Genomic DNA, 57,010 nt, shown 5'->3' on the forward strand with positions numbered 1-57,010 from the left:
TCCGAGGGCCGGGTACGACCCCTGGTCACGGTGTAGGGACGGACCATCGACCCGGTCTCGTCCTCGTACCAGTGCTCGTCGCTCACCGCGGGATCAGCGGGCCGAGCGGGTGGCGGCGTCCAGGTGGCGGCCGAGGCGGCGGACGAGCAGGGCCATCTCGTGGGCGAGCTGTCCGACGTCGGTGCTCGCCTCGCTCAGCACGGCGAGGCGGCTGCCGTGGCCGGCCGGGGTGATGAAGAGATAGGCGTCCTCCAGCATGACCATGGTCTGCCGCACCTGCCCCGCACCGAACCGCTCCCCCGCCGAGCGGGCCAGGCCGTGGAAGCCGGAGCAGACGGCGGCCAGGTGCTCGATGTCCCGGCGGCGCATGCCCTCCGAGCAGCTCAGCGGGAGGCCGTCGGCGGTGAGCAGCACGGCCTGGCGGACGTGGTCGGTACGGGCCACGAGGTCGTCGAGCAGCCAGCCGAGGTCCGTACCGGGCGCTCCGGCGGGCAGGGCCGCGTTCTCGGGGTTCTGGTCGTCACCGTGCATCGTCGGTGTCCGTCCCTTCCTCGGCGTGGGCGGTGGCGTGGGAGGTGGCGTCGTCGGGCGCGGTGGGCGGTTCCTGCGGCGCGGCGGGCGGGAAGCCGGGCACGCCGGCCGAGCCCGCCGCGGTGCCGGTCCGGTCGTCGTCCTCGGCTGTCCCGGCGGCCTCGGTGGCCGCCGGCAGGCCCTTACGACCACGGTCCAGGCCTCGCTGGAAGGCTCCGAAGATCGCCCGCATCTCCTCGGGGCCGACCTCGCGCTCCGGGCCGGTCGTACGGGGAGGCGGTTCGTCGCGCAGTTCCGGAACGAGGGAGGCCTGGCGGGTGCGGGTGGGCAGGGCCGGGGCGGTCTGCGGGGCGGAGGCGTCGGGCGTGGGGGTGTCCGTCGCGGGGGCGTCCGACGCGGGGGCGTCCGACGCGGGGGCGTCCGACGCGGGGGCGTCCGACGCGGGGGCGTCCGACGCGGGGGCGTCCGACGCGGGGGCGTCCGACGCGGGGGCGTCCGGCACAGAGGAGTCCTCCACAGAGGTTTCCTGCCGCGCGGGCCCGGGTGCGGCTGCGGGCCGCGGTGTGGAGCGCCGTCTGGTGGGCAGCTCCAGCACCGGCGCCTTCCGTTCGACCGGTGCCGGCCGCTCGGCCGGCTCCGATCGCTCGACCGGGTCCAGCCGTCCGACCGGGTCCAGCCGTCCGACCGACCCTGACCGCGCTGCCGACAGCGACCGCTCCACCGGCCCCAGCCGCTCGACCGCTCCCGGCACGTGCGCCGCCCCCACCGGCTCCACCTCCGCCAGTACCCCTTCCGGGAGCAGCACCACGGCCGTCGTACCCCCGTAGGGCGAGTCCCGCAGGCTCACCTCGATGCCGTGGCGGGCGGCGAGGCGGCCGACGACGTACAGGCCGAGCCGGTCGTGCCGAGTGGGGTCGAAGGCCCCGGCGTCGGTGAGGGTGCTGTGGGCCTGGGCACGCTGCTCGTCGTCCAGGCCGAGCCCGCGGTCGTCGATCTCCAGGACGAAGCCGCTGCCGACCCGTCCGGTGCGCAAGGTGACCTGGGTGTGCGGCGGCGAGAACACCGTGGCGTTCTCCAGGAGTTCGGCGATGAGATGGACGACGTCGGCGACCGCGTCCGCGGCGACGCCGACCTCGGGCATCGGCGGCACCACCACGCGCGCGTAGTCCTCGATCTCGCTCACCGCCGAGGCGACGACATCGGCGACGGGCACCGGCCTGCGCCAGCGGCGGCCCGGGGCCGCGCCGGAAAGGATGATGAGGCTCTCCGCGTGCCGGCGCATCCGGGTGGTCAGATGGTCGATGCGGAACAGCTGGCGCAGGATGTCCGGGTCGTCCGTACGCCGCTCCAGCGTGTCGACGAGCTTCAACTGGCGGTGCACCAAAGCCTGGTTGCGGCGCGCGATGTTGAGCAGCACCGCGAACAGGCCCCGGCGCAGGGTGGCCTGTTTGACGGCGGCCTCCACGGCGGCCAGGCGCGCCGTGTTGAAGGACCGCCCGACCTGGCCGATCTCGTCGTCCCGGAGCTCGTCGGCGGCGAGCGGCGGCGCCTCGGCGAGCGCGTCCACCTCGTCACCGGCGCTCAGCCTCCGCATGACATCCGGAAGCTGTTGCGCGGCCAGCACGTCGGCGGCGTCCCGCAGGATCTCCAGGCGGCGCGAGATGCGCCGGGCGCCGCGCACCGCGAGCCACAGGGACAGGGCGACGGCGGCCAGCCCGACGGCGCCGACGACGGCGGCCTTGGTCAGCTCGTGGTAGGCGAAGGCCCGGCCGCGGGTGGCGGAGTTCTCGGCGGACCGGGTGCACAGCTGCATGTAGCGCTTGACGGCGCGGTCGGTGGTCGTGCGCCAGGTGTCCGCCGCGACGGCCTGACCGGCCCGCCCGGCACCGGCGCGCAGCAGCGCGTCCTCGCCCCGCGCCAGCGAGCGGTACAGGTCCCCGCGCTGGAAGTCCTCGAAGAGGCCGCGCGAGTCGGCGGGCAGGTCCGGAACGTACGTCCGCTCGAAGACGCGCCGGTCCTCGATGGTCGCGGTCAGGGTGTCGTACTGCCGGTCGGTCAGGGTGCCGGCCGCCCGCGCCCCGGCGACCAGGGCGTCCTCGCGGGAGACGAACTCCCGAACCCGGACCAGCTCGATGACGACCTGCGCCTCCCGGGCCAGTTGCCCGGCCTGGAGTGCGGTGAGTGTGGACTGCACGTCGAAACCGGGCTCGACCAGCGCGCTGTACTCGTCCACCGCCCGGTCCCAGGTGATGTCCCTGGACAGCACGTGCTCGCGCAGCCCCTCCAGCTTCCCGGTGGCGGCGACCATGGTGTCCAGCGCCTGCCGCTGCCGGTCCGTCAGCCGGCCGCGGTCCCCGTCGCGGACCGCCTGCCGCAAGGCGTCGACGGCCCGGTCGGTGCGGCGCTGCTGCCCGAGCAGCGCGCCCGCCATGGACGTGTCCAGGCGGGCGCCCAGATAGGCGGCGGACATCCGGCGCTCGATCTGGATCTGCCCGATCGCGGTGTCCACGGGGGTGCCGAAGTCCTCGTACACCCCCTGGAGCCGGATCAGCGCGCGCGTCTCGGCGGTGACCGACACCATGGCGAAACTCCACAGGGCCATCAGGGCGACGGCCGGGGCGAGAGCGAGCGCCACGATCCGCGTGCGGACGGTGGTGGGACGGCCGACGGGCCAGCGCATGGAGTACCTAACGGTGTTACCAGTCAGTAAGAGCGGGCACAACCTACGGGATCGTCATCCGGTCCGCAATGGTGACCTGCGGTAACCCCGGGTCACTTGCCGGGCAGGGCAAAGGTGGTGACCACCGCGGCGTGGTCGGACGGCCAGTCGTTGCCCGCGACGTCGGGCCACGGGCGCGGGGTGCCGGCCACGAGGGTCCGCGCGTCCCGCACGGCCAGGCCGCCGCGGTGCAGGACGTAGTCGATCCGGTCCTGCGGCTCGGGCCGTCCGCTGCCGTCGTGCACCGGATGGATCGGCGACCAGGTGTGTCCCGGCTCGGCCGCCGGGTCCGGGTGGGCCTCGCGGTAGGAGTCGGCGAACCCCGCCTCCTCGGCGGCACGGGTCACCGGCCAGGCCACGTCCGGCCGGTCCAGGTGGGAGGGGCAGTTGAAGTCGCCGACGAGGACGACCGGGACGCCGTCGGCGCACGACTCGGCGATCCGGCGCAGCGTGTCCCGCATCTGCCCGAGCCGTACGTCCTCGTGGGCGATCAGCTCGGGCGCGCCGAGCCCGTCGAAGGCGGCCTCGTAGGGGCCGTACGGCGTGTAGTGCAGGTGGGCGGTCCACACGTCGACCTCACGGCCGGGCGCTACCTCGATCCGCACGCCGGCGGCGCCGTAGAAGCCGACGTCGGGGTCCCCGAAGCGGGCGGTGACGGGGTGCCGGCTGATGACGCCGAGGTTCTCGCCGGCCCGGTGGTGGTGCCAGCCGAGCGCCTCGGCCAGTTCCTGGGCGGCCGTACCGGCGGTCTCCTGGAGCCCGACGACGTCCGCGCCGCTCTCCAGGACGGCCTTGACCTGCTTGGCGCGATGGTCGTCGACCTCGCTGCCGCCGAGCCACAGGTTCCAGCTCATGACGCGGAGTTCGGGCAGGACCATCCGGCACAGCTCCTCGGGTGTGACGCCGAGGAGGCTGTCGCGCACGGTCCGCCCGGGTGCCGCGCCGATCGGCGCGAGGGAGGGCACGGCGAGTACGGCGCACCCGGCGGCCTCGGCGGAGGCCACGCCGGTCTCGGTGTCCTCGACGGCGACACAGGCGGCCGGTTCGACGCCGAGGGCCCGGCAGGCGGCGAGGTAGGGATCGGGGGCCGGCTTGGTGCGCGCGGTGTCGTCGGCGGTGACGGAGACCGCGAACCGTCCGGCGCCGAGGGCGTCGAGCACGACGTCGGCGACCGCGCGCGGGGACGCGGTGACCAGCGCGGTGGGGACACCGGCCCGGGCCAGCGCGTCCAGCAGGTCCAGGGCGCCGGGGCGGGGCACGATGCCGGTGCGGACTCGGGCGGCGAACTCCCGGTGCAGCTCGGCCGCGAGGTCGGCCTCGGTCCGCCCGGTGGCGGTGCCGAGCCAGGCGGCGGTGTACTCGACGGGCCGGCCGAGCACCTCCGGCTGGTCGGCCTCGGTCAGCGGGCGTCCGGCGACCTGCTCGACCGCCTCCCACCACAGGCGCTCGGTGTCGACGAGCGTGCCGTCCATGTCGAACAGGACTGCCCGCAGTGGGAGTAGAGGGGTGTGGGGGGTCACGTTGTTGTCGTTCCTCACTTCTGGATACGTTCGGCCACCAGCACCGGCCGCTCGGGCAGCGACACGCCGACGGCGGTTCCGGCGCCGAGCCCGGTGGCCTCGTGGGCGGGCAGGTCGGCCTTGGCTTCGGTGCCGTCGGCGAGCCGTACGGTGACCCGGACGACGGCGCCCAGGAAGGCGGTGGCGACGACCCGGGCGCTGCCCTGCTCGTCGGCCCGCACCTGGACGGACTCCGGCCGCACCAGCACGTCGACCGCGCCGTCCGGCACCTCGCCGTCGGCCGGCAGCCGCCGGCCGAGCACCTCGACGGTGCCGTCCTTGAGCTCGCCCGGGATCCGGCTCATCGTGCCGACGAACTCGGCGACGAAGGCGGTGGCGGGACGGCCGTACAACTCGGCGGGTTCGGCGCACTGTTCGAGGCGTCCGGCGCGCATGACGGCGACCCGGTCGGCGACCGAGAGGGCCTCCTCCTGGTCGTGGGTGACGAAGAGGGTGGTGATGCCGAGTTCCTGCTGGAGGCGGCGGATCTCCTCGCGCAGGGTCAGGCGGACCTTGGCGTCCAGCGCGGACAGCGGCTCGTCGAGCAGCAGCACGCGCGGGCGCAGGGCGAGGGCCCGGGCGAGCGCGATGCGCTGCTGCTGGCCGCCGGAGAGCTGGTGCGGGAACCGCTCCCCCTTGTCGCCGAGTCCGACCAGCTCCAGCAACTCGGCGGCGCGGGACCGCCGTTCGGCCGTGCGGACCCCCCGCATCCGCAGCCCGAAGGCGACGTTGTCGACGGCGTTCAGATGGGGGAAGAGGCTGTACGACTGGAAGACCATCCCGGCGTCGCGGCGGTGGGCCGGGACATGGGTGACGTCCTCGCCGTCCACCAGCACGGCGCCGGAGTCCGGGTGTTCGAACCCGGCGAGCATGCGCAGCGCGGTGGTCTTGCCGCAGCCGGAGGGGCCGAGCAGGGCCAGGAACTCCCCCGGGCGGACGGTCAGGTCGAGCCCGTCGAGGGCGACGGTGGCCCCGAACTCCCTCCTGAGACCCCGGAATTCGACGGTGGCGGCCTTTTCGGCGGTCGCCTTCTCAAGCGTGGTGACGGTCATGGTTCATCCCCGGGAGGAAGCGGTTCGGGAGCGTCCGCCGGCACCGGCGAGCGCGAGCAGCAGGGCCCAGGTGACGAGCAGGCTGAGCACGGACACGGCGACGGACATCTGGGCCTGCGAGCCGCCGACGTTGTAGATCCACACGGCGAAGGGCTCGTAGCCGAGCAGGTGGGAGACGGTGAACTCGCCGAGCACCAGCGCCAGCGTGAGGAAGGTCGCGTTCAGCAGGGCCCCGCGCAGGTTCGGCAGCACGGCCCGTACGAGGGCCTGCGGCCAGGAGGCGCCGCAGCTGCGGGCGGCCTCGACGAGGGTGCGCACGTCGATGGCGCGCAGGCCCGCGTCCAGGGCACGGTAGACGAACGGCAGGGCCATCACGACGTAGGCGAGGACCAGCACCACGGGGAAGTTCTCGTTCTGGATCACCACGAACGTCTCGAACAGCGGGGTGCGGGACAGATGCTCCGGGCCCCACTTCAGCACGGTCACGATTCCGGCGACGAACGCGATCGGCGGCACCACCAGCGGCAGCGAGCACACCACCTCCACCACCGGCCGCAGCTTGGGCGCGCCGAGCCGCAGCGCGACCACGGCGGGCACCATCAGCAGGAGCACGACGGCGATGGTGGCCACGGCCAGCTCCAGCGAGAGCAGCAGGCTGGAGGTGAAGCCGGTGGTGGAAAGGATCTTGGTGTAGGCGTCGAAGGTGACGCCCTGGCCGGGCACGTCGACCGTGAAGATCACGGACGCGGCGAGCGGTACCAGGAAGTACAGGGCGGCCAGGCCGAGGACGGCCCAGCGCCAGGGGGTCAGGCGTCGAGCCATCGGGCGCTCCGTCGTTGCAGGGGCAGATACACGGCCATGACCAGGCCTGCCACCAGCACCATGTCGAGGCTGAGGGCGAGGGCGACGTTCTCCTGGCCGACCAGCACGTTGCCGGAGAGGGCGTCGGCGATCTGCAGCGTGACGAGCGGGACCGCGCTGCCCACCATCGCGGCGGCGGTGGCGTAGGCGGCGAAGGCGCTGCCGAACAGCAGGACCAGACCGCCGAGCAGGGAGGGCGCGAGGACGGGCAGGGCCACGTGGCGCCAGTACTGCACACCGGTGGCGCCGTTGTTCAGCGCGGCCTCCCGCCACTGGACGCGCAGGCCGTCCAGGGCCGGGGTGATGGTGAGGACCATCAGCGGGATCAGGAAGTACAGGTAGACGAGGACCAGGCCCCAGAAGCTGTACAGGTTCCAGCCGCTGTCCTTCAGACCGAGGTGCATGGTCAGCACGCCCGCGTTGCCGAGTGTGGCGACGAAGGCGAAGGCCAGCGGGACGCCGCCGAAGTTGGCGAGCACGCCGGAGGCGGTCAGCACGGCCTCGCGCAGCGCGCGGGAGCGGGAGCTGACCACGGCCTGCGCGAGCGGCAGCCCGAGCAGGGCACCGAGCCCGGCGGAGATCGCCGACAGCTTGACGCTGCCGATCAGCGCGGTGAGGTACGGGCCCTGCAGCGAGGTCGAGAGGTTCTGGACCGTGTAGGAGGTGGCGCCGGTGGTCTGGTCCTTGACCGTGAAGGCGCCGTCGAGGATCGCGAGGGCGGGCAGTCCGAAGGCGATCGCCGTGAACACCAGCAGCGGCACCACGGCGAGCCAGCCGGGGGCGCGGCGCCGCCGCTTCGCCGAAGCGACGGGCGCCACGTCCGCACGCGGGAGAGCGGCGGTCATCCGGAGACGGCCTTGCCCCAGCCCTGAGCGATGACCGTCTTGGCCTTGCTCTGCTGGGCCTCCGTCGGGAAGGACGGCGTACCGGTGACCTTCGGCAGCTTGGCGGCGGCCGTCTTGTCGAGCGTGCCGGCCTTGTCCATGGTGGTCATCAGGGCCGGGCGGGCGTAGCCCTTGAGCCACAGGTTCTGGCCCTCGGCGCTGTAGAGGTACTCCTGCCACAGGCGGGCGGCCGCCGGGTGCGGGGCGTCCTTGTTGATGGCCTGGGAGTAGTACTGGGCGTACTGGCCGTCGGTGGGGATGGTGACCTTCCAGTCGACGCCCTTGGACTTGAACTCGTCGGCGTAGCCGGCGTTCAGATAGTCCCAGTCGATGCTGATGGGCGTCTCGCCCTTCTCGACGGTGGCGGGGGTGGACTCGACGGGCGTGTAGTTGCCGTTCTTCTTCAGCTTGGCGAAGAAGTCGAGGCCGGGCTGGATGTTGTCGAAGGAGCCGCCGTTCGCGAGCGCGGCCGCGTAGACGCCGCCGAAGGCCGAGCCGGACTTGGTCGGGTTGCCGTTGAGCGCGACCTGGCCCTTGTACTCGGGCTTGAGGAGGTCCTTGAAGGTGGTGGGGCAGGTCTTGACGCGCTTGGCGTCGCAGCCGATGGAGATGTAGCCGCCGTAGTCGTTGAACCAGCGGGCCTGCGGGTCCTTCTGGCCCTCGAGGATGTCGGCGTAGGAGGCCACCTTGTAGGGCGCGAGCAGGCCCTGCTGGGCGGCGCTGAGCGCGAAGGAGCTGCCGAGGTCGAGGACGTCGGGGGTGCGGTCCTGGCCCTTGCGGGAGGTGACGGCGTTGATCTCGTCCTGGCTGGAGCCGTCGGGGCTCTCGTCCTCGATCTTGATGCCGTACTTCTTCTGGAAGCCGTCGATGATGGCGCCGTAGTTCGCCCAGTCGCGGGGCACGGCGATGATGTGCAGCGTGCCCTCCTTCTTGGCCGCCTTGGCGAGGGCGTCGACGCCGCCGAAGTCGGCGGCCGAGGTGGCGGTGGCGGCGCTCTTGCCGTCCTTGGTCTTGGTGGACGCGTTGTCGGGGGCGGCGCCGCAGGCGCTCAGCGCGAGGGCGGCGACGACGGCGAGGGAGCCGCCGAGGACGGCGTTTCTCGGCAGGGACACGGTCACGGTCTCTCCAGGGGTGCGCACGGGGGATCGATGCGGTGCGAAGTGAGAAGTACGGAGAACTTGTCTGAACAAGTTGCGTCACAGTACGCCCGTCACAGGTGTCCTGTCTGTAAACCGTGGCGAAACTCTGGACCCAACTTGTCTGCACAATCCAGACCGTTACAGATCACGCTCAGGTCTCGATTAGGCTGGTCACGCTGTGCACAGCGACCTATGCAGAGGGGAAGCATGACGGCGCGACACGAGGAGATCGCCGACGAACTTCGGCGCGCGATCGACCGCGAGGAGTACACGGTCGGCAGCAGGCTGCCCTCGGAGTCGGAACTCGCGGCGCAATACGGCGTCTCACGCGGAACGGTCCGCCAGGCCGTCGCGACCCTCACCGCCGAGGGCCTGATCGGCTCCCGCCAGGGCGCCCGGCGGGTGGTGCTCGCCAGCCGCCGCAGCCAGAGTTTCGAGGAACTGCGCAGCTTCGCCCAGTGGGCGCGGGCCATGGGCCGCGAGGCCACCGGGCACGTGGTGTCCCAGCAGTACCGCCCGGCCACGCAGGAGGACGCCGTACGGCTCCAGCTGCCCGCCGGGACACGGGTGTTGCACGTGCTGCGGGTGCGCGGGCTGGACGGCGAGCCGGTGCTGCTGGAGCGTACGGTGTACGCGGACTGGATCTCGCCGGCGGTCGAGGCGATCGAGCCCGACTGCCCGTCGGTCACCCAACGGCTGTACGACGAGACGGGGTTGGTCTTCGCCTACGGCGAGCACATCATCGACGCGGTCGCCTGCGGCGCGCAGGACGCCGAGCTGCTCGGGGTTCGCCGTACGAGTCCGCTGCTGCGGGTACGGCGGGTCACCACGACCCGTGAGGGGCGGCCGGTGGAGTGGTCGGACGACCGGTATCGACCGGACGCGGTGAGCTTCAGCGTGCACAATTCCATCGGCAACAACCCGCTGGCCCGCAAGACCGCGGAGTAGAGCCCGGGGGCCTCGACCGTCGCCGGGTGCGGGTGCGTCGCGGTCCCTCGCGCCCCTTCGGGCGCCTTCGACCGCAGCGTTCTCAGGGGCGCGGGGAACTGCGCCACAAGCCACAGTCCACCCGCACCCGGCACAGGACAGCGCGCCCCGAGCCCTACCCCGGCGCCCCCGAAGAAAAACGGCGCAGCAACGGCGAAAGCACCAGCACCGACTTGGTCCGCTCGACGAACGGCTCCCCGGCGATCCGCTCGAGCACCCGCTCGAAGTGGCGCATGTCGGACGCGAAGACCTGGACCATCGCGTCCGCCTCGCCGGTGACGGTCGACGCGGCCACGACCTCCTGGTAGCGCTCCAGCCCCCGCTGAATGGTCTCCGGCGAGGTGTTGCGCCGGCAGTAGACCTCGACGAACCCCTCGGTCTCCCAGCCGAGCGCCGCGGGATCGACCCGCACGGTGAATCCGGTGATGGCTCCGGTGGCCCGCAGCCGGTCCACGCGCCGCTTGACGGCGGGCGCGGACAGGCCGACCAGTTGCCCGATGTCCGCGTAGGAGCGGCGGGCGTCCTCGGCGAGGGCGTGCACGATGCGTTCGTCGAGATCGTTCAGCACAGGGGGTGGTTCACTTCTTCAGATCGGTCACTTCTCTGCCGCCACCACGACGTCCTCAGCGGTCGCGAGACGGGAACGGCGATAGCCGTATACGAAGTAGAACACGAGCCCGACGGCCATCCAGCACCCGAAGACGAGCCAGGTGACGGTGTCGAGGCTGAACATGTTGTACGCGCAGAACGCGAAGCCCAGCACCGGCAGGACCGGGCCGAACGGCACCTTGAACGTACGCTCCAGCTCCGGCCGCTTGTACCGCAGCACGACGACCGCGATGTTGACCAGACCGAAGGCGAACAGCGTGCCGATGCTGGTGGCGTCGACGAGCTTGCCCAGCGGGATGAGGGCGGCGAGCACACCGCAGAAGAGGGACACGATCACTGTGTTGAGGCGGGGAGCGCCGGTCTTCGGGTGGATCCTGCCGAGCGCCTTCGGCACCAGGCCGTCGCGCGACATCGCGAACAGGATGCGGGTCTGGCCGTACAGCACGGTGAGCACCACGCTCGCGATGGAGATGACCGCGCCCAGCGCGAGCAGGGTGCCCCAGAAGGTCTGGCCGGTGACATCGTTCATGATCGCGGCGAGGGTGGCCTCCGAGCCGTCGAACTTCTTCCAGTTCCAGGCGCCGACGGCGACGCCCGCGACGAGCACGTACAGCGCGGTCACGATGATCAGCGACAGCATGATCGCCCGCGGCAGGTCCCGCTTGGGGTTCTTCGCCTCCTCACCGGCGGTGGAGGCGGCGTCGAAGCCGATGTACGAGAAGAACAGCGTGGCACCCGCGGCGCTGACCCCGGACATGCCGAGCGGCATGAAGTCGCGGTAGTTGCCGGACTTGAAGCCCATGAAGCCGACCGCGCAGAACAGCACCAGGGCGGCGATCTTCACGCAGACCATGATCGTGTTGGCGCGGGCGGACTCACGCGCGCCGCCGAGCAGGAACACCATCGCCAGGAGGACGACGATCAGGGCGGGGAGGTTGATGATGCCGTGCCCCTCGCCCGGGGCCGAGGACAGGGCGGCGGGGATGGTGACACCGATGGTGCCGTCGAGCAGCTCGTTCAGGTACTCGCCCCAGCCGACCGCGACAGCGGCCACCGACACGCCGTACTCCAGCACCAGGCACCAGCCGCAGACCCAGGCGACCAGCTCACCCAGCGTTGCGTACGCATACGAGTAGGAGGAGCCGGCGACCGGGATGCTGCCCGCCAGTTCGGCGTACGACAGAGCCGAGAACAGAGCCGTGAGCCCGGCGATCACGAAGGCCAGGGTGACCGCGGGACCCGCCTCCGGAACCGCATTGCCGAGGACCACGAAGATGCCGGTGCCGAGGGTGGCACCGATGCTGATCATGGTCAGCTGCCACAGCCCGAGAGAGCGCCTGAGCGCCCCTCCCTCACCCTGGCCGCCCTCCGCGACCAGGCGTTCCACGGGCTTGCGACGCATGAGGCGCGCGGCGACGCCCGGGGATGCGGGGGCGGCCGTTGTGCGGTTGTGCGGGGGTGCGCCTTGGTCGAGCACGCATTGGCTCCTTGTTCGATGCCGGTCAGGACAGGTGGGGACCGGGTAGGCGCCTGCCGGGCAGGAACCCACCGAGCGGGGTCCCCGCCACACCACGTACAGCGCAGCACCCTATGAGGCGGGCCTTCACGGGCGTAATGCAGCAACCTTGCGCGTCCCCGCATGATCATTGCGTTCATCAGGCCGGTATGACAAATCGTTGCGCCGACGCTGCGGACCGTTGCACGGGCCCCTCGCCGACCCCGCGGCCCACCCGTTTACGGCTCTCCATGACCCCGTGCACGCGGACGGCCCCCGCTGTTCCCGGCAGGGGGAACAGCGAGGGCCGTGCGGAAGGGAGTCGGGTCAGCTCCAGCTGGCGTGCAGCGGCTTGCCCTCGGCGTAGCCGGCCGCGCTCTGGATGCCGACGATGGCCTTCTCGGCGAACTCCTCCAGGGAGCCGGCGCCGGCGTAGGTGCAGGAGGAGCGGACGCCCGCGATGATCGAGTCGATCAGGTCCTCGACGCCCGGGCGGGCCGGGTCGAGGAACATGCGGGAGGTGGAGATGCCCTCCTCGAACAGCGCCTTGCGGGCGCGGTCGTAGGCCGACTCCTCGGACGTACGGTTGCTCACCGCGCGCGCGGAGGCCATGCCGAAGGACTCCTTGTACAGGCGGCCGCCCGCGTCCTGCTGGAGGTCGCCCGGGGACTCGTAGGTGCCCGCGAACCAGGAGCCGACCATCACGTTCGACGCGCCGGCCGCGAGGGCCATGGCCACGTCGCGCGGGTGCCGGACGCCACCGTCGGCCCACACGTGCTTGCCGTACTTCTTCGCCTCGGCGGCACACTCCAGGACGGCCGAGAACTGCGGGCGGCCCACGCCGGTCATCATGCGGGTGGTGCACATGGCGCCCGGTCCGACACCGACCTTGATGATGTCCGCGCCCGCGTCGATCAGGTCCTTGACACCCTCGGCGGAGACGATGTTGCCCGCGACGATCGGCACCTGCGGGTCAAGGGCGCGCACCTGCTTGATCGCGCTGATCATCGACTCCTGGTGACCGTGCGCGGTATCGATGACGAGCGTGTCCACGCCCGCGTCGAGCAGCTGCTTGGCCTTGGCCGCGAAGTCGCCGTTGATGCCGACGGCGGCGGCGATGCGCAGCTTGCCCTCGGCGTCGGTGGCCGGCGTGTACAGCGTGGCGCGCAGGGCGCCCTTGCGGGTCAGGATGCCGGCGAGCTTGCCGTCCTTGTCGACGGCCGGGGCGTAACGGCGGTTGTGCGCGTCCAGGGTGTTGAAGGCCTCGTGCGGGTCTATGTCCGCGTCGAGGAGCAGCAGGTCCTTGGACATGACCACTTCGAGCTGGGTGAAGCGGTCCACGCCGCTCAGGTCCGCGTCCGTGACGACGCCGACGGGCCGGTGGTCCTCGTCGACGACCACACCGGCGTTGTGCGCCCGCTTGGGCAGCAGGGCCAGGGCGTCGGCGACGGTCTGGTGCGGGGCCAGCACGATCGGGGTGTCCAGCACCAGGTGGCGGCTCTTCACCCAGGAGATGACGTCGGTGATCACGTCGATCGGGATGTCCTGCGGGATGACCACCAGGCCGCCGCGCCGGGCGACCGTCTCGGCCATGCGGCGACCGGCGATGGCGGTCATGTTGGCGACGACGAGCGGGATGGTGGTGCCCGTGCCGTCCGGCGAGCCGAGGTCCACGCCCTGACGCGAACCGACCGCGGAGCGGCTCGGCACCATGAACACGTCGTCGTACGTCAGGTCGTACGCGGGCTGGATGTCATTGAGGAAACGCACGTGCTGCACATCCCAGTCGATCAGAGGTGACCCCCTGACGGGTGCGCCAGGGGGAAAAGAGCACGTACTTCATTCTCCCATGACTGGGGCACCATCACTCCCCCACAGAACATCCAGGCTGGTCGGAGGGGGTCTAGGAGGATCCTCCTAGGGCCAGCACTACGGTGAGCGCCGGGGTGCGGTCCACCGCCTCGGCGAACACGTCCTGCGCGGTGCGCCACTCCTCGGGATTCGCCTCGGCGTACGGCCGCCAGCCCCGCACCACGACCAGCAGTCCCTGCTCGACGGCGCCCTCGGGCCAGACCGTGTGGTCGCAGAGGGAGTCCACGAGGGCGTCCCAGTTCCGCCCGAACCAGTCGGGCAGCGCGAGGGCCCGGGCCGTCCGGTCCATCAGGCCCGCCTTGTCCGTGACGCCCCCGAGGTCGAGGGTGACCATGAGCCGGCCCGTCAGGTCTTCGCTCATCTCAGCACCGCCCGGAACGATTTGTAGTGATCATCGCTGTAGTAGATCTCCCCGCCCTGTCCGGTGACGATGCGACGCGCCCCGCGGTCCTGCGAGCCCGGCGTCCTGACCGTGTACTCGTGGTAGTAGCCGCGCCGGCGCTTGGGCAGCAGCCGCTCGAAGTTGCTGAAGACGACCCCGTCCCTGGCGTACGGGAAGGGTCCGCCCTTGCCGATCAGGGCGAGGGTCTGCCGGGCCTCGGCCGGGAGCCGGGACTCCTCGACGGTGGCCATGCCCCCGGCCCACGACGGGGTGGACACGCCGGAGGACGCCACCGTGCCCGGGTGCGAGGAGCATCCCGTCAACAGGACGGAGAGACAGACCAGCAGCCCCGCCAGCGCCCGGGGGACGCGGCGCAGGACCGGTGGGGGGACGAACCGTGGCAGCATGGCGCCGATGCTGCCACGGCCGTCCCGTCACGACGTCGCCGCGACCCGCCGTCAGACCCCGTCCGGGTCCGCGCGGTTGAGCGCGGGTTTCGGCGTCGGTCCCGCCGTCATCAGGTAGTCCGCGGCCGAGGTGTCCGTGACCAGGCTGGTGACAAGACCGGAGCGGAGCACCGCGTCGATCGCGGACGCCTTGCGCTGCCCGCCGGCGATCGCCACGACCTCCGGGATACGGCGCAGCTGATCGGCCTTGACCGTGATGCACCGCTCCCCCAGGTCCCGCCCGACCCGGCGCCCCTCGGCGTCGAAGAGGTGCGCGGCCATCTCGGCGGCGACACCGAGCGAGGCGTAGTGCGCGCGCTCCTCGTCGCTGAGCATGTCGTGCACCGTCGAGATACCCGGCTCCCAGGAGCCGATGGAGACGCAGGCGACCGTGACCTTGTCGAAGTACTCGAAGGCCCGGGCGATCCCGGTCTGGTGGCGCAGCGCCGCCGCGGTGGCCGCGTCCGGCAACAGCATCGGCGCGTAGATGGGGTGCGCGTCCCCGCCCGACACCTGCGCGGCACGCCGCACCGCCTCCACCGAGCCGCGCTCGGAGGTCCCGGCGTCGTACACGCCCGTCAGCTGCACCACCGTGCACGGCGGGAGCCGGTCGAGGGCCGCCGCCATGTGGATGGTGGACCGGCCCCAGGCCAGCCCGAGCACGTCCCCCTCGTTGACGAGTTCGCCGAGCAGGTCGGCGGCGACCTCGCCGAGGTTCTCGGGGTCGGGGGTCTCCTCGGCCTCGGCCGGGGACTCGACCACGACGGCGTGCCTGAGGCCGTACCGGGCGCGGAGCGCGTCGGAGCGCTCGGCGTCCAGCTCGGCCGGCACACGGATCTCGATACGTACGAGATCCCGTTCGAGGGCCGTCTCCAGGACCCGGGCCACCTTGAAGCGGCTGACGCCGAACTCCTCGGCGATCTGGATCTTGGACTTCCCCTCGAGGTAGAAGCGGCGGGCCATGGCCGCCGCCTGCACCAGCTCAGCGGGTCCCATCCGCATGGCTGACCGGCCCGCCGACATACCCGACACGGCGATCTCCTCACTGCTGTTCACACTCTGGATTCGCCGTTCATCCTTGCAGATTCGGCGCAACTGATCCGCCCTGATGGGCGCCGTTCCTTCAAGCGTTCACGTAGCCGTGGCTCAGTGGTCGCATGCCCAGGACGCCTTGGCGGTGGCCGCGTCCGCCTGGGCGCGCAGGCCACGCACCGCCTCAGCCGGGTCCTCGGCCCCGTACACCGCCGAACCGGCGACGAAGACGTCGGCTCCCGCCTCCGCGCACCGCTCGATCGTGGACGCCGAGACACCGCCGTCGACCTGCAGCCACAGCTGGAGACCGTGCTTGGTGATCAGCTCACGGGTGCGGCGGATCTTGGGCAGCATGATGTCGAGGAAGGCCTGGCCGCCGAACCCCGGCTCGACCGTCATGATGAGCAGCATGTCGAGCTCCGGGAGGAGATCCTCGTAGGGCTCGATCGGCGTCGCGGGCCTCAGTGCCATGGACGCGCGGGCACCCTTGGCGCGGATCTCCCGGGCGAGTCGCACGGGCGCGTCGGCGGCCTCCACGTGGAAGGTGACGGACGAGGCGCCCGCCTCCACGTACTGCGGCGCCCAGCGATCGGGGTTCTCGATCATCAGGTGGCAGTCCAGCGGAGTACCCGTCGCCCGGGCCAAGGACTCCACGACCGGCACGCCGAGGGTGAGGTTCGGTACGAAATGGTTGTCCATGACGTCGACGTGGAGCCAGTCGGCTCCCTCGACGGCCTTCGCCTCGTCCGCGAGGCGGGCGAAGTCTGCGGACAGGATGCTGGGGTTGATCTGCGCGGCCATGACCCAAGCCTGCCATGTCCGGAGCACTGATGTTCGCGTCGGTCCACAGGCGAGGCCGTTCATCGTACTTATCGGCCCCCTGTGGACACGCGTGAACGCCGGCCCGCACCTCCGTCTCATGGGCCCGCACCGGCCCGTCGGCGGTGCCCTCAGCCGGTACGGCGGATGAGCGCGAGGTACATCGCGTCCGTGCCGTGCAGATGCGGCCACAGCTGCACGTCCGGGCCCTCGCCGAGCGCGGGGACGCGGGGCAGCAGCGGCCGCGCGTCGATGAGCTCCGTCGCCGGGTGCTGCTTGAGCACGTCGGCGACGACCGCCCGGGTCTCGGCGAGGTGCGGGGAGCAGGTGGCGTAGCCGACGACCCCGCCGACGCGTACCGAGTCCAGCGCGGTGCGCAGCAGCGTGCGCTGGAGCGGCGCGAGGTCGTCCAGGTCCTCGGGGCGCCGCCGCCACCGGGCCTCGGGACGCCGGCGCAACGCGCCGAGGCCGGTGCACGGCACGTCCATCAGCACACGGTCGAAGGTGCCCGGCCGCCACGGCGGCCGGGTCCCGTCGGCGGCGATGACCTGGTACGGCCCCGGGTTGCCGTGCAGGGCCTTGGCCACCAGGCCCGCCCGGTGCGGCTGCTTCTCGGAGGCGAGCAGCGCGGCCCCGCGCTCGGCGGCGAGGGCGGCAAGGAGGGCGGCCTTCCCACCCGGCCCCGCGCACCCGTCGAGCCACTTCTCGTCGGGACCCTCGATCGGGGCGTTCGCCAGCGCGAGGGCGACCAGCTGGCTGCCCTCGTCCTGCACCCCGGCCCGCCCCTCGCGCACGGCCTCGACGGCACCCGGCTCACCGCCCTCGGCGAGCCGCACGGCATACGGCGACCAGCGCCCCGGCACGGCCGCGTCCTCGCGCAGCAGCTCTTCGGCGGTGGCCCGCCCCGGCCGCGCCACGAGGGTCACCTCGGGCCGCTCGTTGTCCGCCTCCAGCAGGTCCTCGATGCCGGCCCGGTCGCCGCCGAGGGAGTCCCACAGCGCGGAGACGACCCAGCGGGGATGCGCGTGCACGACGGCGAGGTGGTCCTCGGGATCCTCGTCATAGGGCGGCGCGACCTTCTCCAGCCACCCGTCGAGATCGTCCTGTGCCACCTTCCTCAGCACGGCGTTGACGAACTTGGCCCGCCCGTCCCCGAGCACGACCCGCGCCAGCTCGACGGTGGCGGACACGGCGGCGTGCGTCGGGATCCGCGTCCCGAGCAGCTGGTGCGCGCCCAGGCTCAGCACGTCGAGCACCGGCGGGTCGACCTCCCTGAGCGGCCGGTCGACACACGCGGCGATGACGGCGTCGTACGTCCCCTGGCGGCGCAGCGTGCCGTACACCAGCTCGGTGGCGAGGGCCGCGTCCCGTGCGTCGAATTTCTCGGGCCCCTCCTTCTCCCGCGCCTTGCGCAGCAGCGGCGGCAGCACGAGGTTGGCGTACGCGTCCCGCTCGTCCACGGCGCGCAGGGCCTCGAAGGCGAGGATGCGGACGGGGTCCTTCTGGGGACGGCGGTAGGGCTTGGCGGGCCGGCGCGGCCGCCGGGACTGCTCGCTCACGAAAAAGGTGCTCCGGATGTGAAGAAGGAGGTGCGGTTCCCAGCGTACGTCGGAACCCCGTCACCCCCGTCTTCCGGGGCCTCAGCCCAGCCGCTCGCCCTCCGCGACACGCACCCCGCGTGCCCAGTCGGCGGCCCGCATCGGCTTCTTGCCCTGCGCCTGCACCCACAGCAGCTCGACGGCGTACGACCCGGTGCCGACGTGCACGCTGTTCTTGCCGACCGCCGGCTGCCCGGGCGCGAGGTCGGTCCGCTCGGGCACCGGCCGCACCTGGATCAGCTTCAGCCGCTCACCACGGAAGGTGGTCCAGGCCCCCGGGGCGGGCGTGCACCCGCGCACGACCCGGTCGACCCGCAGCGCGGGCGTCGCCCACTCGACCTCGGCGTCCTCGACGGTGATCTTCGGCGCGAGGCTGATGCCCTCGGCCGGTTGCGGTACGGCCTTCAGGGTGCCTTCCTCGATGCCGTCCATGGTCGCGGCGAGCAGTCCGGCACCGGCGAAGGCGAGCCGGGTGAGCAGGTCGCCGCTGGTGTCGGTGGGGCGGATCTCCTCGGTGACGGTGCCGTAGACGGGCCCGGAGTCGAGCCCCTCCTCGATGAGGAAGGTGGCGGCGCCCGTGATCTCGTCGCCCGCCATGACGGCGTGCTGCACGGGCGCGGCCCCGCGCCAGGCGGGCAGCAGCGAGAAGTGCAGGTTGACCCAGCCGTGCGCGGGGATGTCCAGGGCCACCCGGGGCAGCAGGGCGCCGTAGGCGACCACGGGGCAGCAGTCCGGGGCGATCTCCGTCAGCCGCGCCAGGAACTCCGGGTCGCGCGGCTTGAGGGGCTTGAGCACCTCGATACCGGCCTCCTCCGCCCGCTCGGCCACGGGCGACGCGACCAGCCTGCGCCCCCGCCCGGCCGGCGCGTCGGGCCGCGTGACGACGGCGGCCACCTCGTGCCGTCCGGAGGCGATCAGAGCGTCCAGAGCGGGAACGGCGACCTCGGGGGTACCGGCGAAGACAAGCTTCATATGCGGGATCGGGCCTCTCGGACGGGGGTTGGACGGGCAGCGCACCAGTCTATGACGCCGGCACCGATATGGATGTGGCGACCACGGACGATGCCTACGACGACGACATGACGACCGGGGACGACGCCCACGACGACGACCCGGCGGCCACGGGCGACGCCCACGACGCCAACACGTCAGCCGCGGACCACACCCACCACGCCAACACGACAACCACGGACGCCGCCCAACCACGGCAACATCACGACCACGCCAACACGGCAACATCACGACCACGGACGCCACCCGCGGCGACGACACGGCGGCCATGGTCGACGTCTGCCGCGACTCGGATGGCGCGCGGCGGGAAAGCCGCCGGCGGCGGGCGCCCCCGCTGGTTGTCCGGGTTGTCTGCCGACTGGAGACGGGTGGTGCGCGGGCGGGAAAGCGGCGTACGCATATGCCCATACGCCCCCACACCGTGACCAGCGGAGCGCCCACGCGTTGGTCAAGAAAGAGTTGACCACTTAGGGCCGCTTTCGCGGCCCAATTCCTTTCAACGCCGGTTCGAGAGGCTTGTTCATGGCCGACCACGCAACCCACGACGCCCAGGCCCGGGCCAGCCTGCACTTGCTGGTGCGGGACATCGAGCGAGTCCGCCGGCAGGTGGACGCACTGCGTACGCTCACCGCCCAGCTGGGCAACGTCTACCGCCCGCGCCGCTCCGGCCCGTCCACGGGCTTCGTCGTCTACGGACGCGCTCCCGCCCCGACGGTCCGTCTCGCCCAGGAACTCCGGGACAGTGTCGAAACCCTGGTCACGGCCGCCGTGGACTTCGACCGCTCACTCGGCTTCTCCTGGGACGCGGTGGGCTCGGCGCTCGGGGTCACCAAACAGGCGGTGCACAGGCGTTACGGCGCCCGCCGCGCCGCGGCCCAGGCCGCCGCCGAGGCCGACCGGGCGACGGAGCCGTCCGGCACCCGCACGCTCAACGTGACCGCCGGCCTGCCCACGGTGCCGACGGTCCCCGCGGCCCGCTCCATGCCGACCCAGCCGACCGCGGGCAGCCCGTCGCTGCGCGACGACGCACGGCCGACGGCCTTCCCCGGACCACGCAGCGGCTGACCCGCCCGTGACCTGCCCTCCCGGGCGACCTTCCGGGAGGGCAGCCGTGTGCCGGGCCGCCGCCGAAGCACGCCGTATGCCGGGCCGCCGACGGGAGCGCCGCGCCACCGGCGCCCGGCAACCGCAGGTCAGCCGATGTCCGGCGGATCGATCCGCACCCGCACGGGCTCCCCGCTCCCCCGCGCCATCCGCGCGGCCTGAGCCGTCTTCAGCGCGGCGGCGAGCGCGGCCCCGCTTCCCGGCGGCACCCGGACGAGCGCCCGCTCCCAGTCTTCCCCGGGAGGCGGCGCGCCGGGCCTGCGCGCCCGGCCGGGCAGCGTGGGCGGCAGCGGCACAGGGCCCAGCACCTCGGCGTCCGGCGGCAGTTCGACCGCTCCCAGGAACTCGGCCACGGCCGTCGGCGTCCCGGACACGGCCGCCATCCGCGACACCGGCGGGAAGCCCAGTTCGGCCCGCTCGGCCAGCTCGCGCACGGCGTGCCCCACGGGGTCCCATCGCACGAGCGCCTGTACGGGCCTGAGGGTCGGCTCGGCCACGACGACCACGGTCCCGCGGTCCCCCTGCGGCCGCACCAGCGCCCCGGCCGCGATCCACCGGCGCAGCGCGTCCTCGCCGGCCCGCAGGTCGGGCCGCCCGAGCATGGCCCAGCCGTCCAGCAGCAGGGCGGCCGCATAGCCGCCCTCGGCGACCGGCTCGGCTCCCGGGGTGCTCACGACCAGCGCGGGCGTGCCCGGGACCGTGTCCAGCACATGCTCGCGCCCCGAGGTGCGCACCGGCACGGAGGGAAAGGCCCGCCCCAGCTCCTCGGCGGTCCGGCGCGCGCCGACGACCTGGGCCCGCAGCCGGAAGCCCCCGCACTCCGGGCAGTGCCAGGCGCTCTCCGCACGCCCGCACCAGTCGCACGCGAGCGCGCCCTCGGCCTGTGCCTGCAGCGGTCCGGCGCAGTGCCGGCAGCGCGCGGGCGCCCGGCACTGCGCGCACGCCAGGCGCGGCACATAGCCGCGCCTGGGCACCTGGACCAGCACCGGTCCGTGCCGCAGCCCCTCGCGGACCGCCTGCCAGGCGAGGGTGGGCAGCCGGGCGGCCCGGGCGGCCTCGTCTCGCGCCAGGTCGTCGTCGCCCACGGTCCGCACCAGGGGTACGGACCGCCGTACCTGCTCCCGCCCGGCGACCAGGGGCCGCGCCCAGCCGCTCTCCACGAGCTGCGCGGCCTCGACGGTGCAGCTCCAACCGCCCGACAGGAAGGCGCACTTGTCGAGGGCGGCGCGCAGCAGCAGCACATCGCGTGCGTGCGGCTGAGGGGCGTGCTGCTCGCTGTGGCTGTCGTCCCCGTCGTCCCAGATGGCGACGAGCCCCAGGTCCCGCACGGGTGCGAACATGGCCGCCCGCGTTCCGACCACGGCCTGTACGGCTCCCCGCCGCACCGCGAGCCACTGTGCGTACCGCTTCTCGGGCCCGGCGTCTGCGGTGAGCAGCACATGGCGGCCCTCGCCGAGCAGCGCCGTGAGCGCGGCGTCGACCCGCGTGGCGGCCCGCCCGTCCGGTACGACGACGAGCGCGCCGCGTCCCGAGGCGAGCGTCGCGGCGACGGCCCGGGCCAGCTCCTCGCTCCACAGCGGCCCCGGCAGGGCGTTCCACACCGCTCTGGGAGCGCCTCCGGAGGCCAGTGATTCGAGGAAGGCGCCTCCGCGCTCGTACCGCGCCCAGGACCCGGTGCCGGGCGCGGCCGGCGGCGGCAGGGGCTCGGGCGAGGGCCGCCGCTCGGCCCGGGCGCTGCGCGGCGGCACGGCCAGCTGGAGCACGTCGGCGAGGCTGCCCGCATACCGGTCGGCCACGGCCCGCGCGAGCCCGAGCAGCTCCTCGCTCAGCACGGGCTCGGGCGACACGACCTGGGCGAGAGCGGCCAGCGGCCCCACGTAGTCGGACTCGTCCCGCCGCTCGACGAGGAAGCCGTCGATGAGCCCGCCGCCCTCGCGGCGTCCCTCTCGCACCCGGTGCCGACCGGCCCCGAACCGCACCCGCACCCTGACTCCGGGCTGCGCCTCGGCGTCCAGCTCCTCGGGCACGGCGTAGTCGAAGTACCGGTCGAGGTGGAGCACGCCCTTGTCCACGAGCACGCGCGCGACGGGCCGCTCCTTGGCCAGGGCGGCGCCCCGCCATGTGCGTGGCTTGGCCCGGGGCACCTTGGCCCCGCGCACCGTCTCCCGTATGAGCGCGAGCTGCTCCGGCGGGGCTCCTTCGGCCCCGCCGTCCCCGTCCGGCCGGGACGGCCCGTTCTCGCTGCTCACGCTTGCATTCTTACCAAACGGCACTGACAAGCGGTCCGGCCGGCCGATGCCCGCCCGAGATCGGATCGGCAGCGGGGTGCCCTACGGCGCTTCTGCCTTGGGCCGCTCGGCCATACCGGTCCACGGCAGAACCGGCAGCAGGATTCGAACCTGCGAGGGGATCACCCGGAAGTACCCGCGTCCTTCGCACCGGGCGGCATCGGTGGACCCACCGTAGAAGCCACGCCGCTCCCCCGCCAGTCAATTCCCTTCCGCCGCACTCGCGTTCACGCCTAGGCTCGCGATCATGAACGAAACGACCCCGGACCCGCTGGAACAACTGCGTGAACGCCTGTCGGCCCGCCCCGAGGGGGAGGTCAGGACCGGAACGGTCGTCGGCTTCGACGAGCAGAGGGGCGTTCGCGTACGGCTGGACGGGGACGATCCGCAGGCCCCGAGGGGGACGATCCCCCGGCACCTGCTGACGTGGGCCGCGTTCGAGGACCCCTCGGAGGTGGTCTCCCTCGGAGAGCGGATCACCGCCGAGGTGCAGGGCGTCGACGAGCGGACGGGCGAGGTCGCGCTCTCCGCCAGGGCGTGCGAGGACGAGGCGCTGTACCGCCATCTGTGCCGCACACGGCGCGGAGACGTCGTCACGGGCACGGTGGCCGCCGTGCACGGCTTCGGGGTCTTCGTCCGCCTCGACGGGGAGCCCGCACACCCCGTCCACCCGGGGACGGGTTTCGTCCGTGTCCCGGAACTGACCTGGTCGCCCATCGATCACCCCGAGGAGGTGGTCCGGCCGGGACAGCGGGTCACCGGCGAGGTGATAGACGTCGACACCTACCAGGGGGAAGTGGTCGTCTCGCTCAAGGCCCTTCAGGAGGATCCCTGGGACAGACTCGCCCTGGGCGAGGGGGACGTCACGGCGGGCCCGGTGACCAAGGTGGTCCCCTTCGGCGTGTTCGTCCGCGTCGGCGAGGCCGCGGAAGGCCTGGTGCACGAGTCCTGCCTGGGCGGACGGGTCGTCCTCGAGGGGCAGGAGATGAGGGTGCGGATCCTGGAGATCGACCGCAGGCTCCGCCGGATCCGGCTGGCGCCCGCCTTCTGACCGAACGGCACCGGGGCCCGGCCCCCGAAGGGAAGCCGGGCCCCGGTGAGAAGCCGTTGTGCGGGCTTACAGGCCCGTGGCCTCGCGCAGAGCGTCCACGCGGTCCGTGCGCTCCCAGGTGAAGTCGGCCAGCTCGCGGCCGAAGTGGCCGTACGCCGCCGTCTGGGAGTAGATCGGGCGCAGGAGGTCGAGGTCGCGGATGATGGCGGCCGGACGGAGGTCGAAGACCTGGTCGATCGCCTTCTCGATCTTCTCGTTGTCGACCTTGTTGGTGCCGAAGGTCTCCACGAACAGACCGACCGGCTCGGCCTTGCCGATGGCGTAGGCGACCTGGACCTCGCAGCGGGAGGCCAGGCCCGCCGCCACGACGTTCTTGGCGACCCAGCGCATCGCGTACGCGGCGGAGCGGTCGACCTTGGACGGGTCCTTGCCGGAGAAGGCGCCGCCGCCGTGGCGGGCCATGCCGCCGTAGGTGTCGATGATGATCTTGCGGCCGGTCAGGCCGGCGTCGCCCATCGGGCCGCCGATCTCGAAGCGGCCGGTCGGGTTGACCAGCAGGCGGTAGCCCTCGGTGTCCAGCTTGATGCCGTCGTCCAGGAGCGCCTTCAGCTCGGGCTCGACGACGAACTCGCGGATGTCGGGGGCCAGCAGCGACTCCAGGTCGATGTCGCTGGCGTGCTGCGAGGAGACGACCACGGTGTCGAGGCGGACGGCCTTGTCGCCGTCGTACTCGATGGTGACCTGCGTCTTGCCGTCCGGGCGCAGGTAGGGGATGGTGCCGTTCTTGCGGACCTCGGACAGCCGCTTGGACAGGCGGTGCGCCAGGAAGATCGGCAGCGGCATCAGGGTCGGCGTCTCGTCGGAGGCGTAGCCGAACATCAGGCCCTGGTCGCCCGCGCCCTGCCGGTCCAGCTCGTCATCGTCGCCCTCGACACGGTTCTCGTACGCCGTGTCGACACCCTGTGCGATGTCCGGGGACTGCGCGCCGATCGAGACCGACACGCCGCAGGAGGCGCCGTCGAAGCCCTTCTTCGAGGAGTCGTAGCCGATCTCCAGGATCTTGTTGCGGACCAGGGTCGCGATGTCCGCGTAGGCCTTGGTCGTGACCTCGCCGGCCACGTGCACCAGGCCGGTGGTGATCAGGGTTTCGACGGCGACCCGGGAGGTCGGGTCCTCGCGCAGAAGCGCGTCGAGAATGGTGTCGCTGATCTGGTCAGCGATCTTGTCGGGGTGACCCTCGGTCACGGACTCCGAGGTGAACAGGCGACGGGACACAACGCTCCCTGGGGTTGCAGCGGCTGCTGGCTGATCAGTTGCGGACGTGCACAGGGCTGCGCCTGGCGTCGTCCGAGAACAGTTTACGGGTCGCACCGTGCCGCCGGCCCACCTGTCTCGCCTCTCGGGAGCGCTGTGACCTGCGGCACGGGCATTCTGCACAATGCCGGTGACCTTGACCAGAGGGAACCACGCGACGTTGCCGCGTTCGAAGTCGTCCGGGAAACACCCGTCGAACGGCCGAAACATGTCGCCCCGGACGGCGGAACCCGATCAGCCCAGCCGGGCCGCCACCAGGTCCCAGACGGTGTCGGCGAGGGCTTCCTTCGGGCCATGCGGCACGGGAGTCTCACTGCCGTCGGCGCCCAGCACGACGGCCTCGTTCTCCTCGGAGCCGAAGGTCTTGCGCTCCCCCACCTCGTTCACCACGAGCAGGTCGCAGCCCTTGCGGGTCAGCTTGGCGCGACCGTTTGCCAGGACGTCGTCGGTCTCGGCGGCGAAGCCGACGACCACCTGTCCCGGACGGGCGCGATCGGCCGAGATCTCCGCGAGGATGTCCGGATTCCGTACCAGCACGATCGGGTCGGGGTCCCGGTCGTCCTTCTTCTTGATCTTCCCGGCCGCGTATGCCGAGGGCCGGAAGTCGGCCACGGCGGCGGCCATGACGACCGCGTCGGCGTCCGCCGCGGACTTCAGAACCGCTTCGCGCAGTTGAACGGCGGTGCCCACGTGAACGACATCGACACCGGCCGGATCCGGCAGGCCGGTGTTGGCCGCGACCAGGGTGACCCGGGCACCGCGGGCGGCGGCCGTGCGGGCGAGGGCGTAGCCCTGCTTGCCGGAGGAGCGGTTGCCGAGGAAGCGGACGGGGTCGAGGGGCTCGCGCGTGCCGCCGGCCGAGACGACGACATGGCGGCCCCGAAGGTCGGGCTCGGTGACGCCCCGGGCGAGCACGCGGCGGCAGACCTCGAAGATCTCCACCGGGTCGGGCAGCCGGCCCTTGCCGGTGTCGACACCGGTGAGGCGGCCGACGGCGGGCTCGATGACGACGGCGCCACGGCGGCGCAGCGTGGCCACGTTCTCCTGGGTGGCGGGGTGCTCCCACATCTCGGTGTGCATCGCGGGCGCGAAGACGACCGGACAGCGGGCGGTGAGGAGCGTGTTGGTCAGCAGGTCGTCGGCGAGTCCGTGGGCGGCCTTGGCGAGCGTGTCGGCGGTCGCCGGAGCCACCACGACCAGGTCGGCCCGCTGGCCGATACGGACGTGCGGGACCTCGTGGACGTCGTCCCAGACCTCGGTGGAGACCGGGTTGCCCGACAGGGCGGACCAGGTGGCGGCACCGACGAAGTGCAGCGCGGAGGAGGTGGGCACCACGCGTACGTCATGGCCCGACTCCGTGAGCCTTCTCAGCAGCTCACAGGCCTTGTACGCGGCGATCCCGCCACTGACCCCCAGTACGACCCTCGGCTTGTCCACCGTCGTCTCTCCCCGGCTAGGAAACCTACGACCATCACACACCACAGGCCCGGCAGTAGCGCTGCCGGGCCTGTGGGTGAAGCAACTGCGATCTGAACCTACTACTGCGCCGGGCCCTCGACGGCCTCGGAGGTCAGCAGACCGGCGTTGATCTCACGCAGGGCGATCGAGAGCGGCTTCTCGTGCACGTGGGTGTCGACGAGCGGGCCGACGTACTCGAGGAGGCCCTCGCCGAGCTGCGAGTAGTACGCGTTGATCTGACGGGCCCGCTTGGCGGCGTAGATCACGAGGCTGTACTTCGAGTCGGTGGCCTCAAGCAACTCGTCGATCGGCGGGTTGATGATGCCCTCGGGCGCGGTGATGGAAGAGGACACGCTCTACCTTCCGAAGGAGGGGAAAAGATCAGTCACGATCACACAATGTCCATCAAGGCTAGCAGCTCGCTCGCCACGTCCTTGACGGAGGTGTTGACCAAGGTCACGTCGAACTCCGGCTCGGCCGCCAGCTCGGTCCTGGCCGCCTCCAGGCGACGCTCGATGACCTCGGGCGGCTCGGTCCCCCGGCCGGTGAGCCTGCGCACCAGCTCCTCCCAGGAGGGCGGAGCGAGGAACACCAGCTGCGCGTCGGACATCGACTCGCGGACCTGCCGGGCGCCCTGGAGGTCGATCTCCAGCAGCACGGGCTCGCCCTTCTCCAGCCGTTCCAGCACGGCCGTGCGGGGCGTGCCGTAACGGTTGCCGGCGAACTCGGCCCACTCCAGCAGCTCGCCATTGGCGATCAGCTTGTCCATCTCCTCGTCGGTGACGAAGAAGTACTGGACTCCGTGCTGCTCGCCGGGGCGCGGCTTACGGGTGGTGGCCGACACCGAGAGCCAGACCTCGGGGTGTTCCTTGCGCATATGGGCGACGACCGTGCTCTTGCCGACCCCCGAGGGGCCGGAGAGCACGGTCAGCCGCGGACGTTCACTCATGCAGCGATTATTCCAGCAATCCCGGAGTGCCCGGGACGCCCGGTCCGGCAGGGCCCGGACTCAGGAGCCGGTGCTGCCGAACTCACGCTCCAGAGAAGCGATCTGGTTGGAACCGAGACCGCGCACGCGGCGGCTCTCGGAGATGCCCAGACGCTCCATGATCTGCTTGGCGCGGACCTTGCCCACGCCCGGCAGCGACTCGAGCAGGGCTGAGACCTTCATCTTTCCGATGACGTCGTTTTCCTGGCCCTGCTTGATGACCTCGTGCAGGGAGGCGCCGGAGTGCTTGAGTCGATTCTTGACCTCGGCCCGCTCCCGGCGAGCCGCGGCGGCCTTTTCGAGCGCGGCTGCGCGCTGTTCAGGGGTAAGGGGCGGAAGAGCCACGCCTACGTCACCTCGGATGTCGAACTGTCGGATACGGACCGGTGAGGAACCTAGTCGCCCCACACCTGGGGAGCTACGAGCAACACGCTGCCCGTTCTCCCCCACTGCCTTGAGGGGCGCGGGAGGTGCCCCCACTGCTCGGAGACTAGCGGGCAAGTCCGCCAGAGTCAGCGAGAACAGCGGAAAAGTACTGGTCAGCCGCCGTCAGGTCGGACATTTCAGACATATTGCCCCTGATTTGAGGATGTATTCACACTCAGGTCGCCCTGGTGACGCCCATCGGAGCCGCCTGCGAAGACCTCAGCCGCCGGAAACCGCGGTCCGGATCTCCTCCGCGAAGCGCTCCGTGGCCGAGCGCAGCGCCCCGACGTCGGGTCCGTGCCGCAGCACACCCCGGCTGACGTTCGGGACGACGTTGCGCACCGCGGCCCCGAAGACCCTCGGAAGGTCGGCCGGCGTCGCCCCCTGGGCACCGACGCCGGGCGCGAGGAGCGGACCGTTGATGTCCAGGTCGTACGACGACAGATCGCCCACCGTGGCGCCGACGACCGCCCCGAAGGAGCCCAGCGGCTCCTCGCCCGCGTTCTCGGCGGCCAGGTGGGCCAGCATGGTCGCGCCCACGGTGCGGCCGTCGGCGCGGACCGCGTGCTGGACCTCGGGGCCCTCCGGGTTCGAGGTCAGGGCCAGGACGAACAGCCCGGCGCCGCTCTGCCGGGCCAGCGCGACGGCCGGGCTGAGCGAGCCGTAGCCGAGGAAGGGCGAGACGGTCAGGGCGTCGGAGAACAGCGGGGCCTCCGGGTGCAGGAAGGCCTCCGCGTACCCGGCCATGGTCGAGCCGATGTCGCCCCGCTTGGCGTCCATCACGACCAGGGTGCCGGCCGCCCGCGCCTCCTGGACCGCCTTCTCCAGAACGGCGACGCCACGCGAGCCGAACCGCTCGAAGAAGGCGCTCTGCGGCTTCATCACGGCGACCCGGTCGGCCACCGCCTCGACGACCGTGCGGCTGAACCGCTCCAGACCGGCCACGTCGTCGTTCAGGCCCCACTCGGCCAGCAGGGAGGCGTGCGGGTCGATGCCGACGCACAGCGGGCCGCGCTCGTCCATCGCGCGGCGCAGACGGGCACCGAAGGGCTCGTACGAGGTCATGCCGGTCACACTGACTTCCTCACGTCGGCGCCGACCGCGTCGGCGAGGGTGGCGTACGGGCTGGTGCGCAGGCGCGCGGCGAGGCCCTTGTGGATCGCGCGGGACCAGAAGGGCCCCTCGTAGATGAAGGCGCTGTACCCCTGGACCAGCGTGGCGCCGGCCAGGATGCGCTGCCAGGCGTCCTCGGCGGTCTCGATGCCGCCGACGCCCACCAGGGTGATCCGGTCGCCCACGCGCGCGTACAGGCGGCGCAGGACCTCCAGGGAGCGCGCCTTCAGGGGCGCGCCGGAGAGCCCGCCGGTCTCCTTCACCAGCGCGGGGTCGGACCTCAGACCGAGGCCCTCGCGGGCGATGGTCGTGTTGGTGGCGATGATGCCGTCCAGGCCCAGCTCCACGGCCAGGTCGGCGACCGCGTCGACGTCCTCGTCCGCGAGGTCGGGGGCGATCTTCACCAGGAGCGGGACGCGCCGGTTCGCCACCGTACGGTCCGCGGCCTCGCGGACGGCGGTGAGGAGCGGGCGCAGCGCCTCGGTGGCCTGCAGGTTGCGCAGGCCCGGCGTGTTCGGCGAGGAGACGTTCACGACCAGGTAGTCGGCGTACGGCGCGAGCCGCTCGGCGGACTTCACGTAGTCGCCGACGGCCTCCGCCTCCGGGACGACCTTGGTCTTGCCGATGTTGACGCCGACGACGGTCCTGAAGACGGGTTCGCGGGCGGCGAGGCGCGCGGCGACCGTGAGGGACCCGTCGTTGTTGAAGCCCATGCGGTTGATCAGCGCCCGGTCCGCGACGAGCCGGAACAGCCGCTTCCTGGGGTTGCCGGGCTGGGCCTCACCGGTGACCGTGCCGATCTCGACGTGGTCGAAGCCCAGCATCGACATGCCGTCGATGGCCACGGCGTTCTTGTCGAAGCCCGCGGCGAGCCCGAAGGGGCCGTGCATGCGCAGCCCGAAGGCCTCGGTGCGCAGCTCCTTGTAGCGGGGCGCGAGGGCGGCCGCGACGAAGGTACGCAGCACGGGGATGCGGACGGCGCGGCGGATCCAGCGGAAGGCCAGGTGGTGGGCCTGCTCGGCGTCCATCCGCCGGAAGACCAGGCGGAAGAAGAGGTGATACATCGAATGTCCTCACACGGAGGGGGGACACCGTTTCCGGAGTCCCCCCTCGTAGGCGGCTGATGGTCCGCGCCCCGAAGGGGCGCAGGGAACTGCGCGACCGGCCACAGCCGGCCCGCAGCGTGGCACACGGCCTCTTCGCGGAGCGCTAGTCGCGGGCCGCGGTCAGGTGTTCCGCGTGCTCCTGGAGCGAGCGGACGCCCACGTCACCGTGGTTGAGGGCGTCGATGCCCTGGACGGCCGCCGCGAGCGCCTGGACGGTCGTCAGGCACGGCACGGAGCGGGCCACCGCGGCCGTACGGATGTCGTAGCCGTCGAGGCGGCCACCGGTGCCGTACGGGGTGTTGACGATCAGGTCGACCTCGCCGTCGTGGATGAGCTGGACGATGGTCCGCTCGCCGTTCGGGCCGGTGCCCTCGGACTGCTTGCGCACGATCGTGGCGTTGATGCCGTTGCGCTTGAGGACCTCGGCCGTGCCGGAGGTGGCGAGCAGCTCGAAGCCGTGCGCGACCAGCTCACGGGCCGGGAAGATCATCGAGCGCTTGTCGCGGTTGGCGACCGAGATGAAGGCGCGGCCCTTGGTGGGCAGCGGGCCGTAGGCGCCCGCCTGCGACTTGGCGTACGCCGTGCCGAAGACCGAGTCGATGCCCATGACCTCGCCGGTGGAGCGCATCTCCGGGCCGAGGACGGTGTCGACGCCGCGGCCCTGGATGTCGCGGAAGCGCGACCACGGCATGACGGCCTCCTTGACGGAGATCGGCGCGTCCAGCGGCAGCTCGCCGCCGTCGCCGGTCGCCGGAAGCAGCCCTTCCGCGCGCAGCTCGGCGATGGTCGCGCCCAGCGAGATCCGGGCGGCGGCCTTGGCCAGCGGCACCGCGGTCGCCTTCGAGGTGAAGGGGACCGTACGGGAAGCGCGCGGGTTGGCCTCCAGGACGTAGAGGATGTCGCCCGCCATCGCGAACTGGATGTTGATCAGGCCGCGCACGCCGACGCCCTTGGCGATGGCCTCGGTGGAGGCGCGCAGCCGCTTGATGTCGAAGCCGCCCAGCGTGATCGGGGGCAGGGCGCACGCCGAGTCGCCGGAGTGGATGCCGGCCTCCTCGATGTGCTCCATGACGCCGCCGAGGTACAGCTCCTCGCCGTCGTACAGGGCGTCGACGTCGATCTCGATGGCGTCGTCCAGGAAGCGGTCGACGAGGACCGGCCGGGAGGGGCTGATCTCGGTCGACTCGGCGATGTAGGAGGCGAGGCGGGTCTCGTCGTAGACGATCTCCATGCCGCGCCCACCGAGGACGTAGGACGGCCGGACCAGGACCGGGTAGCCGATCTCGTCGGCGATGGACTTGGCCTCGGCGAAGGTCGTCGCCGTCCCGTGCTTCGGCGCGGGCAGGCCGGCCTCGGCGAGGACGCGGCCGAAGGCACCGCGGTCCTCGGCGGCGTGGATCGCCTCGGGAGAGGTGCCCACGACCGGCACGCCGTTGTCCTTCAGGGCCTGCGCGAGGCCCAGCGGGGTCTGGCCGCCCAGCTGGACGACCACACCGGCGATCGGGCCGGCGAGGGACTCCGCGTGGACGATCTCCAGCACGTCCTCAAGCGTCAGCGGCTCGAAGTAGAGGCGGTCGGAGGTGTCGTAGTCCGTGGAGACGGTCTCCGGGTTGCAGTTGACCATCACGGTCTCGTACCCGGCGTCGGAGAGCGCGAAGGAGGCGTGGACGCAGGAGTAGTCGAACTCGATGCCCTGGCCGATGCGGTTGGGGCCGGAGCCCAGGATGATCACCGCGGGCTTCTCGCGGGGCGCGACCTCGGTCTCCTCGTCGTAGGAGGAGTAGAAGTACGGCGTCTTCGCGGCGAACTCGGCGGCGCAGGTGTCGACCGTCTTGTAGATCGGGCGGATGCCGAGGGCGTGCCGGACCTCGCGGACGACGTCCTCGCGCAGGCCGCGGATCTCGCCGACCTGCTGGTCGGAGAAGCCGTGCCGCTTGGCCTCGGCGAGCAGCCCGCGGGTCAGCTCGGGTGCCTCGGAGAGCTCGTCCGCGGTCTCCTTGATCAGGAAGAGCTGGTCCACGAACCACGGGTCGATCTTCGTGTACTCGAAGACCTCCTCGGGCGTGGCACCGGCGCGGATGGCCTGCATGACCGTGTTGATCCGGCCGTCGGTGGGGCGCACGGCCTCGCGCAGCAGCGCTTCCTTGTCGCCGGGCTCACCGACGAAGGTGAACTGGCTGCCCTTCTTCTCCAGCGAGCGCAGCGCCTTCTGGAAGGCCTCGGTGAAGTTGCGGCCGATGGCCATGGCCTCGCCGACCGACTTCATGGTGGTGGTCAGCGTGGAGTCGGCCTGCGGGAACTTCTCGAAGGCGAACCGCGGGGCCTTCACGACGACGTAGTCGAGCGTGGGCTCGAAGGAGGCCGGGGTCTCCTGCGTGATGTCGTTCGGGATCTCGTCCAGGGTGTAGCCGACGGCCAGCTTGGCGGCGATCTTGGCGATCGGGAAGCCGGTCGCCTTGGAGGCGAGCGCCGAGGAACGCGACACGCGCGGGTTCATCTCGATGACGATCACACGGCCGTCGTCGGGGTTCACCGCGAACTGGATGTTGCAGCCGCCGGTGTCGACGCCGACCTCACGGATCACGGCGATGCCGATGTCCCGCAGGATCTGGTACTCGCGGTCGGTCAGCGTCATCGCGGGCGCGACCGTGATCGAGTCACCGGTGTGCACGCCCATGGGGTCGAAGTTCTCGATGGAGCAGACGACCACGACGTTGTCGTGCTTGTCGCGCATCAGCTCCAGCTCGTACTCCTTCCAGCCGAGGATGGACTCCTCCAGGAGCACCTCGGTGGTCGGCGAGAGGGTGAGGCCCTGGCCGGCGATGCGGCGCAGCTCCTCCTCGTCGTGCGCGAAACCGGAGCCGGCGCCGCCCATGGTGAAGGACGGGCGGACGACGACCGGGTAGCCGCCGAGCTGCTCGACGCCCTTGAGGACGTCGTCCATGGAGTGGCAGATCACCGAGCGGGCGGACTCGCCGTGGCCGATCTTGGCGTGGACGGCCTCGACCACGGCCTTGAACAGTTCGCGGTCCTCGCCCTTGTGGATCGCCTCGGGCTTGGCGCCGATCAGCTCGACGCCGTACTTCTCCAGGACACCGTTCTCGTGCAGCGAGATGGCGGTGTTCAGGGCCGTCTGGCCGCCCAGGGTGGGCAGCAGGGCGTCGGGGCGCTCCTTGGCGATGATCTTCTCGACGAACTCGGGGGTGATCGGCTCGACGTAGGTGGCGTCGGCGATCTCCGGGTCGGTCATGATCGTCGCCGGGTTGGAGTTGACGAGGATCACCCGCAGGCCCTCGGCGCGCAGGATGCGGCACGCCTGGGTGCCGGAGTAGTCGAACTCGGCGGCCTGGCCGATGACGATCGGGCCGGAGCCGATGACCAGGACGGACTGGATATCGGTGCGCTTAGGCACGCTGGCCCTCCATCAGGGAAACGAAGCGGTCGAACAGGTAGGCGGCGTCGTGCGGGCCCGCTGCCGCTTCGGGGTGGTACTGGACGGAGAAGGCCGGCTGGTCGAGCAGCTGCAGCCCCTCCACGACGTTGTCGTTCAGGCAGACGTGCGAGACCTCGGCGCGGCCGAACTTCGTCTCGCTGACCTTGTCGAGCGGCGCGTCGACGGCGAAGCCGTGGTTGTGCGCGGTGACCTCGACCTTGCCGGTCGTACGGTCCTGGACCGGCTGGTTGATGCCCCGGTGGCCGTACTTCAGCTTGTACGTGCCGAAGCCGAGGGCGCGGCCGAGGATCTGGTTGCCGAAGCAGATGCCGAACAGCGGCGTCCTGCGCTCCAGGACGGCGGTCATCAGGGCCACCGGGCCGTCGGCCGTGGCCGGGTCGCCGGGTCCGTTGGAGAAGAAGACTCCGTCCGGGGCGACGGCGTAGACGTCCTCCACGGAGGCCGTAGCCGGGAGCACGTGCACCTCGATGCCGCGCTCGGCCATGCGGTACGGGGTCATGCCCTTGATGCCGAGGTCTATGGCGGCGACGGTGAAGCGCTTCTCGCCGATCGCCGGGACGACGTAGGCATCCTTGGTGGCGACCTCCTCGTAGAGGCTCGCGCCCTTCATGTGCGGCTGGGCCTGCACGCGCTCGATCAGCTCGGCCTCGGGGGCGATCGCCTCGCCGGAGAAGACGCCGGCGCGCATGGAACCGCGCTCGCGCAGGTGGCGGGTGAGGGCGCGGGTGTCGATCCCGGAGATGCCGACCACGCCCTGCGCGACCAGCTCGTCGTCCAGGGAGCGCTTGGCGCGCCAGTTGGACGGCACGCGCGCGGGGTCGCGCACGACGTAGCCGGAGACCCAGATGCGGCTCGACTCGTCGTCCTCGTCGTTCCAGCCGGTGTTGCCGATCTGCGGGGCGGTCGCGACGACGATCTGGCGGTCGTACGACGGGTCGGTGAGGGTCTCCTGGTAGCCGGTCATGCCGGTGGAGAACACGGCCTCGCCGAAGGTCTCCCCCACGGCCCCGTAGGCACGGCCGCGGAAGATGCGGCCGTCCTCCAGGACGAGTACGGCGGGAACCTTCGCGGCTCCCCTGGTGGAGGTCGTCATCGTGCGCCTTCCGTGTCGTTGATCATGTGGTTCAGGGTGTCGACCCACTCGGTGTGCTCGGCCGCGTGGTCGGAGCGGAAGCCGGAGTCGATCAGCTTGTCCCCGTGCGCCCAGGTCACCACCAGCAGTCCGCCCTCGGTGAGGACCTTGCCGGCGATGCCCTTGTCCAGCCGGGCCTCGCGCAGCGCCGCGGCGGGGACGAAGAAGTCCGTCGCCCCGGGGCGTACGACGTCCAGACCCGCCTCCGTCAGGGTGAGCTCGGCCCGGCTGCGGGTGCCGAGGCCGTGGGCCACGATGCGGTCCAGCCACTGCCCGGCGGTGGTCGAGCCGTGGTAGCGGCCGCTCATCGTCAGTCTGGCCTCGCCGGGCTCGTCCGGCGCGCTGGGCAGCTCGGGCAGGTCGCCCTGGAGGGTGCCGCGCCACTTCCAGCCCTCGCGCATCAGCCAGTAGACGAGCGCGACGAAGAGCGCGAGGCCGACGAGCCAGCCGATGCGGGCCCCCCAGTCGGTGACCTCGGCCGACCTCTTCGCCTCGGCCAGCAGGATTACAGGTGTCACGTGAGCTTCCCGTCGACGAGCGTCGCCTTGCCCCGCAGCCACGTGTGGGTGACACGGCCCGGCAGCTCGCGTCCCTCGTACGGGGTGTTGCGGCTGCGCGAGGCGAAGCCCGCGGGGTCCACCTGGCCACGGTATGCCGTGTCGACGAGGGTGAGGTTGGCGGGCTCACCGGCCGAGACGGGACGGCCGTGCCCGGTGGCCTGTCCGATCTGCGCGGGCTTGGAGGACATGCGGTCGGCGACGCCGGCCCAGTCCAGCAGGCCCGTGTCGACCATGGTCTCCTGGACCACTGACAACGCGGTCTCCAGGCCCACCATGCCCATGGCGGCCGCGGCCCACTCGCAGTCCTTGTCCTCGTGCGGGTGCGGGGCGTGGTCGGTGGCGACGATGTCGATCGTGCCGTCGGCGAGCGCCTCGCGCAGGGCGTGCACGTCCCGCTCGGTGCGCAGCGGCGGGTTGACCTTGTAGACGGGGTTGTACGTGCGCACCATCTCGTCCGTCAGGAGCAGGTGGTGCGGGGTCACCTCGGCGGTGACGTCGATCCCGCGCGACTTGGCCCAGCGGACGATCTCCACCGAGCCCGCGGTCGAGAGGTGGCAGATGTGCACGCGGGAGCCGACGTGCTCGGCGAGCAGGACGTCCCGGGCGATGACCGACTCCTCGGCGACGGCCGGCCAGCCGCCCAGCCCGAGCTCGGCGGAGACGATGCCCTCGTTCATCTGGGCGCCCTCGGTCAGCCGCGGCTCCTGTGCGTGCTGGGCGACGACACCGCCGAAGGCCTTCACGTACTCCAGGGCGCGGCGCATGATCACGGCGTCGTCCACGCACTTGCCGTCGTCGGAGAAGACGGTGACCCCGGCGGCCGACTCGTGCATGGCGCCCAGCTCGGCGAGCTTGCGGCCCTCCAGGCCGACCGTGACGGCGCCGATGGGCTGCACGTCGCAGTAGCCGTGCTCCTGGCCGAGCCGCCAGACCTGCTCGACCACACCGGCGGTGTCGGCGACCGGGAAGGTGTTGGCCATGGCGAAGACGGCGGTGTAGCCGCCGCTCGCGGCCGCCCGGGTGCCGGTGAGCACGGTCTCGGAGTCCTCGCGGCCCGGTTCGCGCAGATGGGTGTGCAGGTCGACCAGGCCCGGCAGCAGCACCTTGCCGCCGGCCTCGATCACCTCGGCACCCTCCGCGGACAGCCCGGTGCCCACCGCGGCGATGGTCTCGCCGTCGATCAGCACGTCCTGCGGCTCGCCGCCGAGCACCTTCGCACCACGGATCAGGATCTTGCTCATGGGTCTTACTTCTCCTCGGTGGTACGGGCGTGGGTGACGGCGGGCTCGTTGCCGCCCAGCAGCAGGTACAGGACGGCCATCCGGATGGAGACTCCGTTGGCGACCTGCTCGACGACGGTGCAGCGCTCGGAGTCGGCGACCTCGGCGGTGATCTCCATACCGCGGACCATCGGGCCGGGGTGCATGACGATGGCGTGCTCGGGCATCTTCGCCATGCGGTCGCCGTCGAGGCCGTAGCGGCGCGAGTACTCGCGCTCGGTCGGGAAGAACGCGGCGTTCATGCGCTCGCGCTGGACGCGGAGCATCATCACCGCGTCGGACTTGGGCAGTGTGCTGTCGAGGTCGTACGACACCGCGCACGGCCAGCTCCCGACGCCGACCGGCACCAGGGTGGGCGGGGCGACCAGAGTGACCTCGGCGCCGAGGGTGTGCAGCAGGTCGACGTTGGAACGGGCGACCCGGCTGTGCAGGACGTCGCCGACGATGGTGATCCGCTTGCCGGACAGGTCCTGGCCGAGGCCGGCGTCCCGGCCGACCAGGCGGCGGCGCATGGTGAAGGCGTCCAGGAGGGCCTGGGTGGGGTGCTGGTGGGTGCCGTCACCGGCGTTGATGACGGCGGCGTCGATCCAGCCGGAGTTGGCGAGGCGATAGGGGGCTCCGGAGGCGCCGTGCCGGATGACGACGGCGTCGACGCCCATGGCCTCCAGGGTCTGGGCGGTGTCCTTCAGGGACTCGCCCTTGGAGACGCTCGACCCCTTGGCGGTGAAGTTGATGACGTCGGCGGACAGGCGCTTCTCGGCGGCCTCGAAGGAGATCCGCGTGCGCGTTGAGTCCTCGAAGAAGAGGTTGACGATCGTGCGGCCGCGCAGGGTCGGCAGCTTCTTGATCGGCCGGTCGGCGACCCGGGCCATCTCCTCGGCGGTGTCGAGGATCAGGACGGCGTCGTCGCGGGTGAGGTCGGCGGCCGAGATGAGATGACGCTGCATCTGTCAGGCTCCGTAAGGCAGTTCAATCGGGATCCGGGGGCCTGGGGGGATGCCCCCCAGAGGGCACAGCGGGGCAAACCGGGGCGCGTACCGGCATGCCGAAGCCGCCGTGCGCGCCCGACTCGCTACTGGTCGGCCGGCTTCACACCGAGCAGCACGGTGTCGCGACCGTCCTCCTCGGCGAGCTGGACCTTGACCGTCTCCCGCAGCGACGTGGGGAGGTTCTTGCCGACGTAGTCGGCGCGGATGGGCAGTTCGCGGTGGCCTCGGTCGACCAGGACCGCGAGCTGCACCGCGCGCGGACGCCCGATGTCGTTCAGGGCGTCGAGGGCGGCACGGATGGTGCGGCCCGAGAAGAGCACGTCGTCGACGAGGACGACCAGCCGGCCGTCGATGCCGTCACCGGGGATCTCGGTGCGGGCCAGCGCACGCGGCGGGTGCATGCGCAGGTCGTCGCGGTACATGGTGATGTCGAGCGAGCCGACGGGGATCTTGCGGTCGGTGATCTGCTCCAGCTTGGCGGCGAGCCGCTGGGCGAGGAAGACGCCGCGGGTCGGAATGCCGAGGAGCACCACGTCGTCGGCGCCCTTGGCACGCTCGACGATCTCATGGGCGATACGGGTCAGTACCCGTGCGATGTCGGGACCCTCGAGAACGGGCCGCGCATCGGACGTATATGTGTCCATACGAAACGGACCTCCTTCTCCGCCTCACGGGACGGACCTTAAAGGACGTCGGATTTGCGCCATCAACGTTAGCAGGTCCCCGGGAGGCCACGATCACCCACTTGGCTCAATCGGCTGCCACTACCACGGAAGAGTCGGTGTGGACCATTCGGCTTGACGCACAAGAGTCACGCTGCGTAACCTCACAGTGAGTTACCAGCCGCGCGGCGGGAAACCCAACCGACCGCGTCGACACAGTGTCCGGGGAGCTATATGTCCAGCGAATACGCCAAACAGCTCGGGGCCAAGCTCCGGGCCATCCGCACCCAGCAGGGCCTTTCCCTCCACGGTGTCGAGGAGAAGTCACAGGGTCGCTGGAAGGCCGTGGTGGTCGGTTCGTACGAGCGCGGTGACCGCGCGGTGACGGTGCAGCGCCTGGCCGAGCTGGCCGATTTCTACGGCGTTCCGGTGCAGGAGCTGCTGCCGGGCACCACGCCGGGCGGCGCCGCCGAGCCGCCGCCGAAGCTGGTTCTGGACCTGGAGCGGCTGGCCACCGTGCCGGCCGAGAAGGCAGGTCCCCTGCAGCGCTACGCGGCCACGATCCAGTCCCAGCGCGGCGACTACAACGGCAAGGTGCTGTCGATCCGCCAGGACGACCTGCGCACGCTGGCCGTCATCTACGACCAGTCCCCCTCGGTCCTCACCGAGCAGCTGATCAGCTGGGGTGTCCTGGACGCGGACGCGCGCCGCGCGGTGGCCACGCACGAAGAGGCCTGAGCCCGCTCAACACCACAGCAGAAACGTGCCGCCGGGGCGGCCCGAACCATGGGTTCGGGCCGCCCCGGCGGCGTTTTCGCGGCTCTTGCGGCCGCTTCTCGATGCGGGCCGGCGCCCATGCCAAAGGGGCGCGGGGAACTGCGCGACCAGCCACGGACGACCGTCGGTCGTCCGGCTGCCGCAGTCCCACGGCGCCCCTTCCCGGCTGAGCCTCTTCCGCTAGCCGCGGCGCAGGGTCGGCTTGAGTTCCTTCAGCCGACCGAGCAGGCCGTTCACGAACGACGGCGACTCGTCGGTCGAGAACTCCTTCGCCAGCTGCACCATCTCGTCCAGGACCACGGCGTCCGGGGTCTCGTCGACCCAGATCAGCTCGTAGGCGCCCAGGCGCAGGATGTTGCGGTCCACGACCGGCATCCGGTCGAGCGTCCAGCCGACCGCGTACTGGGCGATCAGCTCGTCGATGCGCTTCGCGTGTTCCGCGTAGCCCTCGACCAGCTGCATCGTGTACTCGCTCACCGGCGGCTGCCGGGTGTCGGTACGGGACAGCCGGACCCAGTCCGCGAGGACCGTCAGGACGTCGGCGCCGCGCTGGTCGCCCTCGAAGAGGATCTGGAAGGCGCGCTTGCGGGCCGTGTTGCGAGCGGCCACGGTTAGCTGTTCACCCGGCCGAGGTAGTCGCTGGTGCGGGTGTCGACCTTGATCTTCTCACCGGTGGTGATGAAGAGCGGCACCTGGATCTGGTGGCCGGTCTCCAGGGTGGCGGGCTTGGTGCCACCGGTGGAGCGGTCGCCCTGGACGCCCGGCTCGGTCTCCTGGATGGTGAGCTCGACGGCGGCCGGAAGCTCGACGAAGAGCACCTCGCCCTCGTGCCGGGCAACGGTCGCTTCGAAGCCCTCGATCAGGAAGTTGGCGGCGTCGCCGACGGTCTTCCGGTCGATGTGCAGCTGGTCGTAGGTCTCCATGTCCATGAAGACGAAGTACTCGCCGTCCATGTACGAGAACTGCATGTCGCGCTTGTCGACAGTGGCGGTCTCGACCTTGACGCCGGCGTTGAAGGTCTTGTCGACCACCTTGCCGGACAGCACGTTCTTCAGCTTGGTGCGCACGAAGGCCGGGCCCTTGCCGGGCTTGACGTGCTGGAACTCGACGACGGACCAGAGCTGGCCGCCTTCGAGCTTGAGCACCATGCCGTTCTTGAGGTCGTTCGTGGAAGCCACGGTTGCGGAATCTCCTGGACTGACGTACGACCCCGGGGCACGCGCACAGCGCGAGGCTAGAGCGCGAGCAGCTCCTTGGTCGTGATGGTGAGTAGCTCGGGTCCGCCGTCCGCCTCGGGGCGTACGACGAGCGTGTCATCGATCCGGACGCCGCCCCGGCCCGGGAGGTGGACCCCCGGTTCGACGGTGACCGGCACGCAAGCGTCCAGTTTACCCATGGCCGCGGGCGCCAGCTGCGGGTCCTCGTCGTTTTCGAGTCCGACGCCGTGTCCGGTCAGCGGTGGCAGGGCTTCCGCATAGCCCGCGGAATCCAGCACCTGGCGTGCCGCACGGTCGACGTCGCGGTAGGCGGCGCCGGGCGCCAGGGACTCGCGTCCGGCCCGCTGAGCCGCGAAAACGAGGTCGTACAGCTCGATCTGCCAGTCGGCGGGCGAGGTCCCGATGACGAAGGTACGGCCGATCTCGCAGCGGTAGCCGCGGTAGGTGGCACCCAGGCACACGGAGAGGAAGTCTCCCTCCTCCACGCGGCGGTCGGTGGGACGGTGGCCCCGGCGGCCGGAGTGCGGCCCGGTGGCCACGGAGGTCGGGAAGGCCGGCCCGTCGGCCCCGTGGTCGACCAGCCGCCGCTCCAGCTCCAGCGCGAGGTGCCGCTCGGTGCGCCCGACCAGGATCGACTCCAGCAGCTCGCCGAGCGCCTGGTCGGCGATCTCGGCCCCGATCCGCAGGCAGGAGATCTCCTCCTCGTCCTTGACCACCCTGAGCTGCTCGACGGCCGAGCCGAGATCGGCCAGGCGCAGCCTGGGGGCGACGGAGGAGAGGGCTCTGTGCCGGGCGACGGTGAGGTGGTGTTCCTCCACCGCGAGGGACTCGGCGCCCTGGCCGTCGGCGAAACCGGCGGCCGCCACGGCGGGGTCGCCCCCGGGCGAGGCGAGGACCTGCAACGCCAGCGCCTCGTCGGGCCGGCCCTCCGCGGGCCGGTCGTCGGGCGGAACGGCGCACACCAGCACGTCCTGGCACTTGCCGAGGAGCAGGACTGCGCCCTGGGGCGCGGCACCCGACAGGTAGCGCACGTTGGCCGGGCGGGAGATCAGTGCTGCCGCGGTGCCGGCCGCGTTGCAGCGCTCCCTGAGCCGGGCTCGGCGGGTCGCGTACACCTCTGACATGAGATGAGCGTATGAGTTTTGTCCGAGTTGTGCTGGTTTGTTGGGGCCGAGTGGGGTGGGTGCGGTGGCGTCTTCGGGTGGGGGCCGGCGGGAGCCGGTCGCGCCCACGCGGCGGAGCCGCACACCGATACCGCCCCCCGCCCCCGGGTATCCCCGGACCCGCTCGCCTACCAGCTCGGCGGGCTTGCGATCGACCTGGCCAGGACGTCGTCCAGCACTCGGGCCGTGCCCGGGACGTCCAGCTGGGAGTTGTCGATGATCGGGAGACCCGAGCCGTACCAGCCGGCCATGCGGCCGTGGATGCGGGCCACCTCCTCGTCGGTGAGTCGGCGGTTCCCGGTGCGTTCGGCGTTGCGCTCCAGGACGATGTCGAGGCCCGGGAGGAGGACCACCGGGAGCAGGCCGGGGCCGACGTGGCGCTTCCAGCCGCCCAGGCCCACCACGGGGCGGTCGGGGAAGACGGCGTCGTCCAGGATGCAGGAGATGCCGTTGGCCAGGAAGTTCCGCGCGGCGAAGCCGCAGGTGCGGCGGGCGAGGCGGTACTGGGCCTCGGAGTTGTCGTTCCACCCCGACTGCGGGTTCGCGTAGCCCGAGCGGACCCACTCGCGTACGTCGTCCAGGCTGATGTGGGCGGTGGGCACCCGGCGGTGGGTCGCCCAGTACTTGGCCACGCTGGTCTTGCCCGCACCCGCGGGGCCGATCAGCAGTACGGCCAGGGTGGTGGCCGTCGGGTCCGGAACGGAGACCGCGGCCGGAGGTGCAGTGGGCACACCGACCGGGCCGCCGGGCGGCAGCGGTACGTGACCGGTGGTGTCGGGAGCCGGCGGGAAACCCGGCGCGAGTGGCGGCGGAGGTACGGGTGCGGGACCCTGGTGGGCTCCCGGCTGCGGGCCCGGGTGGTGGGCGGCCGGTGCCCAGCCGGCGTGCGGTCCCTGCCCCGGCTGGTGGGGCGGCGGCAGCGGAGACCCCACTGCGTGCTGCATCCGTTGCCACTCCGTCTCGTACACACATTTGGCGCTGGCAGGCGGGTGCGGAGCCCGCTCCTCACCGAACGGTACCGCCCCCGGTCGTCGTTTGGTGAAACGACCGGGGGCGGTCCGAAGTGCCCGGCCCTGAAAGGGAATCGGACGGAAGGAACAGTCGGGTACTTACTGGCCCACTTCTCCATAGGCGGCGAGCAGGACCGCGGGGTCCGGGCCCTCCAGGACGGTGGGCTTGCCCAGGCCGTCGAGGACGATGAAGCGCAGCAGGTCACCGCGGGACTTCTTGTCGACCTTCATGGTCTCCAGCAGCTTGGGCCACTGGTCGTAGCGGTAGTGCAGGGGCAGGCCGACCGACTCCAGGACCGTGCGGTGGCGGTCCGCCGTCGCGTCGTCCAGGCGGCCCGCCAGACGGCCGAGTTCGGCGGCGAAGTGCATGCCGACCGCGACGGCCGCGCCGTGCCGCCACTTGTAGCGCTCGTTCTTCTCGATGGCGTGGCCGAGGGTGTGGCCGTAGTTGAGGATCTCCCGCAGACCGGATTCCTTCAGGTCCGAGGAGACCACGTCCGCCTTCACCCGGATCGAGCGCTCGATCAGCTCGGCCGTGTGCGGGCCCGCCGGGGTCCGGGCGGCCTCGGGGTCGGACTCGATCAGGTCGAGGATCACCGGGTCGCAGATGAAGCCGGCCTTGATGATCTCCGCGAGGCCGGAGACGTAGTCGTTGACCGGGAGGGAGTCCAGCGCGGCCAGGTCGCACAGGACGCCGGCCGGCGGGTGGAAGGCGCCCACCAGGTTCTTGCCCTCGGCGGTGTTGATGCCGGTCTTGCCGCCGACCGCCGCGTCGACCATGGCGAGCACGGTGGTGGGGACGGCGATCCAGCGCACCCCGCGCAGCCAGGTCGCGGCCACGAACCCGGCCAGGTCCGTGGTCGCGCCGCCGCCGACGCCGACGATCACGTCGGTGCGGGTGAAGCCGGACTGGCCGAGCGCCTTCCAGCAGTAGGCGGCGACCTCCGCGGTCTTGGCCTCCTCGGCGTTGGGCACCTGGATGGCGACGGCCTCGTAGCCCTGCTCGGCGAGGTCGGCGCGCAGCGCGTCGCCGGTCTCGGCCAGCGCCTCCGGGTGGATCACCGCGACCCGCTTGGCCTTTTGACCGACCAGCCCGCCCAGCTCGCCCAGGAGTTGCCGGCCGACCAGCACCTCGTAGGGGTCGGTGCCCGCGGTGCCGGCGACCTGGATCCGGGTGACTGCCTCGCTCATGCTTCCTTCAACTCCAGTGCGTCCAGCGCCTGTTGGGTGACCTCTTCGGGAGTGCGGCCGTCGGTCGGCACGACGGCGGTGGCGACCTCCTCGTACAGATGACGGCGGGCCTCCATCAGCTCGCGCCACTGCTTGCGCGGGTTGACGGCGAGCAGCGGCCGGGCCGCGTTGAGGCCGGTGCGCTTGACGGCCTCCTCGACGTCCATCGCGAGGTAGACCACCCGGTGCCCGGCGAGCAGCGCACGGGTGTCCGGGTCGAGGATCGCGCCGCCGCCGAGCGCGAGGACACCCTCGTGCTCGGCCAGCGCGGTGCGCACCGCGCCCTTCTCGATCGCGCGGAAGGCGTCCTCGCCGTTGTCCACGAAGATCTCGGCGATGGTGCGGCCCTCGGCGGCGACGATGTCGTCGTCGGTGTCCCGGTAGCCGGTCCCGAGCCGCTCGGCCAGCAGCCGCCCGACGGTGGACTTGCCCACACCCATCGGGCCGACCAGTACGACCGCAGGCATGGCGGTCACCGGATGGCGAGGTTGTCGAGGTAGGACAGCACGTTCCGCCGGGTCTCCGGGACGGAGTCGCCGCCGAACTTCTCCGCGACGGCGTCGGCGAGGACGAGCGCCACCATGGCCTCGGCGACGATGCCGGCGGCCGGGACCGCGCACACGTCGGAGCGCTGGTGGTGGGCCTGGGTGGCCTCGCCGGTCGTGACGTCGACGGTCTGCAGGGCGCGGGGCACGGTCGCGATCGGCTTCATCGCGGCGCGCACGCGCAGCAGCTCGCCGGTGGTCAGGCCGCCCTCAGTGCCGCCGGAGCGGCCGGTGGCCCGCTTGATGCCGTCGGGGGTGGTGAGGATCTCGTCGTGCGCCTTGGAGCCGGGCACGCGGGCCAGCTCGAAGCCGTCGCCGACCTCGACGCCCTTGATCGCCTGGATGCCCATCAGGGCGGCGGCCAGGCGGGCGTCCAGCCGGCGGTCCCAGTGCACGTGCGAGCCGAGGCCGACCGGGACGCCGTAGGCCAGCACCTCGACCACGCCGCCGAGCGTGTCGCCGTCCTTGTGGGCCTGGTCGATCTCCGCGACCATCGCCTTCGAGGCGTCCGCGTCCAGGCAGCGCACCGGGTCGGCGTCCAGCTTCTCGACGTCGGCCGGGGTCGGGTAGACGCCGTAGGGAGCCTTGGCTGCGGCCAGCTCGACCACGTGGGAGACGATCTCGATGCCGGCCGTCTGCTTCAGGTACGACCGGGCGACGGCGCCGAGCGCCACGCGGGCGGCGGTCTCACGGGCGGAGGCGCGCTCCAGGATCGGCCGGGCCTCGTCGAAACCGTACTTCTGCATGCCGGCGAGGTCGGCGTGACCGGGCCGGGGCCGGGTCAGCTTGGCGTTGCGGGCGAGGCCCGCGAGGATCTCGGGGTCGACCGGGTCGGCCGCCATGACCTGCTCCCACTTGGGCCACTCGGTGTTGCCCACCATGATCGCGACCGGGGAGCCGAGGGTGAGTCCGTGCCGGACGCCGCCCAGGAACGTGACCTCGTCACACTCGAACTTCATCCGCGCACCGCGGCCATAGCCGAGCCGCCGCCGAGCCAGGTGGTCCGCCACCATCTCCGTGGTGATCGGCACGCCGGCGGGAAGCCCCTCCAGCGTCGCGACAAGTGCGGGACCGTGGGACTCCCCCGCGGTCAGCCAACGCAGCCTGCTCAACGGTGCTCCTCAGTGTTCGCGCCCGGTACTGCCCGCGTACGCGCGTCCTCGCGTACGGCGACGGCGCGACCGGGTGCGCGACCCCGGTCCGCCACCTACGATCCTCCCACGTCCGGGGCGGGTGTCCGGCCTCTGGTCCAGCAGGCGGACGCGTCCGGGGGTCAGCGGGCCGCGAGCGCCCTCTCACCGGCGCGCCGCATGGCCTCCAGGGGCGCCGGGGAACGGCCGGTCATCTGCTCGACCTGCAGGACGGCCTGGTGGACCAGCAGATCGAGGCCGCTGACGACGGCGCCGCCGAACATGGACCAGCGGGCCGCGAGCTCGGTCGGCCAGGGTTCGTAGAGCACGTCGAAGAGCGTGGTGGGCCGCTCGGGCACGGCGGCGGCGAGGGCGTCGGTGGTGCCGGCGGGGGTGGTGGCGATCACCAGCGGGGCGCGCAGGGCCTGCTCCGCGTCCGCCCAGTCCGCCGTGCGGACGTCGATGTCGAGCCGTTCGCCCCACCGGCGCATCTCGGCGGCGCGGGCCTCGCTGCGCACATAGGCGACGACCTCGCCGGTGCAGATCCGGGCCAGGGCGGCGAGCGCGGAGGAGGCGGTGGCACCGGCGCCGAGGATCGCCGCCGAGTCGACCTGTTCGATGCCGTGCTCGCGCAGCGCGGCCACCATGCCCGGGATGTCGGTGTTGTCACCGATACGCCGTCCGTCCTCGGCGAAGACCACGGTATTGACGGCGTCGACCGAGGCGGCGGTCTCGCTGATCTCGTCCACCAACGGGATGACCGCCCGCTTCAGCGGCATGGTCAGCGACAGCCCCGCCCACTCCGGACCCAGCTTCTCGAAGAAGCCGGGCAGGGCCGCCTCGTCGATCTCGAAGCGGTCGTACGACCAGTCGGCGAGCCCGAGTGCGTCGTAGGCCGCCCGGTGCAGCACCGGGGAGAGGGAGTGGGCGATCGGCTTGCCGAGTACGGCGGCCCGGCGGGCGTCAGTTGCCCGAGGAGGCATTGAACTTGTCCTTGAGCTGCTGGAACTCGGCATAGGTCTTGGCGAACTCGGTGTTGGTCGTACCGTCGGTCGCCACGAAGTAGATCCAGCCGTCGTGGGTCGGGTTCAGTGCCGCCTTCATCGCCTCGTCGCCCGGGTTGCCGATCGGACCGGGCGGAAGGCCCTTGTGGGTATAGGTGTTGTACGGGTTCCGGTTCCCGTTGATCTCCTTCTCGGAGATGTGGATGTTGCTCGTGCCCTTGAGGTAGTTGTACGTCGAGTCGAACTGCAGCAACTGGTTGGTCTCGGTGTTCGTGGGCTTGAGGCGGTTGTAGACCACCTCCGCCATCTTGCGGAAGTCGTCGTGCGTCTTGCCCTCCGCCTGGACCAGGCTCGCGACCGTGACGAGCTGGAACGCGTTGTCCATGCCCAGCGCCTTCGCCTTGGCCTGCAGGTCGAAGGCGGCGTACTTCGACTTGGCCTCGGTGACCATCTGCTTCAGGATCGCGTCGGGCTTCATGCCCTTGGCGGCCGGATAGGTCCCCGGGAAGAGGAAGCCCTCGAGCGGGTCCCGGACCTCGCCGTCGCTGCGCACCCAGCTCGGCAGACCGAGGCTCTTGTAGGAGGTCTTGACGACCTTCTGGGTGGTGCCCGCGGCGACGTCGAGCTGTTTGTCGATGGCCTGGTAGACCTCGGCATTGCGCTCGCCCGGTTTGACGAGCACGTTGCTCTGGCTCTTCGGGTCGAGCATCAGTTCCACGGCACTCGCGGCGGACATCTCCTTCTTCAGGAGATAGGCGCCGGCCTGAAGGGTGTTGCCCCTGGGGATCTGCCCCTGCGCGTGCACGAACGCGTCGGCGCTCTTGACGACGCCGGCCTCCTGCAGCCGGCGGCCGATCTCCCAGCCGCCCGCGCCTTTGGGGATCTCGACGGTCACGGCCTCGTTGGTGCCGTCGCCCGTGTAGTCGGGCGCCGCGCCGAAACGATTTTGGTAGAACTTGTACCCGAAATATCCGACTCCGCCGAGACCGCCGCCGAAGACGAGCACCACCACCATGCAAGCGCAGCCGGTGCGCCGCTTCTTGCTCTTGACCGGCTTCTTGCCGCGCCGCTCCCCGCTGCGGCTCTCGGCCTCGTCGTCGTCCTCGTCGTCACCGCCTCCCGCGAAGAAGGCGTGTTCGCCCTGGTCCTCGCCCGGGTCCCAGCCGGTCTCCGGGTCCGGGCCGGGTCCCTGGCCCGGGACCGTCTCCGGCTCGGGGCGCCTGCGGCCGGGCGGCTGGGGAGGCGGGTAGGCGTCCTCGGTGCCGTAGAAGTCGGGCAGTTCTCCGCCGTAGGCCACTGGCTGCTGGCCGTAGGGGTCACCGGGGTCGGGGGCGTACGGGACGTGGCCGTGGGTGCCGGTCGCGTCCCAGCCGCCCTGCTGGTATTGCTGCTGGGTATGCGCCGCGTACTGCTGGTTCTGCCCGGCGTTCTGTCCGGCGTAGTGCGTTTGGCCCTGTTCGTCGTAGTACTGGTACTGCTGCTGGTCGTATCCGGGCTGCTGCCCCTGGGTCCAGTCGCCGTACTGCGGCTGCGGGTACTGCTGCTGCGCCTGGCCGTCGTAGGGGGACTGCTGGCCCGCGTTGGCCTGCTGTCCTCTCCATCCGCCGTCCCCGAACAACGGGTCCTCCGGATGCCACGGTTCGGAGCCAGAGCCCCGGCCATACTCAGTCATCGATCCCCTAGAGCCGCGAGGCCGAGCAGTCGCACGGCCGAGGGCCGGCTTCCGTTCCGCCTCTTGCTGTGCGTCGGCTGTTCGAACACCGGCGCATCGCGCGGAACGTTACCGTATCGCGATCAGATGACCACTTCGACGCCCTCGCCGGGTGCTTTACCTGACACCCGTTCGGATTCCAGGGCCTGCTGCAGGATGATGACGGCTGCGGCCTGGTCGATGACGGCACGGCCCTTCTTGGATTTCACGCCCGAGGCGCGCAGTCCCTGACTGGCCGTCACGGTCGTCATCCGCTCGTCCACCAGGCGCACCGGCACGGGCTTGATGCCCTTGGCGAGTTCCTGGGCGAAGGCGCGGACCTTGGCCGCGGCCGGGCCCTCGCCCCCCTTGAGGGAGCGAGGGAGTCCGACGACGACCTCGATCGGTTCGTACTCCTCCACCAGTTGACGCAGCCGGCGGTGGGCGGCGGGGATGTCCCGCCCGGGGACGGTCTCGACCGGTGTGGCGAGAATCCCATCGGGGTCGCACGAGGCAACCCCGATCCGGGCGTCCCCGACGTCGATCGAGAGTCGGCGTCCTCTGCGCATTTCCGACCGTTTCCTTACTTTCCGGTCACTTGCCGGTCTCGGCGACGAGTCGCTCGACGGCCTCGACGGCCTCGCCGACGGCGGCCGGGTTCTGGCCGCCGCCCTGGGCGACGTCCGGCTTGCCGCCACCGCCGCCGCCGAGGGTCTTGGCGGCGGTGCGGACCAGGTCACCGGCCTTGAGACCGCGCTCGCGGGCGGCCTCGTTGGTGGCGATGACGGTCAGCGGCTTGCTGTTGTTGACCGTGAAAAGGGCCACAACCGCGGCGCGTCCGCCCTGGATGCGGCCGCGCACGTCGAGGACCAGCTTGCGCAGGTCGTCCGGCGTGGTGCCGTCCGGGACCTGACCGGTGACGACAGCCACACCACGGATGTCCTTGGCGGACCCGGCGAGACCGGCGGCGGCCTGCAGCACCTTCTCGGCGCGGAACTTCTCGATCTCCTTCTCGGCGTCCTTCAGCTTGCCGAGCATGGCGGAGACCTTCTCCGGAAGCTCCTCCGGGCGGCCCTTGATCAGCTCCTGGAGCTGGGCGACGACCGTGTGCTCGCGGGCGAGGAAGTTGTAGGCGTCCACGCCGACGAGGGCCTCGATACGGCGGACACCCGAGCCGATGGAGGACTCGCCGAGCAGCTTCACCAGGCCCAGCTGGGCGGTGTTGTGCACGTGCGTGCCGCCGCACAGCTCCTTGGAGAAGTCGCCGATGGTCACGACACGGACCCGCTCGCCGTACTTCTCGCCGAACTCGGCGATGGCACCCTGCTTCTTGGCCTCGTCGATGCCCATGATCTCGGCGTGCACGTCGAGATCGCGGGCGAGCACCTCGTTGATCTTCTGCTCGACGTCGGTCATCACGGCCGTCGGCACGGCGGACGGGGAGCCGAAGTCGAAGCGGAAGCGACCGGGCTGGTTCTCGGAACCGGCCTGGGCGGCCGTCGGGCCGAGGGCGTCGCGCAGCGCCTGGTGGGTCAGGTGGGTGGCCGAGTGGGCGCGGGCGATGGCCTTGCGGCGGCGGGAGTCGATGGAGGCCTGGGCCTTGGCACCGACCGTGACCTCGCCGACCTGCACGACGCCCTTGTGGACGTACACGCCCGGAACCGGCTTCTGGCAGTCGCGGACCTCGATCACGGCACCGGAGTCGACCTTGATGCGGCCGGTGTCGCCGATCTGGCCGCCGCCCTCGGCGTAGAATGGGGTGCGGTCCAGGACGATCTCGACCTCGTCGCCCTCGGTGGCGGCCGGGGAGGAGACGCCGTCGACCAGGATGCCGACGATCGTGGTCTCGCCCTCGGTGTCGCTGTAGCCGATGAAGTCGGTCTCGCCGGCGGAGTCGGCGATCTCCCGGTAGGCGCCCATGTCGGCGTGGCCGGTCTTCTTGGCCTGGGCGTCGGCCTTGGCGCGCTCCCGCTGCTCCTTCATCAGGCGGCGGAAGCCCTCCTCGTCCACGGACAGCCCCTGCTCGGCGGCCATCTCCAGGGTGAGGTCGATCGGGAATCCCCACGTGTCGTGGAGCAGGAAGGCCTTGGCGCCGGGCAGGACGTCGCTGCCGGACTGCTTCGTCTCGGTGACGGCGGTGTCGAGGATGTTCGTGCCGGCCTTCAGCGTCTTCAGGAAGGCGTTCTCCTCGGCGAGGGCGACCTTCTCGATGCGCTCGCGGTCGGTGACCAGCTCCGGGTACTGCTGGCCCATCATGCCGATGACGACGTCGATCAGGTCCTTGACGACCGGACCGGTGGCACCGAGCAGGCGCATGTTGCGGATGGCGCGGCGCATGATGCGGCGCAGGACGTAGCCACGGCCCTCGTTGCCGGGGGTGACGCCGTCGCCGATGAGCATGGTGGCGGTGCGCATGTGGTCGGTGACCACACGGAGGGACACGTCCGAGGCGTGGGCGTCGCCGTAGCGGACGCCGGTCAGCTCGGTGGCCTTGTCGATGACGGCCATGGAGGTGTCGATCTCGTACATGTTCTGCACGCCCTGCAGAATCATGGCGAGCCGCTCCATGCCGAGGCCCGTGTCGATGTTCTTGCTCGGCAGGTCCCCGAGGATCTCGAAGTTGTCCTTGCCGATGCCCTCGCCACGCTCGTACTGCATGAAGACGAGGTTCCAGATCTCCACGTACCGCTCGTCGTTGACGGCGGGGCCGCCCTCGACGCCGAACTCGGGGCCGCGGTCGTAGTTGATCTCGGAGCAGGGGCCACAGGGGCCGGGGACGCCCATGGACCAGTAGTTGTCCTTCATGCCGAGGCGCTGGATGCGCTCCTTCGGCACGCCGACGACCTCGTGCCAGATGCGCTCGGCCTCGTCGTCGTCCTTGTAGACGGTGATCCACAGGCGCTCGGGGTCGAGGCCGTATCCACCCTTGTCCTGGGGCGTGGTGAGCAGCTCCCAGGCGTACTTGATGGCGCCTTCCTTGAAGTAGTCGCCGAAGGAGAAGTTGCCGCACATCTGGAAGAACGTGCCGTGCCGCGTGGTCTTGCCGACCTCTTCGATGTCGGGCGTGCGCACGCACTTCTGCACGCTGGTGGCGCGGGCGAAGGGCGGCTTGACCTCACCCAGGAAGTAGGGCTTGAAGGGAACCATGCCGGCGGGGACGAGGAGCAGAGTCGGGTCGTCCGCGATGAGCGACGCCGAAGGGACGACGGTGTGCCCGCGCTCCTCGAAGAAGCTCAGCCAGCGGCGGCGAATCTCGGCCGACTCCATCAGTGGTCCTCATTCCGGTTGTACGAGTACGTCGTGTTCTCGATGTACTTCGGGTTCTCGATGTACTTCGGGTTGCTGCGGTTGTTCTCGATGGCGTTGTGCCGCCGGGGTGCGGGGAGTTCGGGGTCCGCGTTGATCCCCAGCGCCTCCCCCAGCTCGGCCTCCCGCTGCGCCATGTTGTCGCGGACGTCGAGCGCGAAGCCGACCGCGCGGTCCTTCAGACGGTGACCGGTCTCCAGGGCCTTGTTGGCCGCGGTCGCGGCGAGGCTCTCGGGGGTCAGCTGCTTCAGCTTGCGGTTGACCTTGGTGGTGGCCCACACCCCTGCGGCGACACCTGTGGTGAACCAGAACGTACGGCGGAACATCGCTAGGTCTCAGTCCCTCTTTTCGCGGAGGTCTCCGCGGAGTTTTCGCTTGGCCCGCCGCGCGGCCGGGACGGTCCGGCCCACGATCACGGTACGCCTGGGTGCCCTCTCGGGCACGTCCTCCTTGCGGCCGCCCAGGGCCCGTCGGACGCCGTAGCCGAAGGCCGCGACCTTGACCAGCGGCCCGCCGAAGGTGGAGGCGACCGTGGTGGAGAGCGCGGAGGCGTTCGACGTGACCTCCTGGACGTCGGAGGCGATCGCGTCGACCCGGTCGATCTGGGTCTGCGCGGAGCGCACGGTCGCGGAGGCGTCGGCGAGCAGCGGGACGGCCTGGTCGGTCACGTCCGCGACGAGCTTGGTGGTCGCCTTGAGCGTCTGGGCCAGCCTCGCCAGTGCGACGGCGAGGAAGGAGACCAGGATCGCCCAGAAGACGGCCACCAGGATCCCGGCCACCTCTCCACCGGACACTGTGCGCACCCGCTCCCTGAAACGTGCCTGAGCATCGAAAAGTCGTGGACCGAGCCTATCGCGCCGGGGGTGGGGCTCCGTACCGGATTACCGTCCGTGGACGGTGAAGTTGCCCCAAGCGATTGTACGGAGTGAACACACTTCAGTACGCTCCGTGTCCCATGCGAGGTCCTCAGCGTCCCGGCCCCCCGGCGGACGGCAATCTGCCCCCGGAACTCACCGCGTTCATCGGGCGTTCGGCCGAACTCGCCGCACTGGCCGAGGCGATGGAGGCGGCCCGGCTGGTGACCGTGACCGGGGTCGGCGGAGTGGGCAAGTCCCGGCTGGCCACCCGGGCGGCGGCGGGGCCGGCGGCCCGGGACGAGGTGTGGGGGGTGGAGCTGGCGCCGGTGCGGGATCCGCACTTCGTGGAGTACGCGGTCGTGGAGGCGCTGGGGCTGACCGACCACACGACCCGGCTGCCCCGGGAGACCCTGCTCGACCGGCTCGCCGGCCGCCCGGTCCTGCTGTTGCTGGACGGGTTCGAGCACCTGGTGGAGGCCTGCGCCGGGCTGGTGGCCGAGCTGCTGCGCAGGCTCCCGGAACTGCGGGTGCTGGCCGTGGGACGGCGTCCGCTGGGGCTGGCGTGCGAGCGGCTGTTCCCGCTGGCCCCGCTCGGCGAGGACGAAGCGGTGGAGCTGTTCGCCGACCGGGCCCGGCAGCAGGGGCTGAGCGTGGGTGACTGCCCGGCGGTGCGGGAGCTGTGCGCACGGCTGGAGGGGATCCCGCTGGCCGTGGAGCTGGCCGCCGGCCGGCTGCGGGCCCTGTCCCCGGCGCAGCTGCTGCAGCGTCTTGACGACCGGTTCCGGCTGCTCACCGGCGGCGGCCGGGACGCCCTGCCCCGGCATCAGACACTGCGCACGGCGATCGGCTGGAGCCATGAGCTGTGCACGCCCGCCGAGCGGCTCCTGTGGGCGCGGCTCTCGGTGTTCGCGCAGACCTTCGACCTGGAGGCGGCCGAGTACGTGTGCAGCGGGGACGGGCTGGCGGCCGAGGACGTCCTGGACGTGCTCGCGGAGCTGGTCGCCCAGTCGGTCCTCTCCCGCGAGGAGACCGCGACGGGGCCCCGCTACCGGATGCTGGACACCGTCCGGGCCTACGGAGCCGACTGGCTGGAGGCGGCCGGGGACGCGGCCCGGCTGCGGCGCCGGCACCGCGACTGGTACCTGGGCCTGGCGACCTGGTGCGAGCTGGACTGGTTCTCGCCGCGGCAGGGCGAGGTGGCCGCGCGTGTCGAGGCCGAGCTGCCGAATCTGCGGGCCGCGCTGGAGTTCTGTCTGACCGAGCCGGACGAGGCGCATCTGGGCCAGTACCTGGCGGGCTCGCTGTGGTTCTGCTGGGCGGGCTGCGGGCGGTTGTCGGAGGGGCGGCGCTGGCTGGAGCGCAGTGTGGAGCTGGAGTCGGGGTACGAGCGGTCCCGGCTGAAGGCGCTGTGGGTGCTCGGCTATGTGGCGGTCCTGCAGGGCGACACGGTGCCGGCGCTGACGGCGCTGCGGGAGTGCCGGGAACAGGCGGAGCGGGCCGCGGACCGGGCCGCGGTGGCGTACGCGGAGCACCGCACGGGCTGCCTGGCCCTGGTCACGGATGACATGGCACGCGCAGAAACGCTGCTGCGCTCGGCGCTGGACCGGTATCAGGAGCTGGGCGAGCTGAACAGCAACGTCCTGATGGGCCAGGTGGAGCTGGCGATGGCCCGGGCGTTCCAGGGCGACCTGGCCGACGCGGTGCGGCTGTGCGAGGACGTGCGCCGGGTGTGCGAGGACCACGGGGAGCGGTGGGCGCGCTCGTACGCGCTGTACGTGCTGGCGTACGCGGCCTGGCGGGAAGGGGATCCGGTCGGCGCCCGGGACCTGCTCGCGGACTGCCTGGAGAACGCGCACGCCTTCCACGATCTGCTCGGCTCGGTGCTGTCCATCGAGCTGCTGGCCCTGGTGACGGCGTCCCTGGGCGATCCGGCCGAGGCGGCGGTGCTGCAGGGTGCCGCCGGCCGGCTGTGGCCGTCGGTGGGACTGCCGCTGTTCGGCTCGGTGCACTACAACGCCCCGCACGAGCTGTGCGAGTCCATGTCCCGGCAGGCCCTCGGCGACGAGCGCTACGAGGAGTGTGTGCGCGAGGGGGCGGGGCTGGACCGGGAGGCGGCCGTGGCCCGGGCGCTGGGGTGCGGCGTACGGCCGCTGCCGGGGCTGCCCGCACCGCGCGAGCCGATGCCGCGGAGCCGCGGAGGGGCCGGGAAACGCGAACCCGCCGCCTCGCCCACCCGGAAGGGCGGGGAGACGGCGGGCTGAGGTGCTGCGCCGGGGCTGGGGTCAGCGGGCGTAGTACTCGACGACGAGCTGCTCGTCGCAGATCACCGGGATCTCCTTGCGGTTCGGCTCGCGGTCCAGGCGGAACGCCAGGGCCTTGAGGTTCACCTGCAGGTAGCGCGGGGTCTCACCGTCGGGGGCGAAGCCACCCTCGCGGGCGATCTGGAAGAGCGTCTTGTCCTTGGAGCGGTCGCGGACCTGCACGACGTCGTCCGGGCGGACACGGAAGGACGGCTTGTCGACCTTCTGGCCGTTGACCTGGATGTGGCCGTGGACGACCATCTGGCGGGCCTGGTAGATCGTGCGGGCGATGCCCGAACGCAGGACCAGCGCGTCGAGACGGCGCTCGAGCTCGATGATCAGGGCCTCACCGGTCTTGCCCTGGACCTTGGAGGCACGCTCGTAGGCGCGGACGAGCTGGCGCTCGGACACGTCGTACTGCGCACGCAGACGCTGCTTCTCGAGCAGACGGACCTTGTAGTCCGAGTTCTGCTTGCGGCCGCGGCCGTGCTCACCCGGCGGGTAGGGGCGGGCCTCGAAGTACTTGACGGCCTTCGGGGTCAGCGCGATGCCGAGGGCACGCGACTTCTTGACCTTGGGACGGGACTGGTTCGCCACTGTCTCTTGTCTCTTTCGTAGTTTTCGGCTTGTCAGAGTTGAGGGAGGTCGCATCCGCAGCCGGGGAAACCCGCCGGGTCCGCGTGGGACCTGCCGGGCAGCCGCTCCCCTGGTCTGGGCACATACATGCAGCACGCGAGTGGCCCACCGACCTCTCCCGGGAATCCGGGTGGTGGTGGGCTGCCCGCGACACCGTTCGACGGTGCGCGACGCTCCTGGAGCCGGTCCGGGAAGGACCGGGTCTCCGGCTGGCTGTCCCGCTCTGACTGCGCGGGACTCAGCACTTCGGGTCAGTCTACAGGGCGCTCAGGACCGCCTGCGACCGAGGTGTTTCCTCGTCCATTCCACGGCGTCCGCGTACCGCGCCTCCGCTCCGTGCCGGGTCGGCGTGTAGTACTCGCGGTCCTTGAGGTCGTCCGGGGCGTACTGCTGCTCGGCGATGCCCTCGGGCAGGTCGTGCGGGTACACGTAGCCCTGGGCGTGGCCGAGCTTGGCGGCGCCCTTGTAGTGCCCGTCGCGCAGGTGCGGCGGGACCGGTCCCGCGAGTCCCTTGCGTACGTCCTCCGCCGCGGCGCCGATCGCCGTCGTCGCGGAGTTGGACTTGGGGGCCAGGGCCAGGGCGATGGTGGCGTGGCTGAGGGTCAGGGCCGCCTCCGGGAAGCCGATCATGGCGACGGCCTGGGCCGCGGCGACCGCGATGGGCAGCGCGTTCGGGTCGGCCAGGCCGATGTCCTCGCTGGCGGAGATCATCAGGCGGCGGGCGATGAACCGGGGGTCCTCGCCGGCTTCGATCATGCGGGCCAGATAGTGCAGGGCGGCGTCGACGTCGGAGCCGCGGATGGACTTGATGAGCGCGCTGGCGACGTCGTAGTGCTGGTCCCCGTCGCGGTCGTACTTCACCGCGGCCCGGTCGACGGTCTGCTCCAGGGTCTGCAGGCTGATCTCGGACTCGCCCTGGTCGAGGGCGGCTCCGGCCGCGGCCTCCAGTGCGGTCAGGGCGCGGCGGGCGTCACCGCCGGCGATGCGCAGCAGATGCTCCTCGGTGTCCTCGGGGAGGGCGACGGCGTCCCCCAGGCCCCGCTCGTCGCCGAGGGCGCGGCGCAGCAGGCCGCGGATGTCGTCGTCGGTGAGCGGTTCGAGGGTGAGCAGCAGGGAGCGGGAGAGCAGCGGGGAGATCACCGAGAAGTACGGGTTCTCCGTGGTCGCCGCGATCAGGGTCACCCAGCGGTTCTCGACCGCGGGGAGCAGGGAGTCCTGCTGGGCCTTGCTGAAGCGGTGGATCTCGTCCAGGAAGAGGACGGTCTCCTTGCCGAAGCCGCCGGTGGCGCGGCGGGCGCCGTCGATCACCGCGCGGACCTCCTTGACACCCGCGGTGATGGCGGACAGCTCCACGAACCGCTTGTCGGTGGCCTTGGAGACGACGTAGGCGAGTGTCGTCTTGCCGGTGCCGGGCGGGCCCCAGAGGATCACCGAGGACGGTCCGGCGGGGCTTCCGTTGCCCTCGCCGACCAGGCGGCGCAGGGGGGATCCGGGCTTCAGCAGATGCTGCTGGCCCACCACCTCGTCGAGCGTGCGCGGGCGCATCCGCACCGCCAGGGGACTGGCCGCCGGGTCCTTCTCCTGGCGTTCTTCGGCTGCGGCGGTGAAGAGGTCGGGTTCCACGCTGAAACCCTAGAACACGGCACTGACAACGCGGTGCGGGCCCGGGTCAGGCCCAGAGCTGGCTGCCCCAGCGGGTCAGGATCAGCATGGCGATGATGCCGCAGTGGGTGACCGGCAGCACCCAGGTGAACTCGCCGAGGAAGGACTTCATCCAGCGCGGGGCCGACAGGAAGCCGCTTCGGACGTTGAACGAGGTGACGAACCAGAACATGGTGATCGTGGCGACCCAGGCCAGCGAACACCACAGGCACAGCGCGTTGATCCGGTAGAGGGACTCGAACTGCAGCCAGGTCACGAAGCCGACGCCGAAGAGCGTGCCGAAGTTGAAGGTCAGCCAGTACCAGCGCGGGAAGCGGGCCCGGGCCAGCAGGCTCATGCCGACGCAGATCACGATGCCGTAGCAGACCAGGCCGAGCATCGGGTTCGGGAAACCGAAGACCGCCGCCTGCTTGCTCTCCATCACGCTGCCGCAGGACACCACCGGGTTCACGCTGCAGCCGGGCGTGAAGGTCTTGCCCTGGATCTTGGCCTCGAGGATCTTGAACTTGTCGATCGTGATGACCCAGGCGGCGAGCAGTCCGGCCGCGCCGGTGATCACCAG

At 71.5% G+C, this 57,010-nt stretch carries 52 protein-coding genes (2 of these 52 cut by a window edge); 5 read left to right on the forward strand and 47 right to left on the reverse strand.

Features of this window, described 5'->3' with window-relative positions:
• The 8 genes from AVL59_RS33740 to AVL59_RS33775 form a co-directional block, all read right to left on the reverse strand.
• Positions 1-86, reverse strand: partial view of a DUF742 domain-containing protein gene (locus AVL59_RS33740; protein WP_237281760.1) — the 5' end (the start) only. Its footprint begins 298 nt before the window's first position; 86 of the gene's 384 nt are visible here — the first part of the coding sequence; the start codon lies at positions 84-86; the stop codon falls past the left edge of the window.
• A gap of 7 nt (positions 87-93) precedes the next feature.
• Positions 94-531 carry a roadblock/LC7 domain-containing protein gene (locus AVL59_RS33745; RefSeq protein ID WP_079147144.1) on the reverse strand — a complete coding sequence of 146 codons (438 nt, stop codon included), beginning with the start codon at positions 529-531 and terminating at the stop codon, positions 94-96.
• Positions 521-3,211 carry a nitrate- and nitrite sensing domain-containing protein gene (locus tag AVL59_RS33750; RefSeq protein WP_079147145.1) on the reverse strand — a complete coding sequence of 897 codons (2,691 nt, stop codon included), beginning with the start codon at positions 3,209-3,211 and terminating at the stop codon, positions 521-523. Before AVL59_RS33750 ends, AVL59_RS33745 begins: the two co-directional genes overlap by 11 nt.
• Positions 3,212-3,303: 92 nt before the next feature.
• Complete coding sequence (locus AVL59_RS33755; protein WP_067318073.1) at positions 3,304-4,770, reverse strand: HAD-IA family hydrolase; 1,467 nt, start codon at positions 4,768-4,770, stop codon at positions 3,304-3,306.
• Positions 4,771-4,784: 14 nt separating this feature from the next.
• Positions 4,785-5,861, reverse strand: a complete 1,077-nt coding sequence (locus AVL59_RS33760) for an ABC transporter ATP-binding protein (protein ID WP_067312339.1) — start codon at positions 5,859-5,861, stop codon at positions 4,785-4,787.
• A 3-nt stretch (positions 5,862-5,864) separates the two neighbouring features.
• Entirely contained in the window at positions 5,865-6,683 is an 819-nt protein-coding gene (locus tag AVL59_RS33765; RefSeq protein WP_067312341.1) for an ABC transporter permease, read from the reverse strand.
• The gene (locus AVL59_RS33770) at positions 6,668-7,567 is read right to left on the reverse strand and encodes an ABC transporter permease (protein ID WP_067312344.1); all 900 of its coding nucleotides are present in this window, start codon (positions 7,565-7,567) and stop codon (positions 6,668-6,670) included. Before AVL59_RS33770 ends, AVL59_RS33765 begins: the two co-directional genes overlap by 16 nt.
• Positions 7,564-8,724: an ABC transporter substrate-binding protein gene (locus AVL59_RS33775; protein WP_067312347.1), complete on the reverse strand. Its 1,161-nt coding sequence runs from the start codon at positions 8,722-8,724 to the stop codon at positions 7,564-7,566. The genes AVL59_RS33770 and AVL59_RS33775 overlap by 4 nt, the downstream gene beginning before the upstream one ends.
• A gap of 228 nt (positions 8,725-8,952) precedes the next feature.
• On the opposite strand from AVL59_RS33775, the gene AVL59_RS33780 reads away from it, so the two are divergent.
• Complete coding sequence (locus AVL59_RS33780) at positions 8,953-9,693, forward strand: GntR family transcriptional regulator (RefSeq protein ID WP_067312349.1); 741 nt, start codon at positions 8,953-8,955, stop codon at positions 9,691-9,693.
• Positions 9,694-9,847: 154 nt separating this feature from the next.
• Here AVL59_RS33780 and AVL59_RS33785 read toward each other — a convergent pair whose 3' ends face one another.
• The 9 genes from AVL59_RS33785 to fmt all read right to left on the reverse strand — a co-directional run bounded on the left by AVL59_RS33785 (position 9,848) and on the right by fmt (position 18,957).
• Positions 9,848-10,300: an Lrp/AsnC family transcriptional regulator gene (locus AVL59_RS33785; protein WP_067312352.1), complete on the reverse strand. Its 453-nt coding sequence runs from the start codon at positions 10,298-10,300 to the stop codon at positions 9,848-9,850.
• Between the two features lie 27 nt (positions 10,301-10,327).
• Positions 10,328-11,818 (reverse strand): amino acid permease, encoded by a 1,491-nt coding sequence (locus tag AVL59_RS33790; RefSeq protein WP_067312355.1) that lies wholly within the window; start codon positions 11,816-11,818, stop codon positions 10,328-10,330.
• A 345-nt stretch (positions 11,819-12,163) separates the two neighbouring features.
• Entirely contained in the window at positions 12,164-13,606 is a 1,443-nt protein-coding gene (locus tag AVL59_RS33795; RefSeq protein ID WP_067318075.1) for a GuaB1 family IMP dehydrogenase-related protein, read from the reverse strand.
• 133 nt (positions 13,607-13,739) lie between these two features.
• On the reverse strand, positions 13,740-14,069 hold the full coding sequence (locus AVL59_RS33800; protein ID WP_067312358.1) for a barstar family protein: 330 nt from the start codon (positions 14,067-14,069) through the stop codon (positions 13,740-13,742).
• Entirely contained in the window at positions 14,066-14,497 is a 432-nt protein-coding gene (locus AVL59_RS33805) for a guanyl-specific ribonuclease (RefSeq protein ID WP_067312359.1), read from the reverse strand. The genes AVL59_RS33800 and AVL59_RS33805 overlap by 4 nt, the downstream gene beginning before the upstream one ends.
• A 51-nt stretch (positions 14,498-14,548) precedes the next feature.
• Positions 14,549-15,592, reverse strand: a complete 1,044-nt coding sequence (locus tag AVL59_RS33810) for a sugar-binding transcriptional regulator (RefSeq protein ID WP_067312362.1) — start codon at positions 15,590-15,592, stop codon at positions 14,549-14,551.
• Between the two features lie 90 nt (positions 15,593-15,682).
• Entirely contained in the window at positions 15,683-16,369 is a 687-nt protein-coding gene (rpe, locus tag AVL59_RS33815) for a ribulose-phosphate 3-epimerase (RefSeq protein ID WP_067312364.1), read from the reverse strand.
• A gap of 149 nt (positions 16,370-16,518) precedes the next feature.
• On the reverse strand, positions 16,519-17,946 hold the full coding sequence (locus tag AVL59_RS33820; protein WP_067312367.1) for an RsmB/NOP family class I SAM-dependent RNA methyltransferase: 1,428 nt from the start codon (positions 17,944-17,946) through the stop codon (positions 16,519-16,521).
• Between the two features lie 81 nt (positions 17,947-18,027).
• A complete protein-coding gene (gene fmt / locus AVL59_RS33825; protein WP_067312369.1) occupies positions 18,028-18,957 on the reverse strand; it encodes a methionyl-tRNA formyltransferase in 930 nt (309 codons plus the stop codon).
• A gap of 561 nt (positions 18,958-19,518) precedes the next feature.
• Between fmt and AVL59_RS33830 the strand changes: the two genes are divergently transcribed.
• On the forward strand, positions 19,519-20,061 hold the full coding sequence (locus tag AVL59_RS33830) for a hypothetical protein (protein WP_067312372.1): 543 nt from the start codon (positions 19,519-19,521) through the stop codon (positions 20,059-20,061).
• 128 nt (positions 20,062-20,189) lie between these two features.
• Here AVL59_RS33830 and AVL59_RS33835 read toward each other — a convergent pair whose 3' ends face one another.
• On the reverse strand, positions 20,190-22,349 hold the full coding sequence (locus tag AVL59_RS33835; RefSeq protein ID WP_067312374.1) for a primosomal protein N': 2,160 nt from the start codon (positions 22,347-22,349) through the stop codon (positions 20,190-20,192).
• Between the two features lie 286 nt (positions 22,350-22,635).
• Between AVL59_RS33835 and AVL59_RS33840 the strand changes: the two genes are divergently transcribed.
• Positions 22,636-23,439 (forward strand): S1 RNA-binding domain-containing protein, encoded by an 804-nt coding sequence (locus AVL59_RS33840; protein ID WP_079147146.1) that lies wholly within the window; start codon positions 22,636-22,638, stop codon positions 23,437-23,439.
• 66 nt (positions 23,440-23,505) lie between these two features.
• Here the strand turns inward: AVL59_RS33840 and metK are convergent, their stop codons facing one another.
• The 13 genes from metK to pyrR form a co-directional block, all read right to left on the reverse strand.
• Positions 23,506-24,714, reverse strand: coding sequence for a methionine adenosyltransferase (gene metK / locus AVL59_RS33845; RefSeq protein WP_067312377.1), 1,209 nt, complete (start codon positions 24,712-24,714; stop codon positions 23,506-23,508).
• 273 nt (positions 24,715-24,987) lie between these two features.
• The gene (coaBC, locus tag AVL59_RS33850) at positions 24,988-26,190 is read right to left on the reverse strand and encodes a bifunctional phosphopantothenoylcysteine decarboxylase/phosphopantothenate--cysteine ligase CoaBC (protein WP_067312380.1); all 1,203 of its coding nucleotides are present in this window, start codon (positions 26,188-26,190) and stop codon (positions 24,988-24,990) included.
• A gap of 101 nt (positions 26,191-26,291) precedes the next feature.
• Entirely contained in the window at positions 26,292-26,564 is a 273-nt protein-coding gene (rpoZ, locus tag AVL59_RS33855; RefSeq protein WP_003982715.1) for a DNA-directed RNA polymerase subunit omega, read from the reverse strand.
• 38 nt (positions 26,565-26,602) lie between these two features.
• Positions 26,603-27,160 (reverse strand): guanylate kinase, encoded by a 558-nt coding sequence (gene gmk, locus AVL59_RS33860; protein ID WP_067312382.1) that lies wholly within the window; start codon positions 27,158-27,160, stop codon positions 26,603-26,605.
• 60 nt (positions 27,161-27,220) lie between these two features.
• A complete protein-coding gene (locus tag AVL59_RS33865; RefSeq protein ID WP_003977346.1) occupies positions 27,221-27,544 on the reverse strand; it encodes an integration host factor in 324 nt (107 codons plus the stop codon).
• 300 nt (positions 27,545-27,844) lie between these two features.
• Positions 27,845-28,690: an orotidine-5'-phosphate decarboxylase gene (gene pyrF / locus AVL59_RS33870; RefSeq protein WP_067318080.1), complete on the reverse strand. Its 846-nt coding sequence runs from the start codon at positions 28,688-28,690 to the stop codon at positions 27,845-27,847.
• Positions 28,691-28,695: 5 nt separating this feature from the next.
• Entirely contained in the window at positions 28,696-29,802 is a 1,107-nt protein-coding gene (locus AVL59_RS33875) for a quinone-dependent dihydroorotate dehydrogenase (protein ID WP_067312385.1), read from the reverse strand.
• A 145-nt stretch (positions 29,803-29,947) separates the two neighbouring features.
• Positions 29,948-33,256 (reverse strand): carbamoyl-phosphate synthase large subunit, encoded by a 3,309-nt coding sequence (gene carB, locus AVL59_RS33880; RefSeq protein ID WP_067312388.1) that lies wholly within the window; start codon positions 33,254-33,256, stop codon positions 29,948-29,950.
• Positions 33,249-34,391 (reverse strand): glutamine-hydrolyzing carbamoyl-phosphate synthase small subunit, encoded by a 1,143-nt coding sequence (gene carA, locus AVL59_RS33885; RefSeq protein ID WP_067312390.1) that lies wholly within the window; start codon positions 34,389-34,391, stop codon positions 33,249-33,251. The genes carB and carA overlap by 8 nt, the downstream gene beginning before the upstream one ends.
• Complete coding sequence (locus AVL59_RS33890) at positions 34,388-34,948, reverse strand: PH-like domain-containing protein (protein ID WP_067312393.1); 561 nt, start codon at positions 34,946-34,948, stop codon at positions 34,388-34,390. The genes carA and AVL59_RS33890 overlap by 4 nt, the downstream gene beginning before the upstream one ends.
• A complete protein-coding gene (locus AVL59_RS33895; RefSeq protein ID WP_067312396.1) occupies positions 34,945-36,231 on the reverse strand; it encodes a dihydroorotase in 1,287 nt (428 codons plus the stop codon). The genes AVL59_RS33890 and AVL59_RS33895 overlap by 4 nt, the downstream gene beginning before the upstream one ends.
• A gap of 5 nt (positions 36,232-36,236) precedes the next feature.
• Positions 36,237-37,217 (reverse strand): aspartate carbamoyltransferase catalytic subunit, encoded by a 981-nt coding sequence (locus AVL59_RS33900; RefSeq protein WP_067312398.1) that lies wholly within the window; start codon positions 37,215-37,217, stop codon positions 36,237-36,239.
• A gap of 125 nt (positions 37,218-37,342) precedes the next feature.
• Positions 37,343-37,903, reverse strand: coding sequence for a bifunctional pyr operon transcriptional regulator/uracil phosphoribosyltransferase PyrR (gene pyrR / locus AVL59_RS33905; protein WP_067312401.1), 561 nt, complete (start codon positions 37,901-37,903; stop codon positions 37,343-37,345).
• Between the two features lie 252 nt (positions 37,904-38,155).
• On the opposite strand from pyrR, the gene bldD reads away from it, so the two are divergent.
• The gene (gene bldD, locus AVL59_RS33910; protein WP_014671524.1) at positions 38,156-38,659 is read left to right on the forward strand and encodes a transcriptional regulator BldD; all 504 of its coding nucleotides are present in this window, start codon (positions 38,156-38,158) and stop codon (positions 38,657-38,659) included.
• 219 nt (positions 38,660-38,878) lie between these two features.
• On the opposite strand, the gene nusB is transcribed toward bldD, so the two are convergent.
• The 13 genes from nusB to AVL59_RS33975 all read right to left on the reverse strand — a co-directional run bounded on the left by nusB (position 38,879) and on the right by AVL59_RS33975 (position 51,796).
• Complete coding sequence (nusB, locus tag AVL59_RS33915) at positions 38,879-39,307, reverse strand: transcription antitermination factor NusB (protein WP_067312404.1); 429 nt, start codon at positions 39,305-39,307, stop codon at positions 38,879-38,881.
• 2 nt (positions 39,308-39,309) lie between these two features.
• Complete coding sequence (gene efp / locus AVL59_RS33920) at positions 39,310-39,876, reverse strand: elongation factor P (protein ID WP_067312407.1); 567 nt, start codon at positions 39,874-39,876, stop codon at positions 39,310-39,312.
• Between the two features lie 56 nt (positions 39,877-39,932).
• Positions 39,933-41,039 (reverse strand): aminopeptidase P family protein, encoded by a 1,107-nt coding sequence (locus tag AVL59_RS33925; protein WP_067312410.1) that lies wholly within the window; start codon positions 41,037-41,039, stop codon positions 39,933-39,935.
• 167 nt (positions 41,040-41,206) lie between these two features.
• Complete coding sequence (locus tag AVL59_RS33930) at positions 41,207-42,022, reverse strand: Pro-rich N-terminal domain-containing protein (RefSeq protein ID WP_067318082.1); 816 nt, start codon at positions 42,020-42,022, stop codon at positions 41,207-41,209.
• A 165-nt stretch (positions 42,023-42,187) separates the two neighbouring features.
• Positions 42,188-43,279: a 3-dehydroquinate synthase gene (gene aroB, locus AVL59_RS33935; protein ID WP_067312413.1), complete on the reverse strand. Its 1,092-nt coding sequence runs from the start codon at positions 43,277-43,279 to the stop codon at positions 42,188-42,190.
• Positions 43,276-43,785, reverse strand: coding sequence for a shikimate kinase (locus tag AVL59_RS33940; RefSeq protein ID WP_099053337.1), 510 nt, complete (start codon positions 43,783-43,785; stop codon positions 43,276-43,278). Before AVL59_RS33940 ends, aroB begins: the two co-directional genes overlap by 4 nt.
• A gap of 5 nt (positions 43,786-43,790) precedes the next feature.
• Positions 43,791-44,975 carry a chorismate synthase gene (gene aroC, locus AVL59_RS33945; protein WP_067312419.1) on the reverse strand — a complete coding sequence of 395 codons (1,185 nt, stop codon included), beginning with the start codon at positions 44,973-44,975 and terminating at the stop codon, positions 43,791-43,793.
• Positions 44,976-45,136: 161 nt separating this feature from the next.
• The gene (locus tag AVL59_RS33950; protein ID WP_067312422.1) at positions 45,137-45,976 is read right to left on the reverse strand and encodes a shikimate dehydrogenase; all 840 of its coding nucleotides are present in this window, start codon (positions 45,974-45,976) and stop codon (positions 45,137-45,139) included.
• The gene (gene mltG / locus AVL59_RS33955) at positions 45,957-47,669 is read right to left on the reverse strand and encodes an endolytic transglycosylase MltG (protein WP_237281761.1); all 1,713 of its coding nucleotides are present in this window, start codon (positions 47,667-47,669) and stop codon (positions 45,957-45,959) included. Before mltG ends, AVL59_RS33950 begins: the two co-directional genes overlap by 20 nt.
• Positions 47,670-47,791: 122 nt before the next feature.
• Positions 47,792-48,256 (reverse strand): Holliday junction resolvase RuvX, encoded by a 465-nt coding sequence (gene ruvX, locus AVL59_RS33960; protein WP_067312427.1) that lies wholly within the window; start codon positions 48,254-48,256, stop codon positions 47,792-47,794.
• A 25-nt stretch (positions 48,257-48,281) separates the two neighbouring features.
• Positions 48,282-50,954, reverse strand: a complete 2,673-nt coding sequence (gene alaS / locus AVL59_RS33965) for an alanine--tRNA ligase (RefSeq protein ID WP_067312428.1) — start codon at positions 50,952-50,954, stop codon at positions 48,282-48,284.
• On the reverse strand, positions 50,954-51,319 hold the full coding sequence (locus tag AVL59_RS33970; RefSeq protein WP_067312431.1) for a hypothetical protein: 366 nt from the start codon (positions 51,317-51,319) through the stop codon (positions 50,954-50,956). The genes alaS and AVL59_RS33970 overlap by 1 nt, the downstream gene beginning before the upstream one ends.
• A gap of 9 nt (positions 51,320-51,328) precedes the next feature.
• On the reverse strand, positions 51,329-51,796 hold the full coding sequence (locus tag AVL59_RS33975) for a DUF948 domain-containing protein (protein WP_099053165.1): 468 nt from the start codon (positions 51,794-51,796) through the stop codon (positions 51,329-51,331).
• 152 nt (positions 51,797-51,948) lie between these two features.
• On the opposite strand from AVL59_RS33975, the gene AVL59_RS33980 reads away from it, so the two are divergent.
• Positions 51,949-54,111: an ATP-binding protein gene (locus AVL59_RS33980; protein ID WP_208870487.1), complete on the forward strand. Its 2,163-nt coding sequence runs from the start codon at positions 51,949-51,951 to the stop codon at positions 54,109-54,111.
• A gap of 21 nt (positions 54,112-54,132) precedes the next feature.
• Here AVL59_RS33980 and rpsD read toward each other — a convergent pair whose 3' ends face one another.
• The 3 genes from rpsD to AVL59_RS33995 form a co-directional block, all read right to left on the reverse strand.
• A complete protein-coding gene (gene rpsD, locus AVL59_RS33985; RefSeq protein WP_066996810.1) occupies positions 54,133-54,747 on the reverse strand; it encodes a 30S ribosomal protein S4 in 615 nt (204 codons plus the stop codon).
• 306 nt (positions 54,748-55,053) lie between these two features.
• Entirely contained in the window at positions 55,054-56,409 is a 1,356-nt protein-coding gene (locus AVL59_RS33990) for a replication-associated recombination protein A (RefSeq protein WP_067312436.1), read from the reverse strand.
• A 46-nt stretch (positions 56,410-56,455) separates the two neighbouring features.
• Positions 56,456-57,010: the 3' portion of a vitamin K epoxide reductase family protein gene (locus AVL59_RS33995; protein ID WP_067312438.1), read on the reverse strand. The gene runs 102 nt beyond the window's last position; the window shows 555 of its 657 coding nt (coding positions 103-657); its start codon lies off the right edge, out of view; its stop codon occupies positions 56,456-56,458.

It is taken from the genome of Streptomyces griseochromogenes (assembly GCF_001542625.1).
In the GTDB taxonomy this organism is placed as follows: Bacteria; Actinomycetota; Actinomycetes; order Streptomycetales; family Streptomycetaceae; genus Streptomyces; species Streptomyces griseochromogenes.

What these genes read in the sequence shown, in the direction of transcription:
- carA (WP_067312390.1), bottom strand. Translation starts at nt 34,391, where the DNA reads ATGACGACCTCCACCAGGGGAGCCGCGAAGGTTCCCGCCGTACTCGTC.
- pyrF (WP_067318080.1), bottom strand. Translation starts at nt 28,690, where the DNA reads ATGACCTCGTACGAGCCCTTCGGTGCCCGTCTGCGCCGCGCGATGGAC.
- AVL59_RS33765 (WP_067312341.1), bottom strand. Translation starts at nt 6,683, where the DNA reads ATGGCTCGACGCCTGACCCCCTGGCGCTGGGCCGTCCTCGGCCTGGCC.
- fmt (WP_067312369.1), bottom strand. Translation starts at nt 18,957, where the DNA reads ATGAAGCTTGTCTTCGCCGGTACCCCCGAGGTCGCCGTTCCCGCTCTG.
- AVL59_RS33745 (WP_079147144.1), bottom strand. Translation starts at nt 531, where the DNA reads ATGCACGGTGACGACCAGAACCCCGAGAACGCGGCCCTGCCCGCCGGA.
- gmk (WP_067312382.1), bottom strand. Translation starts at nt 27,160, where the DNA reads ATGAGTGAACGTCCGCGGCTGACCGTGCTCTCCGGCCCCTCGGGGGTC.
- AVL59_RS33830 (WP_067312372.1), top strand. Translation starts at nt 19,519, where the DNA reads ATGGCCGACCACGCAACCCACGACGCCCAGGCCCGGGCCAGCCTGCAC.
- AVL59_RS33895 (WP_067312396.1), bottom strand. Translation starts at nt 36,231, where the DNA reads ATGAGCAAGATCCTGATCCGTGGTGCGAAGGTGCTCGGCGGCGAGCCG.
- AVL59_RS33875 (WP_067312385.1), bottom strand. Translation starts at nt 29,802, where the DNA reads ATGTATCACCTCTTCTTCCGCCTGGTCTTCCGGCGGATGGACGCCGAG.
- AVL59_RS33805 (WP_067312359.1), bottom strand. Translation starts at nt 14,497, where the DNA reads ATGCTGCCACGGTTCGTCCCCCCACCGGTCCTGCGCCGCGTCCCCCGG.
- AVL59_RS33940 (WP_099053337.1), bottom strand. Translation starts at nt 43,785, where the DNA reads ATGCCTGCGGTCGTACTGGTCGGCCCGATGGGTGTGGGCAAGTCCACC.
- AVL59_RS33770 (WP_067312344.1), bottom strand. Translation starts at nt 7,567, where the DNA reads ATGACCGCCGCTCTCCCGCGTGCGGACGTGGCGCCCGTCGCTTCGGCG.
- AVL59_RS33925 (WP_067312410.1), bottom strand. Translation starts at nt 41,039, where the DNA reads ATGTCAGAGGTGTACGCGACCCGCCGAGCCCGGCTCAGGGAGCGCTGC.
- AVL59_RS33780 (WP_067312349.1), top strand. Translation starts at nt 8,953, where the DNA reads ATGACGGCGCGACACGAGGAGATCGCCGACGAACTTCGGCGCGCGATC.
- aroB (WP_067312413.1), bottom strand. Translation starts at nt 43,279, where the DNA reads ATGAGCGAGGCAGTCACCCGGATCCAGGTCGCCGGCACCGCGGGCACC.
- AVL59_RS33950 (WP_067312422.1), bottom strand. Translation starts at nt 45,976, where the DNA reads ATGCCTCCTCGGGCAACTGACGCCCGCCGGGCCGCCGTACTCGGCAAG.
- ruvX (WP_067312427.1), bottom strand. Translation starts at nt 48,256, where the DNA reads ATGCGCAGAGGACGCCGACTCTCGATCGACGTCGGGGACGCCCGGATC.
- AVL59_RS33800 (WP_067312358.1), bottom strand. Translation starts at nt 14,069, where the DNA reads ATGAGCGAAGACCTGACGGGCCGGCTCATGGTCACCCTCGACCTCGGG.
- AVL59_RS33840 (WP_079147146.1), top strand. Translation starts at nt 22,636, where the DNA reads ATGAACGAAACGACCCCGGACCCGCTGGAACAACTGCGTGAACGCCTG.
- mltG (WP_237281761.1), bottom strand. Translation starts at nt 47,669, where the DNA reads ATGACTGAGTATGGCCGGGGCTCTGGCTCCGAACCGTGGCATCCGGAG.
- alaS (WP_067312428.1), bottom strand. Translation starts at nt 50,954, where the DNA reads ATGGAGTCGGCCGAGATTCGCCGCCGCTGGCTGAGCTTCTTCGAGGAG.
- AVL59_RS33930 (WP_067318082.1), bottom strand. Translation starts at nt 42,022, where the DNA reads ATGCAGCACGCAGTGGGGTCTCCGCTGCCGCCGCCCCACCAGCCGGGG.
- AVL59_RS33980 (WP_208870487.1), top strand. Translation starts at nt 51,949, where the DNA reads ATGCGAGGTCCTCAGCGTCCCGGCCCCCCGGCGGACGGCAATCTGCCC.
- AVL59_RS33900 (WP_067312398.1), bottom strand. Translation starts at nt 37,217, where the DNA reads ATGCAGCGTCATCTCATCTCGGCCGCCGACCTCACCCGCGACGACGCC.
- pyrR (WP_067312401.1), bottom strand. Translation starts at nt 37,903, where the DNA reads ATGGACACATATACGTCCGATGCGCGGCCCGTTCTCGAGGGTCCCGAC.
- rpe (WP_067312364.1), bottom strand. Translation starts at nt 16,369, where the DNA reads ATGGCCGCGCAGATCAACCCCAGCATCCTGTCCGCAGACTTCGCCCGC.
- bldD (WP_014671524.1), top strand. Translation starts at nt 38,156, where the DNA reads ATGTCCAGCGAATACGCCAAACAGCTCGGGGCCAAGCTCCGGGCCATC.
- AVL59_RS33750 (WP_079147145.1), bottom strand. Translation starts at nt 3,211, where the DNA reads ATGCGCTGGCCCGTCGGCCGTCCCACCACCGTCCGCACGCGGATCGTG.
- AVL59_RS33760 (WP_067312339.1), bottom strand. Translation starts at nt 5,861, where the DNA reads ATGACCGTCACCACGCTTGAGAAGGCGACCGCCGAAAAGGCCGCCACC.
- AVL59_RS33970 (WP_067312431.1), bottom strand. Translation starts at nt 51,319, where the DNA reads ATGTTCCGCCGTACGTTCTGGTTCACCACAGGTGTCGCCGCAGGGGTG.